This is a genomic window from Paenibacillus sp. MAH-35 (assembly GCF_058135425.1).
This window is the reverse complement of record NZ_JBYUPU010000012.1, coordinates 1-57,671: the sequence shown is the minus strand read 5'-3', so window position 1 is coordinate 57,671 and position 57,671 is coordinate 1. Positions and strand designations below refer to the sequence as shown.

Annotated in this window: 47 protein-coding genes and 1 riboswitch (1 of these 48 running past the window's edge); of the genes, 9 read left to right on the top strand and 38 right to left on the bottom strand. The window is 52.6% G+C overall.

The window, feature by feature from the left end:
• The 16 genes from AC3Y2E_RS15370 to ppsA form a co-directional block, all read right to left on the bottom strand.
• Nucleotides 1–611, bottom strand: the 5' portion of a protein-coding gene (locus AC3Y2E_RS15370) for an alginate lyase family protein (protein ID WP_379211722.1). It extends 547 nt beyond the left edge of the window; 611 of the gene's 1,158 nt are visible here — the first part of the coding sequence; it begins with the start codon at nucleotides 609–611; its stop codon lies off the left edge, out of view.
• 115 nt (nucleotides 612–726) lie between these two features.
• A complete protein-coding gene (locus tag AC3Y2E_RS15365; protein WP_379211720.1) occupies nucleotides 727–948 on the bottom strand; it encodes a hypothetical protein in 222 nt (73 codons plus the stop codon).
• Between the two features lie 759 nt (nucleotides 949–1,707).
• Nucleotides 1,708–2,478, bottom strand: a complete 771-nt coding sequence (locus AC3Y2E_RS15360) for a permease prefix domain 1-containing protein (RefSeq protein ID WP_379211718.1) — start codon at nucleotides 2,476–2,478, stop codon at nucleotides 1,708–1,710.
• Nucleotides 2,475–2,816: a PadR family transcriptional regulator gene (locus tag AC3Y2E_RS15355; protein ID WP_332074047.1), complete on the bottom strand. Its 342-nt coding sequence runs from the start codon at nucleotides 2,814–2,816 to the stop codon at nucleotides 2,475–2,477. Before AC3Y2E_RS15355 ends, AC3Y2E_RS15360 begins: the two co-directional genes overlap by 4 nt.
• A gap of 218 nt (nucleotides 2,817–3,034) precedes the next feature.
• Nucleotides 3,035–3,529, bottom strand: coding sequence for a GyrI-like domain-containing protein (locus tag AC3Y2E_RS15350; RefSeq protein ID WP_379211716.1), 495 nt, complete (start codon nucleotides 3,527–3,529; stop codon nucleotides 3,035–3,037).
• Between the two features lie 94 nt (nucleotides 3,530–3,623).
• Nucleotides 3,624–4,454, bottom strand: coding sequence for a hypothetical protein (locus AC3Y2E_RS15345; RefSeq protein WP_379211714.1), 831 nt, complete (start codon nucleotides 4,452–4,454; stop codon nucleotides 3,624–3,626).
• 190 nt (nucleotides 4,455–4,644) lie between these two features.
• Nucleotides 4,645–7,764, bottom strand: a complete 3,120-nt coding sequence (locus AC3Y2E_RS15340; protein ID WP_379211712.1) for an efflux RND transporter permease subunit — start codon at nucleotides 7,762–7,764, stop codon at nucleotides 4,645–4,647.
• A complete protein-coding gene (locus AC3Y2E_RS15335; RefSeq protein ID WP_379211709.1) occupies nucleotides 7,761–9,083 on the bottom strand; it encodes an efflux RND transporter periplasmic adaptor subunit in 1,323 nt (440 codons plus the stop codon). The genes AC3Y2E_RS15340 and AC3Y2E_RS15335 overlap by 4 nt, the downstream gene beginning before the upstream one ends.
• 328 nt (nucleotides 9,084–9,411) lie before the next feature.
• On the bottom strand, nucleotides 9,412–9,876 hold the full coding sequence (locus AC3Y2E_RS15330; RefSeq protein WP_379211707.1) for a DUF8821 family protein: 465 nt from the start codon (nucleotides 9,874–9,876) through the stop codon (nucleotides 9,412–9,414).
• A gap of 44 nt (nucleotides 9,877–9,920) precedes the next feature.
• Entirely contained in the window at nucleotides 9,921–10,340 is a 420-nt protein-coding gene (locus tag AC3Y2E_RS15325) for an SRPBCC family protein (protein ID WP_379211705.1), read from the bottom strand.
• A complete protein-coding gene (locus AC3Y2E_RS15320) occupies nucleotides 10,337–10,666 on the bottom strand; it encodes an ArsR/SmtB family transcription factor (RefSeq protein ID WP_379211703.1) in 330 nt (109 codons plus the stop codon). Before AC3Y2E_RS15320 ends, AC3Y2E_RS15325 begins: the two co-directional genes overlap by 4 nt.
• Before the next feature lie 337 nt (nucleotides 10,667–11,003).
• A complete protein-coding gene (locus tag AC3Y2E_RS15315; RefSeq protein ID WP_379211701.1) occupies nucleotides 11,004–11,843 on the bottom strand; it encodes an SMI1/KNR4 family protein in 840 nt (279 codons plus the stop codon).
• Nucleotides 11,844–12,533: 690 nt separating this feature from the next.
• The gene (locus AC3Y2E_RS15310; RefSeq protein ID WP_379211699.1) at nucleotides 12,534–13,673 is read right to left on the bottom strand and encodes a toxic anion resistance protein; all 1,140 of its coding nucleotides are present in this window, start codon (nucleotides 13,671–13,673) and stop codon (nucleotides 12,534–12,536) included.
• Nucleotides 13,674–13,712: 39 nt separating this feature from the next.
• Complete coding sequence (locus AC3Y2E_RS15305; protein ID WP_379211696.1) at nucleotides 13,713–15,404, bottom strand: vWA domain-containing protein; 1,692 nt, start codon at nucleotides 15,402–15,404, stop codon at nucleotides 13,713–13,715.
• Between the two features lie 12 nt (nucleotides 15,405–15,416).
• Nucleotides 15,417–16,154: an ATP synthase subunit c family protein gene (locus tag AC3Y2E_RS15300; RefSeq protein WP_379211694.1), complete on the bottom strand. Its 738-nt coding sequence runs from the start codon at nucleotides 16,152–16,154 to the stop codon at nucleotides 15,417–15,419.
• Nucleotides 16,155–16,393: 239 nt separating this feature from the next.
• Nucleotides 16,394–19,012 (bottom strand): phosphoenolpyruvate synthase, encoded by a 2,619-nt coding sequence (gene ppsA / locus AC3Y2E_RS15295; protein WP_379211692.1) that lies wholly within the window; start codon nucleotides 19,010–19,012, stop codon nucleotides 16,394–16,396.
• 433 nt (nucleotides 19,013–19,445) lie between these two features.
• Here ppsA and AC3Y2E_RS15290 point away from each other — a divergent pair, with 433 nt between their 5' ends.
• From AC3Y2E_RS15290 to AC3Y2E_RS15280, 3 genes are read left to right on the top strand one after another with little or no spacing between them, the layout of a single operon-like run.
• The gene (locus tag AC3Y2E_RS15290) at nucleotides 19,446–19,892 is read left to right on the top strand and encodes a hypothetical protein (RefSeq protein WP_379211690.1); all 447 of its coding nucleotides are present in this window, start codon (nucleotides 19,446–19,448) and stop codon (nucleotides 19,890–19,892) included.
• Nucleotide 19,893: 1 nt separating this feature from the next.
• On the top strand, nucleotides 19,894–20,127 hold the full coding sequence (locus tag AC3Y2E_RS15285; protein WP_379211688.1) for a helix-turn-helix transcriptional regulator: 234 nt from the start codon (nucleotides 19,894–19,896) through the stop codon (nucleotides 20,125–20,127).
• Nucleotides 20,128–20,143: 16 nt separating this feature from the next.
• A complete protein-coding gene (locus tag AC3Y2E_RS15280) occupies nucleotides 20,144–20,851 on the top strand; it encodes a DUF4386 domain-containing protein (RefSeq protein WP_379211686.1) in 708 nt (235 codons plus the stop codon).
• 230 nt (nucleotides 20,852–21,081) lie between these two features.
• Here the strand turns inward: AC3Y2E_RS15280 and AC3Y2E_RS15275 are convergent, their stop codons facing one another.
• Both AC3Y2E_RS15275 and AC3Y2E_RS15270 read right to left on the bottom strand, forming a co-directional pair.
• Complete coding sequence (locus AC3Y2E_RS15275) at nucleotides 21,082–24,435, bottom strand: Ig-like domain-containing protein (protein ID WP_379211684.1); 3,354 nt, start codon at nucleotides 24,433–24,435, stop codon at nucleotides 21,082–21,084.
• Between the two features lie 31 nt (nucleotides 24,436–24,466).
• Nucleotides 24,467–25,777, bottom strand: a complete 1,311-nt coding sequence (locus tag AC3Y2E_RS15270) for an ABC transporter substrate-binding protein (protein WP_379211682.1) — start codon at nucleotides 25,775–25,777, stop codon at nucleotides 24,467–24,469.
• Between the two features lie 401 nt (nucleotides 25,778–26,178).
• On the opposite strand from AC3Y2E_RS15270, the gene AC3Y2E_RS15265 reads away from it, so the two are divergent.
• Nucleotides 26,179–26,871, top strand: coding sequence for a FadR/GntR family transcriptional regulator (locus AC3Y2E_RS15265; protein ID WP_379211680.1), 693 nt, complete (start codon nucleotides 26,179–26,181; stop codon nucleotides 26,869–26,871).
• Nucleotides 26,872–27,070: 199 nt separating this feature from the next.
• Here AC3Y2E_RS15265 and AC3Y2E_RS15260 read toward each other — a convergent pair whose 3' ends face one another.
• Nucleotides 27,071–27,721: a FusB/FusC family EF-G-binding protein gene (locus AC3Y2E_RS15260; RefSeq protein WP_379211677.1), complete on the bottom strand. Its 651-nt coding sequence runs from the start codon at nucleotides 27,719–27,721 to the stop codon at nucleotides 27,071–27,073.
• Nucleotides 27,722–28,129: 408 nt separating this feature from the next.
• Between AC3Y2E_RS15260 and AC3Y2E_RS15255 the strand changes: the two genes are divergently transcribed.
• Nucleotides 28,130–28,645, top strand: a complete 516-nt coding sequence (locus AC3Y2E_RS15255; RefSeq protein WP_379211675.1) for a hypothetical protein — start codon at nucleotides 28,130–28,132, stop codon at nucleotides 28,643–28,645.
• 619 nt (nucleotides 28,646–29,264) lie between these two features.
• Nucleotides 29,265–29,495 carry a hypothetical protein gene (locus AC3Y2E_RS15250; protein ID WP_379211673.1) on the top strand — a complete coding sequence of 77 codons (231 nt, stop codon included), beginning with the start codon at nucleotides 29,265–29,267 and terminating at the stop codon, nucleotides 29,493–29,495.
• A 127-nt stretch (nucleotides 29,496–29,622) separates the two neighbouring features.
• Here the strand turns inward: AC3Y2E_RS15250 and AC3Y2E_RS15245 are convergent, their stop codons facing one another.
• From AC3Y2E_RS15245 to AC3Y2E_RS15210, 8 genes are all read right to left on the bottom strand, one after another.
• Nucleotides 29,623–31,293 (bottom strand): type 2 periplasmic-binding domain-containing protein, encoded by a 1,671-nt coding sequence (locus AC3Y2E_RS15245; RefSeq protein ID WP_379211671.1) that lies wholly within the window; start codon nucleotides 31,291–31,293, stop codon nucleotides 29,623–29,625.
• Nucleotides 31,294–31,325: 32 nt separating this feature from the next.
• Nucleotides 31,326–32,081, bottom strand: coding sequence for a response regulator transcription factor (locus tag AC3Y2E_RS15240; protein WP_379211669.1), 756 nt, complete (start codon nucleotides 32,079–32,081; stop codon nucleotides 31,326–31,328).
• A gap of 14 nt (nucleotides 32,082–32,095) precedes the next feature.
• Complete coding sequence (locus AC3Y2E_RS15235; protein ID WP_379211667.1) at nucleotides 32,096–33,820, bottom strand: sensor histidine kinase; 1,725 nt, start codon at nucleotides 33,818–33,820, stop codon at nucleotides 32,096–32,098.
• Between the two features lie 99 nt (nucleotides 33,821–33,919).
• Nucleotides 33,920–34,333, bottom strand: a complete 414-nt coding sequence (locus tag AC3Y2E_RS15230; RefSeq protein WP_379211665.1) for a vitamin K epoxide reductase family protein — start codon at nucleotides 34,331–34,333, stop codon at nucleotides 33,920–33,922.
• A complete protein-coding gene (locus AC3Y2E_RS15225) occupies nucleotides 34,330–34,851 on the bottom strand; it encodes a TlpA family protein disulfide reductase (protein WP_379211663.1) in 522 nt (173 codons plus the stop codon). Before AC3Y2E_RS15225 ends, AC3Y2E_RS15230 begins: the two co-directional genes overlap by 4 nt.
• A 15-nt stretch (nucleotides 34,852–34,866) precedes the next feature.
• Nucleotides 34,867–37,011 (bottom strand): peptidase domain-containing ABC transporter, encoded by a 2,145-nt coding sequence (locus AC3Y2E_RS15220; RefSeq protein ID WP_379211661.1) that lies wholly within the window; start codon nucleotides 37,009–37,011, stop codon nucleotides 34,867–34,869.
• Nucleotides 37,008–40,217: a type 2 lanthipeptide synthetase LanM family protein gene (locus AC3Y2E_RS15215; protein ID WP_379211659.1), complete on the bottom strand. Its 3,210-nt coding sequence runs from the start codon at nucleotides 40,215–40,217 to the stop codon at nucleotides 37,008–37,010. Before AC3Y2E_RS15215 ends, AC3Y2E_RS15220 begins: the two co-directional genes overlap by 4 nt.
• A 75-nt stretch (nucleotides 40,218–40,292) precedes the next feature.
• Complete coding sequence (locus AC3Y2E_RS15210; protein ID WP_190930687.1) at nucleotides 40,293–40,436, bottom strand: bacteriocin class II family protein; 144 nt, start codon at nucleotides 40,434–40,436, stop codon at nucleotides 40,293–40,295.
• A gap of 477 nt (nucleotides 40,437–40,913) precedes the next feature.
• Here AC3Y2E_RS15210 and AC3Y2E_RS15205 point away from each other — a divergent pair, with 477 nt between their 5' ends.
• Both AC3Y2E_RS15205 and AC3Y2E_RS15200 read left to right on the top strand, forming a co-directional pair.
• Nucleotides 40,914–42,479, top strand: coding sequence for an SWIM zinc finger family protein (locus AC3Y2E_RS15205; protein ID WP_379211656.1), 1,566 nt, complete (start codon nucleotides 40,914–40,916; stop codon nucleotides 42,477–42,479).
• On the top strand, nucleotides 42,476–45,415 hold the full coding sequence (locus AC3Y2E_RS15200; protein WP_379211654.1) for a DEAD/DEAH box helicase: 2,940 nt from the start codon (nucleotides 42,476–42,478) through the stop codon (nucleotides 45,413–45,415). Before AC3Y2E_RS15205 ends, AC3Y2E_RS15200 begins: the two co-directional genes overlap by 4 nt.
• 613 nt (nucleotides 45,416–46,028) lie before the next feature.
• On the opposite strand, the gene AC3Y2E_RS15195 is transcribed toward AC3Y2E_RS15200, so the two are convergent.
• The 8 genes from AC3Y2E_RS15195 to AC3Y2E_RS15160 form a co-directional block, all read right to left on the bottom strand.
• Nucleotides 46,029–47,771 carry a right-handed parallel beta-helix repeat-containing protein gene (locus AC3Y2E_RS15195; RefSeq protein ID WP_379211652.1) on the bottom strand — a complete coding sequence of 581 codons (1,743 nt, stop codon included), beginning with the start codon at nucleotides 47,769–47,771 and terminating at the stop codon, nucleotides 46,029–46,031.
• A 25-nt stretch (nucleotides 47,772–47,796) separates the two neighbouring features.
• Nucleotides 47,797–49,122, bottom strand: a complete 1,326-nt coding sequence (locus AC3Y2E_RS15190) for an ABC transporter substrate-binding protein (RefSeq protein WP_379211650.1) — start codon at nucleotides 49,120–49,122, stop codon at nucleotides 47,797–47,799.
• Nucleotides 49,123–49,313: 191 nt separating this feature from the next.
• The gene (locus AC3Y2E_RS15185; RefSeq protein ID WP_379211648.1) at nucleotides 49,314–49,514 is read right to left on the bottom strand and encodes a hypothetical protein; all 201 of its coding nucleotides are present in this window, start codon (nucleotides 49,512–49,514) and stop codon (nucleotides 49,314–49,316) included.
• A 40-nt stretch (nucleotides 49,515–49,554) separates the two neighbouring features.
• Nucleotides 49,555–50,589, bottom strand: coding sequence for a LacI family DNA-binding transcriptional regulator (locus AC3Y2E_RS15180; protein WP_379211646.1), 1,035 nt, complete (start codon nucleotides 50,587–50,589; stop codon nucleotides 49,555–49,557).
• A 249-nt stretch (nucleotides 50,590–50,838) separates the two neighbouring features.
• Nucleotides 50,839–51,432 (bottom strand): YdeI/OmpD-associated family protein, encoded by a 594-nt coding sequence (locus AC3Y2E_RS15175; RefSeq protein WP_379211644.1) that lies wholly within the window; start codon nucleotides 51,430–51,432, stop codon nucleotides 50,839–50,841.
• A 259-nt stretch (nucleotides 51,433–51,691) separates the two neighbouring features.
• Nucleotides 51,692–52,315 (bottom strand): GyrI-like domain-containing protein, encoded by a 624-nt coding sequence (locus AC3Y2E_RS15170; RefSeq protein ID WP_379211641.1) that lies wholly within the window; start codon nucleotides 52,313–52,315, stop codon nucleotides 51,692–51,694.
• A gap of 179 nt (nucleotides 52,316–52,494) precedes the next feature.
• Nucleotides 52,495–53,322 (bottom strand): cobalamin-binding protein, encoded by an 828-nt coding sequence (locus AC3Y2E_RS15165; RefSeq protein ID WP_379211639.1) that lies wholly within the window; start codon nucleotides 53,320–53,322, stop codon nucleotides 52,495–52,497.
• Between the two features lie 44 nt (nucleotides 53,323–53,366).
• Entirely contained in the window at nucleotides 53,367–54,359 is a 993-nt protein-coding gene (locus AC3Y2E_RS15160; protein ID WP_379211637.1) for an ABC transporter substrate-binding protein, read from the bottom strand.
• A 287-nt stretch (nucleotides 54,360–54,646) separates the two neighbouring features.
• A riboswitch (cobalamin riboswitch) is annotated at nucleotides 54,647–54,849 on the bottom strand.
• A 369-nt stretch (nucleotides 54,850–55,218) separates the two neighbouring features.
• Here AC3Y2E_RS15160 and AC3Y2E_RS15155 point away from each other — a divergent pair.
• Entirely contained in the window at nucleotides 55,219–55,965 is a 747-nt protein-coding gene (locus AC3Y2E_RS15155; protein ID WP_379211635.1) for an alpha/beta fold hydrolase, read from the top strand.
• 79 nt (nucleotides 55,966–56,044) lie between these two features.
• Here the strand turns inward: AC3Y2E_RS15155 and AC3Y2E_RS15150 are convergent, their stop codons facing one another.
• The 3 genes from AC3Y2E_RS15150 to AC3Y2E_RS15140 all read right to left on the bottom strand — a co-directional run.
• Entirely contained in the window at nucleotides 56,045–56,557 is a 513-nt protein-coding gene (locus AC3Y2E_RS15150; protein WP_379211942.1) for an NUDIX domain-containing protein, read from the bottom strand.
• Nucleotides 56,558–56,845: 288 nt separating this feature from the next.
• Nucleotides 56,846–57,031: a hypothetical protein gene (locus AC3Y2E_RS15145; RefSeq protein ID WP_379211633.1), complete on the bottom strand. Its 186-nt coding sequence runs from the start codon at nucleotides 57,029–57,031 to the stop codon at nucleotides 56,846–56,848.
• Between the two features lie 266 nt (nucleotides 57,032–57,297).
• Nucleotides 57,298–57,671: hypothetical protein (locus tag AC3Y2E_RS15140; RefSeq protein ID WP_379211631.1), on the bottom strand; the 374-nt coding region annotated here is incomplete at its 5' end.

Genomic DNA, 57,671 nt, shown 5'->3' with positions numbered 1-57,671 from the left:
AACCATTGCTTTAAAGCTTCATGATCGGCGGCAGTCCAGCTATCCGACTGGGTTAACAGGTTGACGGAATCCAGCAGCCCGATCAATTGAACACCTTCGATAATACCGATGGCCATTCCATCATTAACGCCGGGCAGCGAGGACGCATACTTGAAGTTCGGGTTCATCCGTGTTTCGGGATTCAGAAACCAGACGCGCAGAAGCTCGGCTGCTTTAGCCGCATATCCTTCAGATTTTGAATAGAAATATGCCAGCGCCAACGTGTTGACCCTTATACGCATATTGAAATAAGGTCCCAAGTCATACTGATCGCCGGATGCCGCCGGATTGGTATATCCGTCGCGCCGGATGAAGGGCATCCCGTCAGGCGTATCCGGATTCGGCCACGCATATTTGCCTATAGCAAAAAAATCATGGTTGTCCCCGGACGGCGGAGTACTTTCATTATCGACTACGGAGCCGGGGGGCAATTTGAGATAGGCGGTTGCCTCACCCAGCAGCGCATAATAGGCTGGCATCAAGGTTGAATCATTCGCTTTTAACTTTTCGCGAATGCTGGTAACTTCCTTGTAATCAAGATGGATAAGAGTTGGTGCTGTCGATTGTTTCATCGCTGGTATGCTCTCCTCTTGCAGTGGTTTCGTTTCACCGTCACAGCCTGCTGCCATAAAAATAAACAGGAACGTCAGGGCATAAAATCCGTATCTGTTCATCCGTTCTACGTTCTCACTTAGCCGCAGGCCTGAAGGCGATGACCGGCAAAGACGACGACATCGGCATCTCGCTCCTGTTTGCATACGTATCGAAGTTGTCTTCGTAGACGAGTTGTTCGATCCCCCCGCCGGTTTCAGCCGAAGTGGGCCTGTGTACGATCGTTAAACAAAACAGCATCGTAACGATCAACAGTTTCAGAACGTTTGTTTTTCCTTTCCTTGCGGAAATGGGCATACCGCTCCTCCTCGTCATAGTACGACTTCAGTCTGGAACCATTCACTCCAGCGCCCCCTCAAGGTCATGATCTCTCCATGAAGCTTCTGGGAACAGCCAGCCGACACCTCACAACCTGCACCTGTATATAAATCCTTGTATTCTTGCAAAAGTGCCTTCACCCATATTCCGCAATCGTAATGTTGTCTCCACTCCAGCGCCCCTTTGTCCCTTTTCGTTCCGAACATCAAACGGTCAGTTATGAATCAATCGGAATCCGATTCCGGCACAGTCGACAAGCACCCTGCATCCGCTTTACCGTGGGTTGACCTTTGTCAAGCAAGCCTGGCATTTGATCGGCCGACAAGACGTCGTCCGGCAGCGCGATCACTCGTTCCTACGTGCCCGACCCTGCATCCGTACTCAAGTCCCGATCTGCGCCTTCTCAGAAAATGACAGCACTGCGTACGCCATTTGCCAAATCGCGTATGTGATCGCACTTCGGCCCCCGCGCCTGCCCAACATAGATGTCAGTTGTTTTTTACGATTAAAACTGCGTGTTCCCCCCTTCTAAGAACATTGTAAAGAAAAGCAATCCAAGAACGAATGCAAGTTATTATTATATTCTATATACATTCTTGCAAACGACTGCTCATTAGCGCAATAGGTATCCAGGCTTTGGCCTTTAGTTGTAAATTTATATTTTCAAATAAAAAAACCGCGATATACGCGGATTTCAAGCTTATCTGTCCTCGGCTGTGACAGCATCATATTTTATTTTTATCTCAAGGAAGCACGATAGGCCAGGTAGGCAGGCACGTTAAAAAGAGAAAAAGCGATCATCCACAAAGCATGCAATCTGTGATGCTTATAGGCTTGAATTATGGCCCATATAGCGAAAAGCACCCAGTACACTACAAAACACATAACGATTGCATTTATCCAAGCGAGATAAAAATGCTCATAATTGATGTCCACGGACCATTTTCCGCTTGAATAAACCTTACCCGCCATTCCGTTTAGATACATCATGGATTTGAACGGCTCCGGATTTTGGTACTTGAACGCTTCCGTGGAAGAAGAATCTGAATCCCCTTGAAAAATAGTAAGGTATACGATCTGCGAAGCTTTTACTGCTTTTTCGATAATGAGTGTTTTGCCCGCCTCGCTGAGTTCCTGATCGGCTTCCAGTGCATAAAGCACAGACTCCGCAACGTGTATCCGCTGAGAAAGCAACCGGTATTCGTTAAATGCGAACATACATCCGATCAAGATGCCCAAAACTGCAAAGCCAATTGCTGTACGTAACAAATTTACTGAAAACATGCGCGGCATCCGAAAATATTCAGCGACTTTTCCTTGCAACATACCTTCGTCTCCAAAACGTTCCAATGCAATCGTAACGGCCTCTTCTTCGGATTTTCCTTCTGCCTTCAATTCCTCAACCGCTTCCAGCAAATGGACTTTCATTTCCATCTTTAGTTCATCCACTTCTTTAACATCTTTTACATGCGCATATACAGAATGGATAAAGGCCTCTATTCGATTCATGGATGATCTCCCCTTTCTAAAAATGAATCCATAATCTGTTTTACAAATTGCCATTCGGCACGTTTCCGATTTAGCTCGTCTTCCCCTAAAGACGTAAGTTTGTAGTATTTTCGTCTTCCTCCCGGACCTTGCTCATCCCCCCAGTAGGAATTCACCCATTTATTTTGCTCCAGCCGCTTCAAGGACAAATAAAGCGTGCCTTCCTTCAGCTCAAACTGATTCTCGCTCTTCTCCCGAACCGTTTTGGCCAAATCGTAACCATACATATCTCTGCTATGTAACAAAGAAAGAATAAGTGTATCGATATGACCTTTTAAAACTTCTTTATTGATTTCCAACATGTACACCCCCTATATAGTTTATACTACACATTACCTTATAATGCAAGGTATTATAATGAATCAAACACCCGATATTCACTACCAGGTGTTGACGATCCCTATTGGAGACATGAGCCTGATAGGGCGCATGCGGTATGTGGAATGCGGAGCGATGCGCCGAAGTACCTGCATGTCATGAAAATTGCGGCGAAGTAACGCTTCGTTAGACAATCAGCTTATTTGATCGGCGCATAAATATCGAAATCAAAAGAATCAATCACATCCGCAGGGATGTGAAACGGGTTTACCGGAGCGAGACGATTCATCTCATAACCGTATGAACCTTCCGTCATATCTCTTTCAACAACTCCACTTTTAAACCATTTCCACAGAGAATCGTATGTTTGATCCATTTGGCTGCGGTCGCCGCGTACGGTTGTTTTTGCATATAGTTTAGCTGGGATCGTTATCGTTTCGAATCCTTCGGGAATGCGATTCAGAGAACCGGCCTCCACTCCTACCCATAAGGTTTCGACCTTTGTCGCCCATTGCCACTCCGGTATGAATACTAAACCTTCGTCTGTATGCAGCCTGTCTGCGTGACCTTTCATAGCGGCTTCAACTGCTTTCCATGCTTGACGTACATCGCGTTGGTTGGCAAGCGTACGCAATACAATTGCCTTCATCTCGGGACGTTCGACCACGACAATTTCCTGGACATTCGATTTCATTTCTGCTCCTCCTTGAATTACTTTTAATGCTTTCGGTGTTGCAGCCGGCCGATAATCAAGCCATAACCACGATGACTGAACCTGCGTAACGCCCCTACTCCGTAACGATCGATTTCCATACCCCGTTCTCATTAACCCGGAATTTATTCATCGTCGTGTTGTAATAAATTTGGCCGGCTGCTCCATTCCCCGGATCTTCCGCTAGCGTTCCCACTTGGACGGCTCCTAAAAATTTGGCTTCACCGCTCGATTGTATGGAAAACAGCGAGTCCGATTCTGTTCCATCCGTTGATTCGCCGGCAGGCGTTGTTTTCACTTCAAACGAAGAGTTACCCGGATGCTCACGATTACCGATATAAACGTCGGCCGAGCCGGCACGTTCCTTATGGGCATCTCCATAAAGTTTCAACGTGCCCCCCGTGAACTTCCCGTCTACAGGCTCGGAGCCGGCAAATTCAAGGTTCCCCGAATGCCCCGGTCCACTTACCGGTCGCTGAAAGATCCCGCGGTGTCTGCCGAAATCGAACCCTTCGTTCGGAATATCGGAACCTACCTTGATCCAACCGAAATCAACTGAACGTTCGTCCAGCACAAAGATATCGGCAGCTCCATCACGTTTACCGACAAGCATCGTCAACCGGTATGTATCGTCTGCGCTCCACCCCTCGAAGACATGCCCGCCATTTTCAAAAACGGATGTCGTGACGTCCGAATCATTCGAATTCCATCTGCCCTTCCGGCTGCGAACCGTGATCATTCCGTCACTGTCTATACCTCCGCGTATATGATGCGGAAGCGGTGTCCGGCTTGGCACAAATCCCCTTTTGTAGGGTGTTTTACTCCATTTTTCCCATTGTTCGTTGATTTCCGAGTGCATCTCCAAGTAACCGTCCTCATGCTTTTTGATGTCCGCACACATCTTCATTTCTCCTCCCTTAAATTGAAAATATTAGCAATGATCTACTCTTAATTATAGTACAAAAGCTAGTCGTTCCATATAGCGACCACACTCCAAAGGAAATAAAAAGGGAGCGCCTCTGCTAACGAGGCACTCCTCTACTGGTAGTGATATGATTTCCTGAATTGCCGGCCCGGCGCCCGGGATTGTTTTCGTCTCAGCTGCCGGAGCTCTCCGTGAAGGAATTCGCATAATGGATCGGTTTATTTTGCTTTTCTTTACGTTTCAATTTATAGTTCGCGAGCACCATATATAGGGACGGCACGACGAATAGCGTCAAGATTGTCGAGAATATCATCCCGAAAATAATCGTCATGGCAAGCGGACGGAACAAAATATCCCCGATCGTCGCGATCGGAATCATACCGACGATCGCCGTGAGCGATGTCAGCACGATCGGACGGAAGCGGGCGGACGCGGCCTGCATGACGGCTTCCTTCAGCTCCATTCCATGGTGGCGCGCCTCCTCGATAAACTCGATCAGGACGATACCGTTCCGCACGACGACACCAGCAAGGGATATAATGCCCATAATGCTCATGAAACCGATCGGCATACCCGTCAAGAAAATGCCAAGAATCCCTCCGGCCGCAGCCAGATACACGGTCGTCATGATCAGCAGCGGCAATGAAAGCGAGTAAAACTGCATCGTCATCAGAAGCACGATCAGGAAGGCGACGATGATCGAAAGCTTGCCGAGACTTGCGAATATATCCGCTTGTTCCGACGTTTCACCGCCGATACTCCATTCGTAGCCGTCCGGGAACTTGAGGTCCGTTAGCTTTTTCTGCACCTCGGCCATTACTTCGGTCGCAGTCCGGCCGGATACGTCGGCGGTAATCGTTACGGTCCGCTCGAGGTTATACCGGTTGATCTGCGGGATCGAGAACCCCGGAACCATTGTCGTCAGTTGCGACAAAGGGATTTGACGGCCTTGGGCGTTCGTCACCTGGACTTGTTGATACAATACATTCGGCTCGGCTTCGTCCTTAGCCACATACAGATTGATGTCCACAAGCTCCCGTCCGGTGTCGAATTGGCTGACGGTTAAGCCTTGGCCGACCAGCAGCAATGTCCGGGTCAAGTCGTTGTAGCTGACCATATAGCGATCCATGGCTTCCTGATTCGGCTGAAAAGTCAGGTTGTACCGCTCGATCCCCATATCGTCCATCACGTTCACTGTGCCCTGGACGCCGGCGACCGCAACTTTCACTTCGTCGGCCATCGCTTGGAGCTCACTCAAGTTCTCGCCGCTCAGACGGATCGATACCGGCGAGCCTACCGGTATACCGAGCTGCGGGACATGGATACTGAGATTCGCACCCGGGTAAGCGGCGTTCAGATGCGACTGCCAGGCCCCTACCGTCGTTTCGCGGTCGAATTTGTCTTTGACCCCAATAATCTGGAGCTGCCCGGTCGTCGGACTGGACGGTGGAGATCCGGATGCGATGTCGCTGAACAACGTCGGAGCGCCTCCGCCGGCCGCATACGTGATTCGCTCCGTTTCCGGCTGCGACACGACCCAATCGGCGATTTCACGGACGACCCGGTCAGTCTCGACAAGGGAGGTTCCCGCCGGCATCCGGATGTTGATCGTCGCTTCCGGCCGTTCCGAATCCGGGAACAGCTCGATTGGCGTAAACAAGGCAAGCGAGTACGCCGCTGTGCCGATCAGCAGACCGGCCAGCCCCGTAATGAGCGGCCGTTCCAGCACCTTGGCCATCCACCGTCCCGCATAGATGCCGGTTACCGTCTGGAACTGCTTTCCGAGGAAACCGGAAGGCTTCTGCTTAAACTGCCCCGCCTTCTGGCGCTTTCCGTCGTACCAGCCTCGGAAGATCGGAATGATCGTAAGCGACATGACCATGGACGCCAGCATCGTCAGCGAAACGACGGTCGGAATCGGCTTGATAAAGGCGCCGATGTCGCCCTGCAAAAACAACAGCGGCGCGAACGCCGCGATCGTCGCAAGAGTCGCGGTCAGAATCGAGATCGACACCTCTTTCGTCCCGTTGACTGCGGCGACGGCCGGACTTTCGCCGAGCGCCGACATTCGCCGCTCGATGTTGTCATTAACCACGACGGCGTCGTCGACCAGTAGTCCGAGAACGATGATGAGGCCGACAATGGAAATTTGATTCAAGGTAATACCGAGCGCCGGCAAAAAGATGAAACCGAGTCCGATGGAAAACGGAATCGCAAGCGCCACCGTCGCCGAAGTAAGCAGATTCAGCCCGAGTGTACAGATCAGGATAACCGCCGCTATGGCGATTAACAGCTCCTTGCTCAGTTCGGCAAATAGTTCATTGACCCGGTCGTTTTGAGCGAACAGTGACTCCAGCTTCAGATGTCCGGGCAAGCTGGGAGCCAGCTTGTTCATTTCTTCGTTCACAAGCCGGTTCATGGTTGGAACGTCACTGCCCGTTTCACTGTTCAAGCTGATCGTGATAGCCGGTTTTCCATTGTAATACGCATAATAGTCCGTTTTCTTATACGTGAACGTCGCGCTCCCGATATCCCGCAAATAAACCGGCGAACCGGTTTGCGTTTGCGTGACGACGACCCGGTTCAAGATTTGAGCCTCTTGCGCCTCCGGCACCGTCAGCAAATACTCGCGACTTCCGAAATCGAGACTGCCTGTCGGGACACGATCGTTATAGCCTTGCAGCGAGTTCAGCACTTGCTCCCAAGGGATGCCGAGCTGCCCAAGCTTCTGCGCATCCACCTCGACGCGGACTTCCCGCTCCGGCAGCCCCCGGATGTCGACGCCCGCGACACCGGGCACGGTGCGAAGCTGATCCTTCCACGTTACCATCAGATCGACCAAACTATAAAGATCTTCTGCACGATCGGCTGTAATCGCGAACTGCTCGATGAACGACTTGGCGAGATCGTCATTAACGATCGGCGCTTCCGCGTCTTTGGGCAAGCCCGCCTGGGCATCCTGCACCTTTTTGCGCAGCTCGTCCCACTTCTTTGCCGCATCCGCATCGTCGTCCGCCTGCACCAGAATGGAGGAGTACCCGTTATGCGAAGTGGAGGTGATCGTTTTGATGCCTTGAATTTCCTTGATCTTCTGTTCGATGACCTTCGTAACCGTCTGCTCGACCTTCTCCGGAGCCGCTCCAGGATAAATTGTCGTCACGAGCGCCTGCTTGATGACGACGTCCGGCATTTCTTGGCGCGGCAGCTGGGAAAATCCGAAAAAACCGACGATCAGCGCCATCAGGAGAAAGAGCAGCGTAATTTTCCGTTTTTTGATGACGTAATCGATCACTTGGCACGCTCCCCGGCAGTCGCGATCGAATCGCCATCAAACAATTTGTACGCCCCCTTGGTGACGATTTGATCGCCTGGCGAAACACCGGAAGTCACTTGAAGCCGATTGTTCGTAAGCTCTCCGAGCGTAACGTTCGTCTTCACCGCTTTGCCGCTGACCTTCTTGAAGACATAGGGTTCGCTGCCTGTACTGACGACCGCCTCGACAGGGACGAGAATTCCCGTTTCTCCGGTCGACGTTCGTGCAGCCTTCACGACTTGTCCCGGCAGCCAGTCCGCCTTCGCGTTCGGCACGAGCACCTCGACGTTCACCGACCCGGTGCTTGAGTTCGTCGTAGGATACACGTTTTGGACCGTCCCGGTCCGGGACTCTCCGTATAACGTAAGCGCCACCTCTTGTCCGACGGTCCATTTGCGGATTTCTTGATCCGGTACAGGAAGCACGACTTTCAACTGCGTCATGTCGCCGATCCGGAAAGCCGGCTGACCTCCGCCCGTCAATTGCCACGCCGAGACGAACTTCTCCAGCACGACGCCCTCGATCGGCGAGACGAGCGAAGACTTGTCGACGGCCATCTGTGCTTGGTCCCGACCTACAAGCGCTTCCCGCCCAGCCGCTCTGGCCTGTTCGAGTCCCGCGCGTGCCTGCGCCAGCGTCGCTTCAGCGGACTTGACGCCCGACGACGACTGTTCGCTTTGCGCCTTCGCATTGAGATAGTTGGTCTCCGCTTGTTTGTAGGCCAAACGCGCGTTGTTCATATCCGTCTCCGAAGCGCTTCCGTCTTTATAGCTAGCCTCTACCTTGTTCAATTCGTAGGTCGCTTTGCGAAAAGCTTCCTGGGTAAGCGCCTCTCCGTTTTTACTCAATACGTCCCTTGATTGCCGCGCATTCTCTACACCCACCGTGGCCGCTGCGACGGAAGCCTCCGCCTGACGGACCGCCGCTTCCGCTTGCCCGATCGCGGCTTCCGCCCGATTCAATTGAAACTTGTAATTCGATGCGTCGAGCGACGCCAGAACGTCTCCCGCCTTGATGAGGTCCCCCGCTTGTACGAAAGTCTCGGTAACCCGTCCATCCACTTCGAAAGAGACGACGGCTTCCTTCACGGATTGCAGGGTGCCCGCCAGCGCATACCGATCGAGAACAGGCTCCGGCTTCACCGTAATCACCTCAACCGTCTGTATGTTCGCGGCGATGACCTCCGCATCCCCATTCCCTGCTTGAATCGAGCAAGCGCTCGAAAGTAACGCCACAAACCCCCAGGTCAGTACAGAGAGCGAAATTCTCTTCCTTCGATTCGATTTCCAGTCATCCATTTCTCTACCTCTCTCTATAAACTTGTAGTCCTGCGTGATTGGAACTCCAGTTCCATTATAATGTAATGATATGGACTCGTCATCTTATTCGATACTTGTTCATTATTTCGAAACTTTTTATACTCACTTCCAAGTGAGCTCCCTGTTTCTTCTTTATACTGAGGTTTGACATCCGACTTCCTAAGGCTTGTGTTTGAGCAGAAATGTACCCAATCTGAGCCTTAGTCTAAGACTTCGACTTCAAACGAAAAAGCCTCGATCATTAGGATCGAAGCCAGGGGTATGGTCTGGTTGTAGTGAGAACGGGCAGAGGTAACCGTATTGGCGCTTAATATTCGCTTTTAATTACAAAAAACGAGCCCCGGATTGTTCCAGCGAGTTTCGAATTCTGCCTTGCAAACTTGAACTTCCCTTCCAGCTCCTTGGGCACGTCCATCCCTACAGAAAGCTTAAAACCAACGGCCCGCTTCTTGGGATCATCAACCGTATACATGACGTTAACCCCAAGACCGTCCTCATAAAAAACGTAGGCCATCTGGATATTCTCCACTTGAAAACGCGACGTTTCCAATGGTTTGCTTGAAAACTCGATACCACGTTCTTCTTTCAATATTCGGTTTACATAATCAAGAGTCTCCTGGCTTTCGCTAGCCGGTACCACCGTAAACGGGTGCTTGTATTTGCTCATAAAGTAACGGGCTTCATTAGCACGCAACCCGGCAAGCGCTTCTGCTACAGGCGAAGACTCTAAACCGACCGTAGATACTTGTTTGAAATCGACGATATAGGACATTTTCATCTCTCCTCGGATCCTGGCTATGTTTGCACCGAATATGATTACTGCTCTAACATCTTTTCAAGCTCGCCGCACCATTTCCCCCATCCGTACTTGGCGCCGCCCAGTGCTTGAGCGTTGGAGATTCCGGTTTGTTCGAGATGAAGGTTCACCTTCCCGTCCCCTAAATCATGCAGCGTCCAGGTGACGGTATGCTTCTCTCCGCTGGCCCACGTATAGGACAACCGGTTTGGCTTCTCCACAATCAGCACTTCACCTTCGATAATCCCATTCCAATATTCGGTCGGTTGTGTGCGAAACTGAAAACGGTGTCCGACGACGGGTTTAAAATTATTGTCCATCCCCTCGCCGGTGTGGATATTGGCCACCCACTTGGCAAGCTTGCTTGAATCAGTTAAGGCGGACCAAAGCTTCTCAAGCGTTGTTGTGTATTGGAAATCCAGAGTTAACCTTAAACTCATTCTTCTTCCTCCTCTAGTAGTTGGCTTAAGCGCAACATATTCGTACTCCAGAATTTGCTGTAAAAAGCGACCCAATCTTGAATTTCTCGGAGTGGAGAAGCGTTTAGCCGAAATCGCGTTTCTCTGCCGACCTTTCGGTCGAGAACCAGTCCGGCTTCTTTAAGAATGGTCAAATGCTTGGATACCGCTGTACGGCCCATCGGAAAATGTACCGTTAACTCATGAAGCGGCAGCTCCTCCGCCTCTGCCAATAAGTGAATCAGTCGGCGCCTGGTCGGGTCAGCAATCGCGTCAAAAACGTCACGCAACTGGTTATGCTCGCTCATAGCACCCCCTCCAAACCTTTATCTTTCCGGAGCGGAAATCTTTTGACGGGATGAACGGCCAGTCTTACCTCCCCCTTCTTGAATCTTCGGCTCTTCGCGACGATCGGACACTATTTGGTGTCGTTTTGATTATAGGACACCATTCAGTGTCGTGTCAACAACAATTATAAACTTACCGTTCCCGGCATAATACAGGGGCTGCCGTTATTTCTGACCCTATGATAATAAAACAGCGGCAGTCTAGGACTTTTTTTCCCGCCCATGGCTGCCGCTATATATTTTAGAATCAGACTTCACTTACTTCATAGAGTTTGACGAGTTCATCATCGGCAACCTGCTAGAGATGCGAAACCGTATTATACTTGAATTTGATATTCCCGTGTTTTTCCCCAAAATCTTCGATTTCATTCGCTGTTTGCGTCCCGATCAGTATATCAGCCATCATTCCGTTGGAACGGAACCAGGCTAGTCTGCGTTCTCGCTCGTTATAGAAAAGTGCGCAAAACGGATGGTAATACGTGTCCAATGCCTGGAATGTACGGCTAAATTGTTGTTCCGCAAGCTTTCTCGCCTGCAACGATGAAACCAGCTCGCCTTTTAATCGGCCTTTGGCGGAATGCTTCATGTGACTGATGGCGAAGATCGCCGCTGTAATCATGACATTTTCACAAAATGATTCCATATGGGGTTCCCAGTACCATGCTTCATTGTCCCTGAACATTATTTGTCTTTTGACCGCCGATAATGCAAAGGGATCTTTTTTTCTCATCCGATAGACGATATTTCCGTCCGAAACATGAATTTCGTCAATTGGCAAATACCGGTCTTTCTTTTTCGTATTTCCGTCGGTCCTCAGTAGTGGATCGTTGCCAACAGTACGATAATAGTTGCGCAATTCGGCCGGAAATGCAAGTCCTAACCGTTCTTCCGCGTTTTCGATTTGTTCTTCCGTGCAGCCAAGGGAATTATCGCCGCCGTGAACGATGCAGCTTAAGGTTTTCAACCATTGTTCCATATTCCGGATTTCTTCGTCAGATGCTCCGTGATTTTGAACCAACTTCGGAGCTTTACCGTCCTTGCCTTCATTCAATACTTCGGATGAAAAGTACGTGCCGGAAAATTCCTTTTTACCGCAATTATCTACCATATATGTACCGGTTAACATTGCATCTTCCATATGAGCTCCTCCTCGCCGTAGCCTCGTCTCCATCTCGTATCGTGCTGGTAACTATTCTTCAGTATTCAACATTGTAATAACACTATCCTCCCGTTTCATTCAACAAATCGGGTTCATCAAACGGCTCGTCAGCGCGTGTAGATTTCAACCATTGACCTCCGGGTGCGAATACACGTTCATGTCCAGATGCAGCAAAAGGATATAAGTTCTTGTCCTCAGTCAAAGACAAGAACTTATCCTTTAAATCAAAAATGCGATAAAATACAGATTTATAAAGCTTGTCCCTCGATAAGTTTGTTCTTCGCTTAATTGTTGCACATTCTTTGTTTTCAAGTCGACATACAAGCCTTTTCTTCAACCGCCCGACAATAGTGGCCGTCCGGATCGTAAAAGGTGAAATAACCGAAAGCACTTGTAAATACGGGTTCTCTATCTACTTGAGCCCCGGCTTGTATGATCCGTTCATGCAAAGCGAGCAAATTGTTCGTTAGCAACTCCACCATCGTCACTTGTCCCGTGTTGTTCACGATAAAGAGCGTGCGGATTTCCGTTAGCCATTTAGCCGGAAAATAAAAAATGCCGGCCATACGTGCAGCCGGCATTTAGTTATTCGGTTCAATAAAAGTGCTGGTTTTGCTTTGGAGTATGTTCCTCACTCGAAAACTTACAGGTACGTATAGCCGTCCCTTTCTATAAGCCCAGCTTGTGGCCCTTCTCCAAACGCACGATCTGTTTCTCGCCCTCGTCGGCCAGCGTCCGGAATTGATCGATCGTTTGACGCATTCTGGGCAGCGCCTCCTGCTTGTAAGCGCTGATGGAATCAAGCGCCGATAACACGTCGGCAAACGCCTGCTTCAGCGTATCGACGGAAATGTTCGCCTCCATCGATTGCTTCTGGATCGCAGCCCCCTGATTTTTCAGCATGCGGGACGTGCCGGCGATCAGTTCGTTTGTCGTCTGATTCAACAGTTCAATTTTCTTTAGTACGATTTTCTGATTGTATAACGCGCTCGCGACCGTTACGGAAATTTTCAGCGCCGAAATCGTGACATTTTTGGCCCGGTCGACCCCTCGGATCAGTTCCTTATTATTGCGGATGACCACCTCGATGGCCATAATGCCCTGCTGGTTAACGACCAGCATCTGCTGCAGGTCCATCACCCGCTGGCGCAGAGGGAACAGCACTTCTTCGGTGATGAAGCGGATTTTGTCCGGGTCTTCGTTTTGCAACTTGGCTGTTTCGATTTGCGATTCGATCGATTCATCCATCAAAGCTCCGAGCTGAATTTCCTTCTGCAGCTTTTTGGTTAGATCCCGAAGTGTTTGCTGCTCGATCTCCAGCGTGGTATTGTCATTTTTGAGGATAGCCTTGCCCTTATCGAGCGACATCACAATATCGGCTATGACCGAATCGGCTTTCTGGTATTTCAGGAAATAAGCGCGCAGCGGGTTGAACAACTTGCCCAGAAACCCGGTCTTGGCAAAATCGATCAGGCTGGGGTCGAGATCCTTCAGCTGAATATGCAGCTCCGTTAAGCCTTGGGCTACTTGGCCGCCCTCATCCCCTACTTTGGACAAATTTCCGACGGATATTTGAAGCAGCGCATTTTTCTCCGAAGACGATCTCATCGAGTTCATGCCGAACGATTCGATCGAGACTAGAATCTCCCTGCGCTTCTCCAGCGACTCGACATCCAGCGCCATGATCGCCGCAACGTTGGCAACCGCCAATTCTTTCAGCTTCGCTACTTCTTCGGGTACCGGCTGTACCTCTTGCTCGATCACGGCCTTAATCTCTTCCGGACTAGCGACTTCCATTGAAAATGACATCGTATTCCTCCCCCGGTATAGTAGACGGATCGTCACAAGCTACATTTGCACATTAAACAGGTTTCCGATCTTGTAAATAACATCGTCGGTGTCCGCATTGATGCTGGCCGCCTCGTTGATGCTCGAGATGCTTTGCAGCGCCTTGATATTGGCATTGTAGCCGACGGTGTAGATCGGCACTCCGTATCCTTCGATCAGTCCTTTGATATCTTTCAACGAATAGCCTTCATTCGTCTCGCCGTCGCTCAGCACGAAAATGATCGGCTTCACATTCGGATCTTCGGCCATCTTGTCCTGCAGCATCATCATCGCCACGACAATCGCATCGAACGTAGCCGTCCCCCCGCTCGCCTGGAGACTGTTTACCGCCCCGACGAACATCGATTGCTGGTTCGTATCGTACTTGCCGATCGGAAGCCGGACGGAAACGTCACTGGAGTACGAGATAAGCCCGATACTATTATCTCTGCCCAAATATTTCTGACCCTTCAACAGCGATTCCTTCAAACGGTTCAGCGGCTCGCCCGCCATGCTGCCGGACACGTCGGCGACGAACACCGCGGCGATCGGCTTGCCGATGTTTTTCTTTTCTTTCCACAGCTTCTGGGCCGCCGACAGAAGGCTGCCGTCCACCGCGGCCATCTCCGGCTTGTAGTCGTCGAGACTATTAAAGCCTTTATCCTTCGCGGATTTCTGGTACTTCTCCTGCGTGACGAACTCGGCAAATTTCTGAATAATGTCCAGCTTCTCCTGCGGCAGATCGCCCAGCGCATACAGCGGACTGTCATGCCGGACGCCGAAAGGCGTAAATACGTAGCCGCCCTTCAAATCAGCCGCGTTGACGTACGTTTGGTATTCCAGCACGAACCCGTCCAACGCGCCGGATTTGGCCGCATCGCGCATCTGTATCGTCGTCGACGCGATGAAGGGCACGTTCGCCTGGAACTTCTCAAACCCTTGCACGGCTTTGTCGCCGAGCAGATTGGAGCTATCGAACGTATTCAGCGCCGTTACGAGAAAGTTCAGGCCGGTCGAGCTGGCGAACGGATCGGTGTAGCCCATCGAAAATTCGTTGTCCGCAATCGCTTCCGTTACGGTTTTGACGTTGATCGCCCCGTACGTGCTCATAAGGGCGTCGTATTTGGACTTGGCAATCACGATCCCCGGCACATTGCCGACGAGGCGGTCCGTTACCTTTTGGACTTTGACTCCGCTCGCTTTCACCATCTCGCCCCACAGCTCGTTGGAAGGCGTGAAGGCGTCCGGCACGTATTTGCCCGACTTGATATAGTCCGTTGCCGTCCCGGAGGCGATATTGCGCACTTTAACCGATACGGGCTTGCCGCCCACCATGATATTCGCTTTGTTGAACTCCGCCGCCACGTCGGTCAGCCACCCGTCCACCCCGGTGCCCGATTTTTCGGTCGAGGAGAAGATTTCCACGAACTGGTTCGTCGAATTGTTTACCGTGACCGGGAACTTCGAGATGTCCGGCAGCGATCCGGCAACATCGATCGGGTTCAAGTCGATTTGGCCTTTTACCGTCGGCTCATTCTTGACCTCGATATTGGCGTATAGTTTGCTCAGCTGCTTGGCCGCGTCTTCGAGCGTCACCTGGGCTTTGGACTTGCCAAGATTGGAAGTCAGATTGACTCCTACATAGACAAGGGCGAACACGAACGCCAGGATCAGGAGCGCGCTCAAGTAAAACTTGTTTTTTTTCTTTGCCAATCCAGCACCTTCTCACTGTTTATAATATTTGGTCTGCTTGATTAACGAGTCGATCTCCTGCATGCAAGGCATATTCTCGATGTCGCCCGGCTCGAAGCTGTCCAGGCGGGATATTTCCAGCAGCAGCTTATCCAGCTTTAATAAAATTTCCTCGTTATTGTCCAGCGAATACTTCAGGAACGACAAAAATTCGTTGTATAAATTCGTTTTTTCCTGAAGCAGCTGCTTGGAATAACGCGTCGTTTTCTGCGTCATCACGGTTGCAAAATCCGCTTCGTCGAACACATGGAGCCGGTTCAATACGCTTCTCACATTCAGGTAAAACAGTTTTTCGACCTCGCGGATGACGGAAGCGAACTTTTTGTAGCTGAGCTCGCCCGATTCGAACCGCTGGTTCAGGACGTCCAGAAGCGTTTCTTTCTTTTTCCTGATCCGCTCCAGCTGCTCCAGAGAGAACCGGATATCTCCCTCAAGCGGTTTGATGCGCGCGTAGCGGGTTAATGCTTCCGCGTAGTCCTCGTGCGAACGGATCTGCTTGACCGGTATCGCTTCGGGCTGCCGGGCCAGCAGAACGTAGCTCCCGTACACCAGCGCCAGAGCGCTGGCTACCAGCAAGGTGACCCCGGAAGCGGTGGCGAGAGCGCTTCCGCCGATCGCAAGGCCTGCGAATCCGGGGGAAAATACAACAATATTGAGAACAGCCACGCCCGCAATCAGTCCGATTAGTTTTATGTATTTGCTCCCAGTCAATCGTTACACCCCCTTTACCCCTTCAAGAAACGTCCGCGCCTGAACCTGACACAGGGCAAAGCCGGAGTGCCGCCAAAAGGATAGAACTTATGGAGAACATTCGACATTTTCCCTCATTTTCCTTTTTCAGCGGCCGTTGTTTCACTATACGTTAAAAAAGCTTGGCAGTTTCGCCAAGCTTTTTTTATACGCCGTATCGATGGCTCGGCTAACAAGATTACTTATAGTCTCAAGCTCGATCAGCTCAAAATTTCGATATACCCGTCTGTCCCATGCACGCGTATTCGCTGTCCGTCTTTGATTAGCTGGGTTGCATTGTCCACGCCGACGACGGCCGGTACGCCATATTCACGTGCGATAACGGCCCCGTGGGTCATCAGCCCGCCCACTTCGGTGACGAGGCCCTTTATCGATACAAACAAAGTTGTCCAGCTGGGGTCGGTGAAGGAGGTAACTAATATATCTTCATCTCCCAGATCGGCATTTTCCATGTTTAAGATCACACGCGCCCGCCCCTCTATAACTCCGGAAGAAACAGGCAGACCCGCAATAGCTCCGGATGGAAGATTTTCCAGGTTATACTTCCCTGTTATGATCTCGCCATCAGAAGTGATCACACGCGGCGGAGTTAGCTTTTCATATAAGTTGTACTCGTCTTTTCGTTTGCGGATGATCCGGTAATCCAGTTTACTTGTACGTACGGCTTCGTGAAGTTCTTCGAACGTAAGATCGTATATATCTTCTTTTTCCTCGATAACGCCGGTTTGTACGAGACGTGCGGCTTCTCTCAGCAACGCCTGTTTATATATGAAGTAGCGATTAACCATCCCGTATTTGGGATATTCCCGATACCCGATGAAATTCCGGATCAGGTCGATCCTTTTTTTGGTTTCTGTTGCTTTTTGTTCGCCATCTGGCAGCTGCATCAACCGTTCCAATACCTCTTGCTCTTTTTTCAAAGCCTCCTGTCGTCCTTGCTCGAATTTCCGTTCGCTCGCATTAGGCTCGAAGTTTTTGATGTTACCGAGAATCAGGGGGACCAGCGTAATGGGTTTTTCGCTCCAACGCGTTTTTGAAATATCGATTTCTCCGCTGCATCGCATTCCGTATTTGCTTAAATAATCGCAGATAGCTTCCCGGGTTTCCGGTCCACCATCGAGCTTGACCAGTTCATCCAGAAAGTCATCCTCTCTTACGTGCTGTAAATAATGGATGACTTCCGGATAGGGACGAATCACATCTGCGACATCCAAAAGCGCCAGTCCCATTTCCGAAGTAATATTGCCAGGCACAGATTGAGAAAGCGGATCGGCCGCGTTTTTTTCACCTAACCACTCGTTCAGGTTTTCATTGATCCATGAGGAAGCATTCATAGCAGCCATAATGACAGCCGTGCTTTGCGGATCGAATAAAATCTTCTTTAACTGCTGGAGGTCATCCAAAATAAATTCAAATAAATCGGGTCCTGATTTCGTTTGGATGTTTTGTTTCAACTCTTCTATCGATGACAGACTGCGCTGAATCAGCTCAGAAACGATCGACGGATCGTTTTCGATTTGTGGTTGAGAAGCCCACGCCGGAACAGCTTGATTGCTTGTAGCGGGGCCCTGTTGTCTGGTATCTTCCGGTGACGATTTTATAAAACCTTCTCGCTCGATTATAGTCGTAAGAGCGTCTTTTATGAGCGGATCGGATTGTCCCAGTGTATTTACCAGGGCATCCCTGGAGGCCGGGGAAGCCAGCATCGGCGTAACGTCCACAAACAACCTTCCACCGGCTGTACGCATAGGCGCGCGAGTCGTCAACAGGTAAAAGGACAATCCCAGCGGTTTCATGGCATCTGTCATCATTTGTTGGTGACCTACCGATAAATAAACGTGATTTTCTTCGTCATCCGCTTCAGGGATCGGGTATAATGTCGTGATGGGCCGGCTTTGGACAATATAAAATGTATCATCCGCCAAACACCATTCGATGTCTTGCGGGCGCCCCAAACAAACTTCGATCTGTCTTCCGATGCGTGCCAATTGTAAAATTTGCGGATCAGTAAGTGTTTGTTCATTCTGCCGTTCCGGATCGATCTGCCGGGTCTCTGTTCCGCCTTCTTTGCGTCCATAGATAGCCAATTTCTTGGCTGCTATCCTTTTATCGACGATTTCCCCTTCCTGTACTTGATAACAATCGGCAGATACCAAGCCGGAGACCAATGCTTCTCCAAGTCCGAAACCGGCATCGATGGATAGCCGTTTCCGGTTGGAGGTAACCGGATCAGCGGTAAATAAAATTCCCGAAACTTGCGGAAAAACCATCCTTTGAACGATAACGGCTAAATAAACTTGCCTGTGGTCGAACCCGTTCTGCATACGGTAAATTACGGCGCGGTCCGTATACAGGGAAGCCCAACATTTGCTGATATGGTGCAAGATCGCTTCTAGGCCGATGATATTTAAATAGGTGTCTTGTTGTCCGGCAAAAGAGGCATGCGGTAAATCTTCAGCCGTCGCACTGGAACGCACGGCATAAGCATGTTCCTCGCCATATCGGGAGAGACAGGCAGTCACCGCTTCCGCAACATCGGAGGGAATTTCGGCTTCCCTAATGATTTGTCGGATTTTTCCGCTGATTTCACCAATCTGATCCCGATCCTCTACTTTTAGCCGGGTGAGTCGATCCAGCAACGCCTGGTACGTTTCGTTATGTTCGATAGCTTTTCGATAGCCTTCCGTTGTAACGCAAAATCCTTCCGGTACATGCACTCCTTCCATTTTGGATAATTCGCCTAGATGCAATCCTTTTCCGCCGACTAGCGAAAGCTGCGTGTTTCCGATTTCCTGGATTCCGAGAACTAACGAACTCATTCAGCATCTCTCCTGACCCATTTAATTGAGAAAAAAACATTTGACAAGAGTTCACCGGCGTGGTACGATAAGATTGTAAGTTAAGATATTTATGTATTAATAACGACAATAAAAGTAGTGAGCTGATTATATCATTGTGTTTGTTTATGTGCAATAGTAAAGAACCTGGAGAACCTGTCCAGGTTCTTTTTGTTGGTTACGTTCGTTAGGCTTTCTACAGACAGCGTGCAACCAGCCGTCGAGATCCAGACCATACCGATCGCCCGCTGCAGCTTTATATGCTAAGGATCGGCTGTCCCTCGCTCTGCTTTCGCAGTTCTTCTCCCTGTTCCTCATTAATGTAAAATAAACTTGACACTTGATCTAACTTTAATTACATTATGTATATCACTCTTTACATTATGTTAATTATTGTTAACTCAGGGAGGTCTATATGTCCTATCAAGAAAAGAAAGTCATGGTGTCGATTATCAGCAGCATACTCATCTTCACCCTCTACTCTATCTACGCTATAAATCATGCCGAGGAAGGCAGCATCACTTCGGCCAGCGACTTCCGTTTCTGGGGCTCCTTCATTCTGATATTGCTCCCGGTGTCGATTGCAGCCAAGATTGTCATTCATATTGGGTTTGTTATCTTTAATAAGATCGCCACGAACGAAGACGAGCCTTCATTTGAAGACGAGTTTGATAAGCTCATCGAGTTGAAGGCGGACCGGATTTCGCTATATGTGTTTTTCTTCGGGTTTATACTATCCATGATTCCGCTCGTTACTGAACTTCCGACTTATTTAACGTTTGTTGCGCTGATTTTCTTCGGTTTCTTATCCGATCTGATGGGACGTATCGCTCAATTGTACTTTTATAGAAAAGGAGTTTGACATGGGAAAGGATGCGATCAGCAATCAAATACGGAATCTTCGCTTTCATCATAACGAGATGACCCAGCAGCAATTAGCAGATAAGGCCGGGGTCACCCGACAAACGATTGTTGCGATCGAGAAAGGAAATTATTCCCCTTCCCTGGAGCTGGCTTTTCGTATCGCGCGTGTTTTCGGAAAGTCCATCGAAGAGGTCTTTCAATATGAGGATAAGCAGTGGGCCAAGGATCAGTAGGAAATGGAGGTATTATATGCCGAGCAAGCATTCACATTCAGATGGAAGATTGGCAGCAGGACTTGCCGGGGTGTTATTCATAACCGGGTTGGTTACGGGGATATTAAGCGTGGTTCCTGTAATAGACGGACCCGACTACCTTACCCTAGCTTCTGCAAATGAAAACCAGGTGCTGCTGGGAGCGATTTTCCAATTGGGAATGGTTGTTGCCTATGTGGGTATACCGATTGCGATGTATCCGATATTTAGTAAGCATAATAAAGGGTTGGCGCTTGGTTCTGTCGCTTTCGGCATCATCTCGGGTGTGTTCCTGATACTGGGTGTACTCCTTCTTCTGTTGTTATTGACAGTAAGCCACGAATTTGCAAAAGTTGGAGCTCTGAGCGGTTCCTCGATCCAAATCGTAGGCGAATTATTAAGGACAGGACGCGATTTGGTGAACCACGTGGCAACGACGCTGTCATTTGTTGCAGCTTTGTTCATGTTAAACTGCCTGTTGTACCAAACAAAATGGGTTCCACGCTGGTTGTCGGCCTCCGGTCTTGTCGGATCCGCTCTGTCCATACTGGCCAGCTTATTATTCATGATTCGCTTCATCGGTCTGGATGCAATCTACATGATGTTGAACCTGCCGATCGCCTTGCAACAATTCATTTTGGCGATATGGCTAATCCTAATAGGTTTCAACCGGGAGAAGCCGGACTCGGTATCCATTTTAAGATGAATGCTTCGGATAAGCGACGTTGTTTTGGATTTTGACTGCGGGATTGGACGGATCAACACATATTCCGCTGTTAGCCAAGTTACTACTTTCCCTGTGCAATGAAAAAAACTGCCAAAACCTAACATTTCGGCAGTTTTTTGGGCTTAGTCCGACATAACTTTTCATTCCAAAGCAGGCTGCTCTACCGGGGCAAATCGCTGGATTTTGCCGGAAAGATACAGGCTGATTGCCTATACCGAGCTCAGTGCAAAAATGAACCCATTCGCCTGTTGGTCAAGTGCCTCTGCAGCCGTGGCGGATATCAGACTCTGAGCACGAACGGAAGGATCATTGATGAAACGGATAAAGTCCTCCATGTAAGCAACTGCCTGTTGTTCCTCCCCTTGATTCAATAGTAATTGAATGATATCGAGCCGATACTTGAGATTGACGGCAAAGCCGGACTGTATTTCGTTCCCCTCGGTATAGTGCCCTAAGGACTGTAGCATCCCATTTACATGAACCGGTTCAATCGTTACCGTGATTGTAGCTGGAAGCGAATATTCATGACCATCATAGACACGAAAAGTCACGGTATCCATGCCCATCTGTCCTGCTTGGGGCGAATAACTGAACGTTCCGTTGCCAGAATCAGTTACGATCGCTGTTCCTTTCTGACCATTCTCCACGAGACTATACGTTAATGGATCTCCATCGGCATCCACAGCCGGTAACGTCCCCGTCACTGCTGTATACACCTGCGTGGTAACCGTCAGATTCCGTGTTACAGGCGCTGAATTAGCTCCAGCAACAGGTGCTGCCGCTTCAATCAGGTTCGTGACCACATCTGCAGGATAAGAGAAATGATGCCATTTTTCAAGATCGATTTTATCGCCGAGCTTATTCAGAGTATTGCTTCCGCTCCAGTTGTTAAACACGTAAATACCATCCGCACCAGCCTGATACGCCTCGTAAGCTCTTAGCCGATATTGCAGTTCGTTCATTGACGTATTGTTCCGGTTGACAGGAATACCTTGCTTGATCAAGTCCTCTTCCGCTTTCGTCAAGTCATGCCCGCTTAATGAATGCGTTGTAGCAATAAACAATTGGACATTAGACCCCTCTACAGCGTCGACGAATGGAGCGATATCAAAAAATTCTTCATGACTGAGGGTCGTAGGGATGATCATATCAACCAAATCTTCGGCGATCCAGGCATCAATATCCAACCCGTATTGTTTATATCCATTGTAAGGGAATCGTACCGTGATCTGTTTGGTCGGCAAGGCTAGTCGAAGGTCACGCAGCATCTGCGTAACCACCTCGGCTTTGTAGTCGTCCCAACGTTCCAACCCTGCAGCGGTTGTTTCATCATTCGGCTCCATTCCATACTCCGTCAGATAAGCATTGCTTAGTTCCGATTGATAACCGAAAAGATACGGATACCTTCCAAAGTCGAGGTTGATTCCGTCCACTCCAGGGAAGGCGGCGGCTTCCAGCAAGACATTTTTGATATACTCCCGGACGATGAGATTCCCGTAATCAACCCTGAAATTTACAGTTCCATTCTTATCCACGATGCGATAGGGAAGCATTTGGTTGTCATAGACGGCACCGTTTAAGTATCCGTTTACCGCAGGATTATAGACAGCGTTCATTCGCAGGGAAGCATTCGTCTGGATGCCTAGTTGGTCCGCTTTCTCGGCTACGATCTGCAGCGGTGATCGGCCGCTGGCGTTGATCGCCGTAACTTGTTGTCGTGCCAGCTTATCCCCGTCCCTCATTTGACTCTCATACGCTTCCGAACCAGCAAATGGAATCCCTGCATATTGACTGATATGATTTAAAGTAAAGGTAGTCATCAACTGCCAGTCAATCTGCCTGACGTCCTTGCCTGCGTATATCTCGACCGCTTTTTCCTCCAGCTTGCTTACCGTGGGATAAAATCCCTGGTAGAAATGACTGAATCCATCATTGTTGTAGATGGTCCGATTGCCGGCGGCACCTTCGTTAGGCGAGTCATACAACGACAACTCTTCCTCTGTCAGGCTTCTGAGCTTCAAATAAGTAATGACAGCTTGCTGATCCGGCAGCGGAGTAATCTGTATACGTTCACCATCAAATAATCCGGCAAATAGAAATTGCTCTTCGATCGCCTTGAGACCGTAAGTTGCTCCGGTCACGGTCGTGGTCCCTGCAACCTGTCCGCTTGCTTCCTCTCCATAAGAAACCTGGAACCCGCCGGTCTTGGCTACATATCCGACATATACAGCATACCGCCCTTGGAGATGGAGCGGCAATTCCAACGAATGTGCACCCGGTTCGTTCGCGATCCACATGTCTTCCTCATGACTGCCCATATAACGATATTTTCCCGTCTTCCATCCGGCATTTGTCGCCTTTTGTCCTTGGTTGTCTTCCAACCAGAGCATGTCATTGTACAGGTAGACACTGCCCGGTACAGATACCAGAGCATCACCGGGGTTTACCTTATAAACCGAAGGATATACATAGAAGTCGCTCGTTAATTCATTCATTTTGCGATTTTTATAATACAGCTCTGCTACAGCAGTCATGATTCCTGACTGTCCCCCAGGCGCAAGCGGAATCTGGAAACGGGGAGAAGAAATGATTTCGCTATGCTGAGCCATGATTTGATCGTCCTGCACCAGCTTCGTCCTGATCTCCAGCTCGCCTCCGGTCAACCATTGGGGAGGAATCTCATCCAATCCTCCCCCCAGTATCACTTCCTGTGAGTCGGAATAAGGAAGTACCGATAGCCCTTTAATTCGCGGTTCGGCCTGCGCCCACTCCGGTAATTCTCCAACCGTCATCTTCAGATTATCCAGGTAAACCTCGTTATGACCGGACACGCTATTCATCGAAGCATTGATGATTTTGAGCGAGTCCGCGCCGCTTGAAACAGGGTTAGCTACGTTGAAGGAAACGATCTTCATCTCGTCCATGGACAGCATCAATTTTCCACTGCCATTGTAAGCAATCCCCCACCGGTGATACAGTCCATCGTCGGGTATTAAATGTTCATAATCCGCGACCAGAATGCTGCTGGACTTTACCAGTACCTTGTCTCGCTGGAGGGTTAACTTGGCCGTCCTCCCCGCTGCCTTCACTTCAAAGCTTACTCCCCGGATGATCCCTAATGATGGAGCCTCATCCACCTCAATCAGATCTGCGATCCGAGCATCAAATTCCAACAGCCAAGGGCCAGCGCCGATCGGAAATACTTTGGTCATAAACGTGTACTTGTTATTCGCTGCAGCGACTTCATCTCCGTAGATCAAATATTGGCCTTCAGGGACAGGCTTCATCGTCACACCTCCAGGATTTGCCAAGGAACCGGCATGGTCTGTGATATAAGTTCCGTCACTGGCACTCGTAACCGACCATCCGGATCCTGCCAGCTGAGAAGCATCATCATCGAGAATCACCGCCGCAGCTGCAGAGCTTTCTTGCGTTGCCAGCGTGATTCCGTTCCATTTCAATGGAAAAAACGAGATCAGTACAAGAAGAGATAGCATTATGAACATTTTGCGATCCTTGAAAAGGTAAGCTTTTAAACGAAGCCTTCTCCACGATACGTTCACAAAAACACACCTCCATCGATTATAGATTCGTTTACTTCCGATTTTCTTCTATATACTTGTTTACTTCTTCTTCAGCTTGACGCAATGCGGTATTGATATCGGTTTTGCCGTCCCGCACGTTATGCACATGTTTGGGTATGATGATTGCCGCTGCCTGGTTCGTATACTGATCGTACGTAGCGGCAGGAGCGTATTTCATAGGACTCATTGCGCTTATATTTTTGCCATTAAACAGTTCGGCGTTCTGCCCAAAAGCCGCTTTAATCTCGCTGTTTTTCAGAGGCGTCGTATAGGCATTCTTGGAGCGTTCCATTTGGAATGAATCAGATGTAAAGAACTCCATCGCCTGCACAGCCAGATCCTTATGTTTGCTTGTACTGGATAAATACATATAGTCCGGATAAGGCTGCACGCTTATATTCCCTCTTTCCGGGTATACAGGAATCGGTGCCATATCCCATTCCAGGCCTATGTATCGTTTCGGATCATTATAGCTTGCTCCCAGTCCCATCCACATCGCCAAAGTTCTGTCCTCGAAAAACATTTTAGCTCCATCCGGGGCTAATCCCGGAATATCCGACCTTTCATATTGCTTGAGGTACATCTCGCTTACTTTCTTAAAGAGATCGTTATTGAATATCGCCTTGTTCGTCTTAGGGTCCACATATTCAAGAGAAAAAGGATTCCTTCGGAAAAACGTAGGGTGCATCCGGACGCCATAATATTGTTGGTTGCCATCCATACGCGTCACTTTGTTGGCTAAAGCAAACATCTCATCCCATGTCCATTGATCATGAGGCGGATAAGGAACACCAAATTTATCGAAAATTGTTTTATTATACAAGATTTGAGTTGGACTATCCTGCAGCGGCAGCCCGACCAGTTTCCCCTCGCCCAACTTGCGGTTCATATCAATAAATTCAGGGGTAAACCGGTTCAAATCCACTTTTGCTTGCTTGAGAAACGGTTCAATATCCGAGGAAAACTCATACGGTTTCAGATAAAGGAGATAACTCGCATTGGCGGCAAGAATCACATCAATCGGCTGTTTAGCAGCAATGAGGCCCTCTATGACCTTCGTGTTGATCGAGGTCAATTTAACGGTTTTAGGAATAATATGAGGGTATTTTTTTTGCAGAGGTTCGCCAAATTCTTTCATAAACGTTTCCTCATCCCACCAATACGTACTGGTGCTCAGAAAATATACCTCAGTCGGCTCCTGGGAAACTACCGTTGTCTTCAGTTCTTCCTCACCAGACTTACTCTCTCCGCATGCAGAGAGTAAACCAATGGACCAGATCATGACGCAACCCAACACCAGCGATTTACTTCGGATTGACATTGCAATTCCCCTTTTCACAAAAAATAATTGAGTTACTTCCCGATACCGACTGCAACGCATTGACTACATGGAACCCTATTTCGGCGGCGGCTGTCCTTGCACTTTTCAATCTTTGCTCTTTGCATGCGCTTACAAAAATCCGGCGTGGCAGCAGTTGGATTTTGACTTTTCCCATCTCCTTATTCAATGAAGTATTTTGAAGCACTTCGTAATCAATTTGTCTCTCATACCCGAAACCAGTATGGTGGTAATACCATCGTATCGCAAATATACACCGCCCTTTACGGAACGTCAACACTTATTTATTTGGCTCGGTTGTTCAACTGTGATCGTATCACACTCCTTTCTTCTGCTTCATTTTATGATATGATCACCATATCAATAGAATTGGAGTGTGCGATATGGATCTGGCCGAGAAAACAACACTGCCGCAAATCGTTTGTGAGCGGATCAAATTATATATTGTGGAACATGAGCTCAAAGCTGGAGATAAGCTTCCTTCCATGAATCAATTGATCGATATGCTGAAGGTCAGTCGCTCCGTTGTCCGCGAAGCGCTGAAAACGCTGGAGACGCTTGGCGTATTGCGGATTAAATCGGGCGGTGGAATATTTTTGGATGTCCCCTCCTTCAAGCCATTTATGGATCAGGTATCCTTTCAATGGAAACATAACGAGCAGAGAGTTAAGGAGCTTATCGCTACACGGAGGGTACTGGAGCTCTGTGCTGTAGAGATGGCCATCGAGCATTATGATCCCCATCTGCTGGATCAGTTGGAACTTGCAAACAAGCAAATGGAGTTGAGCATTACCAAAAGAAAGCTTCCGGTAGAGGAAGATCTGGCGTTTCATCGGGCACTTTTCAAGGCGACGGGCAACCAGACATTTTTCGAATTAAGCGATGTGGTAAGCGAATTTTTTAACCAAGTCAGGGAGCGACATTTCGTCGATGTCAGAAATACGATTACTTCCTATGAGGAGCATAAGCAAATTGTAGAGCAAATCCGAGAAAGGAATGTAGACGAAGCGAAAGCGATCATGAAGAAGCATTTGTTAGTTCTCGATATGTTGATTCCGGACAAAACAGATCAGTAATTACCGGGAAGCAAGTCTCCCATTTTAATAAATCTGCTAGGTTTGACCCGACGGGTGAAAGATGATTTGAATTCCAAGGACCATTTGTTCCATCAAACGTTGATGCTTAACCTGATTAATTAACGGGATTAAATATTAGCTCGAATCTGGAGCGAGCAGCGTTACAAAAGAAAAAGAGCTGCCGCAGCAGCTCTCTCCGTTATTTCAAAACGTCTTGTAAAAATCTTTCAAGCGCGGCGACATCCGTAATGTTCTTGTTGCATTCCTGACTGTTCAAACACAAGTAATTACCAACCGCCTTGTAATAATCCGGCGAAGAATGAGCCGGCCTCGATTTGGATACCGCGGTAAATAACGCAAGCTCATCATGCTTGTTGCATAAAAAGCAGACGCCTTTTTTGTTCGTCGGCGTAAACTTCCCTTCAACCCCTACGATTTGTCCGTTTAGCGGGTACACCAGGAACAATTTCCCCGTAGAAATGCTGATCCAACCGAGGTAGGTCAAATACCGGTAATCTATGGTCAAATCAGGAATCGGCAGCTTTTTATTTTTAGGAAACAGTTTTCTGATCTGATTTTCCGTAACTTCCGGAAAATTCGTCATATACGGTTCCAATGACCGGAGATATTGCTCGCATTCCTCCGCGGTATGAAGCGCGGGAATGTTGCCGAACAGCTCTCTGTGGCTCCCTTCCGCATCCGGAAATAGTTCCATAATCTTCATTTCCGTGTCGGTCCGGACGGATTCTACGACCTTGAGGTCGGAAACGGTTTGGTTCGCGCGCTGTAGATGGCCGATTTGCTTTTTAATAAAATTATACTGATGGTTTCTAATGAATGGTCCGTTCATGACGTACTCAGCCCCTTATCTTTTGATGAAACTGCAATAAGGTGCAAAGCCCACGATTAGAAACGATATAAGCTCGGCCTGGGCGATGTGATCCCGATTGTTACGCCCCATGCAAAGAATCGCCCCGATACGCAGGCTTTGCATGAGTTAAGCTAGTCCCGGCAACATGATTTGCCATGGTCTACCACCTCCCGAATACATAACTACTATGATAATGCCATCAAACGAATTTTTCAAGACAGGTCGATTGTCGGGCAGATTGCAAAAGATTATCTGCTCCGGCAATTATCATAATATTCCATATATTGGAATATCATTCTGTTTCGAAGAGAACGAAACCGTGTAATAAAATGGTAGCTTCTTTGTCTCTACTTGATGTAAATAGAATCGAATGGGAGGATGAATGATGTGAAGTTCCGTAATAACTCGAGGGCCAAATGGTTGCGCACGATGCTGGCCACCCTGACGCTTGCAGCGGCGGTTCCCGTCTCTACGGTGTTCGCCGACGGACCTGCGGTACAATCCAGAGCAGTGGGTAAAGCGACTGGAGCCGCCCCTAACGTCACGATTATTCGCGCCAAAAGCGATCGGGTCGCTCCGATGGGAGCCGGCGAGTGGGATTACCTCGGTCAGCGCTCGACGGTTTCCTCGCAAAACCCGACCAACTACGTTCACTCCGGCGGCGGCGATTTTAAGTTCCAGGTGGTAAGCGGTCCGCGCGGCGGCGCCTGGTATCAGCTGCGGGAATACGATCCGGGGAGCAATGCAGACGAAGTCGTGACCGGCCACGAATTTTTGCTCTATCCGGGCGATACGCTGATCTTTCGGGGGATCGGCGGCTATGTCGATGGCGACAACAAAAAAGCAGAGTTTTACGTGTACGAAAGCTTCAGCGGATCGGCTTCCGTGAAGTATTGGGATTAACTCCGTTAAGAGACTGTCGATTCATTGTGTAGAAGTGTTAGCAGACCGTTCCAAGTGAAAAGTTACCTTCTTCTGCTCAGACAGGTTGTCCGGAATCCCTTGATTGAATAAGGATTGTAAGGTAGGGGATTCCAGACAAAACTCGCCAGAAGCTAATCTTTTCCCTTTCCACTTGGTTGTCCACATTGAATCGACAGCCTCGTTTAATCGGCTATCGGAAAAAGGACTGTCCGGTAAAGCGTTCCGGACGGTCCTTTTCCGTGCAACCCCCTACATCTGGATCTGTGCGTGGAAGGAAACCAGTACATTCGCTTCAGCCGGTCGTTGATGAGGTTGTGTGGGAACAATTCGACTCCGCACGAAGCCCTTAAACACGTCTCATGCGAACCGATCGCGTTGAATATCGCTGAGACGACATGCATGCAAGATACCTTACCCTATAAGAGTTTCTGGCACCCTCTATTTTCAGCATCTTGGGCTGACAGAGACATATAGAGACGATTCGTACCCCTTATTTCCACCAGCTGAAGGGGTCTGCGCCTTTTTTGCGGATATTAGCAGATTCAAACCACTCTTATTCCGGGCCCAAACCGGTTTTCGGACCAAATAAAGGATGCAAATGCGACAAGCATCGGGTCTGTTTACCGAGGACGAATTACAGGAATGGCTGGAAACAAGCAAGCAATTGGATGAAGCCTATTGGAACGGCCGTTCCGGAAAATGGAGCGATCAAGAGCCTTGCGGATGGGTTTTTGTGGGAGAAGATGCCTATTCCTTGCGCAACCCGGCGAACGATTCGTTTCCATTTCAGCAATGGAACCGGATGTTGGCGGAGCTCGGCTGCTTGTAAATATATAGATCCGACATAGCCCAATCGCCGTCAATCGCGCCCTACCTTCGCGCAGGACGTCCGGACGCGCCGGCGGGGCGGACCGATTTTGCAACGCCTGCCGGTTGCACATTCGCCCTCCCCACCGTCACCGGTTAGCCCGATCCCACTCGTTCACCTCGCGCGTTATTTCTTCTCCGCCGTAAACGTGCCAATCCCTCACGAATTGGACGAACGAATCCGGCTGCTCGTTGCCGTAGACGATTTTCAGAAACGCTTTCTTCTCCATATCCTGCAGCGCCGGCCATTTGGCCCGCATCTTTGGTCCGGGTGCGCCCACGAATTCGTCCTTCCGGGCATAGTCGAGCTGCTGATCGCTGACAATGCTGCCTTCCAGAAACAGCTTCGAGCTTGTGGCGGCCAGTCTTTTCTCATACGGCGTATCGATCTTCCCCCGGTAGACGCGCTGTTCGATACTTTCGCCGCGGATGACGCCAGGAGGCGTGCTGCCGAGCGCGACGAGAAGCTGCCGGGAGATCGTGCTCGTTTTCCCGGGAAAATCGTAAAGAACCTCGTCCCCTACCCGCTTGTAGTCGTAATTCTCGGCGAATCCGTGTAAGAAATCCGACGCCGGATCTTCGATCAACGCGCCGAACACCTCGTCGTAGTACCGGAACACGGCGTCCATATGCTCGAAGCCTTGGCGGAACACATAGCTGCCGTACGAGATGTTCGACCCTCTCCGGCCGATATTGCCGTCCGGTCCGGACGGAAACGGGATCGGCTTGAACACCGGCATGTCCGGCCCTTGCGGCACTTCCGACAGCGGCCAGCCGCCCATCCACCCCGGACCGGATATGATGCCGGCTTGCCCGTCCGCAAACAGGGAAGACGCGCTTTGTTCGTCGTAGGTTCCGAAATTCGGGTGAAGATAGCCGCGCCCGTACCATTCGGCAAGCACAGCCAATGCGTCCCGCATGCCTGGCTGAACGGAGCCGTACGCTAGCGATCCGTCCGGCATCCGGTTCCACTGATACGGTTGATCGCCAAAGGCGCCGAATACGAAGCTGGCGTCACCGATCCAGCCGTTCAGCGAGTTTTTGCCTGCCAGCGCGAGTCCGATCGTGTCGTCCTTGCCATTGCCGTCGGGGTCCCGGTTCGTAAAGGCGTCCAGTACGGCGGTTAACTCATTCAGGGTCGTCGGTACGGCAAGTCCGAGCCGGTCGAGCCAGTCCTGCCGGACCCATAGGATCGGATCTCCTACCTTCCCGTCGGAAATTTGCGGCAGCCCCCACAGCTTGCCGCCGACCCTCACCGTTTTCCACACGTCCGGATTCAGCGCGTACGCTTCCTTTAGACGCGGAGAAGCATACCGTTCGAACGAGACGCCGATGTCCGCGAAACGTCCGGAAGCGACCAGTTCATCCAGCAGCCGGGACAAAATGCGATTGTTGAGCAGCAGCACGTCCGGAAGCTCCTCTTCTCCCGTCAGCGCGAGCCGAACCTTCTTCTCAAGCGCCGCCTCGTCCGCGAGCACCCACATGTTGGAGGTGGCGATGCCCAATTTGGCTATCGACCAGCGGGAAATCGGATTGTCGTCGATCGTGTCCGGCTCCTTCATCTTGTCAAGATCGCTGTCACTCAGTACGCGGGCCGTCGTGACGACGATCGGCGGCAACGGCGAACGCTCCGCTTCCGAATTCGCAGCCGAAGTCACCGGCGCCGGTACGGCCGTCTGTTTCGCCATATAGGTATAAGCACCGATCACAAGGACCACGGCTAGCAGGCTGCCGATAACGATCGTGCGATTGTGCGCCATTCGAACCACCGGATTCCTTTCTTGTCGGGATGTTAATCAGCCGTTTCCCGGAACTGCTTCGGCGTCAAGCCGGCATACTTTTTGAACTCGGCGATAAAATGCTGCGTGCTTCGGTATCCGACCGCCTCGCCAATTTCGTAAATGCGCAAGCCCGATTGCTTGAGTAGCTCCTTCGCCTTGGCCATTCGCGCTTCCAGGATGAATTCGCTCATGTTCGTTCCCGTGATCTCCTTGTACACTTTCGACAAATAGACCGGATGCAGGTAGACGCGCTCAGCGATAACGGCCAACGTCAGATCGCCTCCGATATGCAGCCGCACATAATCGTGAACCGAATCGACCAGACGGCGCTGCACCTCGTGCTTGTCGGCCGGCCGCAGCTCCGCGGCCTGCTCCTTGCCCGCATCCGAAGGGGGGCATCTTCTTCCGGTCAGCTCCAGGATGACGGATACGAACTCGTCCGGCCGCACCGGCTTCAGCAAGTAACGAAACGCCTGCAGCTCGATCGCTTTCTGCGCGTACTGGAATTCGCCGTAGCCGGACAGCAGGATGCAGCCGATCTCCGGCCGCAGCTCCCGTGCCTGACCGATCAGCTGCAAGCCGTCCATGCCGGGCATGCGGATATCCGTAACGAGAATATCGATCCGGTTGTTCCGGATCGTCTCCAGCGCTTCGTCTCCGGAGCAGCCGGTGTGCACTTGTGCGACGCCGAGCTCCGCCCACGGGATGACCGTCGACAGATGCTCGACCAGATGAGGATGATCGTCTACGAGTAGAGCCGCTAACATGGCTTCACCTCCGGTTATAGGTACGACACATCGGGCCAACTGAGCGTTACCCGTACGCCCCCGGATTCCGACCGCGTCAGGAGCAGTCCTGCGGCAGAGCCGTACCGGTGCGCCAGCCGCTGATGGACGTTCCACAACCCGCAGTCGTCCCCGGGCGGCTCCGTCTCCTTGAGCGAGGCGTTTAACCATTCGAGCGTTTCGTCCGCGAGTCCTACGCCATCGTCCTCGACCATGAAGCGGACGGTGCCGTCCGCCGCCCGGCCGGAAATCTTAATCGACCCGCCGCCCTTTTTCGGTTCAAGGCCGTGAATAATCGCGTTTTCCACGATAGGCTGCAGCAGCAGCCGCGGAATATCGACCGCCTCCAGCCCGGGAGGAATGTCGATTTTGTAGCCGATTTTACGCAGCTGCATGTTCATAATTTCCATATACGACCGTACAAAAGCGACTTCCTCCTTTACCGTCGTATCCAGCCGTTCGTTGCGCGTGGAGTAGCGATAGTAGTCCGACAGGCTGTACGCCATCGAGACGACCGGTTCCAGCCGGTTCATCTGGGCCATGCTGACGATATAGGCGAAGCTGTTGTACAGAAAGTGCGGATTGATCTGCGATTGCAGCTGCTTCATCACGGCTTCCTTCGCGCGCAGCTGTTCCCGGTACACCTTCTCGATCAGATGCTGCTGCTTTTCGGCCATCCGGTTGAACTGCCGGAACAACCCGGCAAAATCCCGGTTATTGCCGGGCGGCAACCGGGCACTCAGATCGCCCCGCTCCAGCCGTACGGTCCCTTCGCCGAGCTGGCGGATCGGACGCTGGACCTGCGAGTAGATCATATAGGCTGCGCCCGCACCCGTCAGAATGAGCAGGCCGGCCGTTACATAGAACAAATTCCGGCTGTACGTAACGGGAGCCAGTATCGTCTCCAGCGGTACGTAATCGACGAGAGTCCAGCCGATCTTCGGAGAGACGAGCCCGTATACCAGGTAGCGCCGTCCGTCTAGCGAGACGGAGCGGTATCCCTCTGCCGGATCGGCGGCGATCGCGCTTCCTTCCTGCGCGATAAGCCTGCGAATGGTCGATTCTTCGGCGCTGCCGTTAAGCACAAGCTCCCCGGCGCTTCTGTACAGAAACGGATCGTTATTGCCTTTCGTCTTGAAGCTGTCGAGCAGCCGTCCGATGTTGTCCGCCATCAGGTCGATCTCCACGATTACATCGGCCTTGCGTATGTCGGAGGCGGCGGAAGCAGGCACGATAAAAAAACGGGTGAACGCCATCTTGTCCGCGCCGTCGACTCGAATGTTCCGGTACGTCCATCGCGTCGTCGCCTGGTCGAGCAAGTAAGCTTCGTCGTAAGGAAGCAAGGAATACGACGATACGGCATGTCCCGAGCCGGGGAAGTAGGCGTTGATCCGGTTCATCCAGGCGCTGGAGGTGCTGAATAGCGACAGCTTGCGCTGCAGCGTGTCGGACAGTATGGCGTAGTCGTACCCGTTCGCCGGAATAACGTTGCCTGCGAATTGGGCGAAGTCCGGGTCCTGTGAAATGAGATTCGAGTATTGGGATACCTGCTCCATCGCCGCTTCGATCTGGTGCATGAAGATCGCAAGCCGCTGCCGGTTGGCGATCGTAAGCTGTTCCTCGACAAGCCGCGTGCTCTGCGCATTGGAGTAAGCATAGAGGGCGATCACCGGCGACATCAGAATGACGATCAGACAGATGACCTTGGTAATGAGCTTCATAACGTCCTCCGGTGCCATATCGGGATGCTTAATTCATTCTACGCGCATGCGTCCGTATCCTCCGCCGGAGGCGAAGCCGTAAGGGCGAGATCGCCCTGATCAACCGGCTCTCAGCGGCAGACGGAAGGAAAGCAAAGCGATCGCAGTGACGATGACGTACGAAACGACGCACCAAAAACAAACCGCATGGATGACGAACAGCTCGACGACGGTCAAATACGTAGAAAAAGCGAAGCCCGCCCACAGGTAGAGCCGCAAGAGCAGCGGAGTTGCGGCCTCCTGCTTGCGGCTGCGCAGCAGCCAGGCGATCAGGAGCAAATAATAGGAGATGCCGAGCAACGACACCGGAAACGGTCCGATATAAGCGTACTTGCTGCCGTTGACGACGCTACAGCTGCCGATGGGACAATACAGCCCGCCGGTCAGATTCGCCGCGAATATATAGGAGGACACCAGCGCCCCCGCCACGGCAAGCCCGACCAGCAGCAAATGCAAACGATGCCGTCCGGTCATGCTTCCCCGACCCGTTTCATGAATTTCTGAAAATCTTTAACCCGGTAGCCGTTCATCCGCTCCATGACGGTCCCCTGTTCATCCACCGCGTAAAAGACGGGCGTAATCTTGATTCGCAGCCGATCCTGGGCGGTCCGGTCGGCGGCCAATAAAGGAAACGGAAATTGCAAATCGCGCTTGACCTCGCCGTACGCCTCCTTCCCCCCTACGCCGATCATAACGAGCGGCGTATCCGGGTAAAGCTCGCTCCACTTCTGGAGCACGGGATACGAGCTTTTGCACGACTCGCAGTCGATCTTGGCGATCATCGCGACATACTTTGTCCCCCTGTAGCGGGCCGTATCGATCGTCCCGCCGTCCACTTCTTCACCGGCGATGGTCGGGAACGTCTCACCGACGCGAAACCCGCCCGTATCGGTAAACCATTCCGCAACGAGCGTTGCATTGTTCAACAAGTAGACGCCGGCCAGCGGTACTAGAGCTGCCGCCAGCAGCAGCACGATTTTCATTACCCGCATCCGGGCCAACCTCCTTCAACAAGGCTGTAATTGCCGATACAACGCAGCATAAAGCCCCTCTGCAGCCAACAGCTCGTCGTGCTTCCCCGCCTCCGCGACCTTACCGCCCTGCAGCACGAGGATCAAGTCCGCGTCTGCGACCGTGCTATGGCGATGGGCAATGACGATTCGCGTGCAGGATAGCCGGGACAAATTGCGCTCGACGGCGGCCTCCGTCCGCATGTCCAAGGCGCTCGTCGCCTCGTCCAGCAGCACAATAGCCGGTTTGCGGACGAGCGCCCGGGCCAGGGCGATCCGCTGTCGCTGCCCGCCGGACAAGTTCGTTCCGCCTTCGGACACCAGCGTCCGGTATTGCTGCGGCATTTTCATGATGTCTTCATGAATGCCCGCCATTACCGCTGCCTGCACGATGGGCTCCATGGGCATACCGGGGTCGTGAATGGCGATATTTTCGGCGATTGTCCGATTGAAAATAAACGAACTTTGCGTGACGACGCCGAGCCGGCTGCGCAGCGCCCGTTTGTCCAGGCGTTCGAGGTCGATGCCGTCGAACCGCACCTCGCCGGAGGCAGGTGCATACAGACCGAGCAGCAGGCCGGCCAGCGTGCTTTTGCCGCTGCCCGATGCGCCCACGATCGCCACCTTCCGGCCGGGCTCGATCGCGACGGATACATCGCGGATTATCTCGGGACCGCCGGGATAGTAGCGGAAGCTTACGCCCCGCAGCTCGACCTTGCCCGTTAGATGCGGCGGCTCCTCGGCTGCGCCGTCCTCCTGCTCCTCCCTGGACCGGTGAATGTCGAGCACCCGGTTCAAATAAACGCCCAGCATTATCATATGGTTCAGCGTCGTCACAAGCGTCGACAGCGGCGTCAAAAAGGCGGCGGCGAGCGTATAAAAGGCGAACAGCTCGCCGACCGTCATCCGATAGGTCAGCACCTCATTCGTGCCCAGCCAGAGCAGCAGCAGCGGCGCCGCGAACTTAAGCCCGCCGACCACGCTGTCCACCCCTGCCTCCAACACCCCTCTTCTGCGCTGCGTGTCGAGCTGCTGCTTATACAACCGCTCCCAGCGCTCGTAGGCGAGCGTCTCCATGCCTCCGGCTTTGACGTCCGTTATGCCGCGCAGCGTCTCCACAAACGAATTGGTCGCCGCCGTCTGCTTCAGAATCTGCTCCTGCGACAGCTGCCGGATCGGCACCCGAGCCAGAAGCGATGTGCCAGCCTGCAGCGCGCCCGCCGCCACGACCCAGCCCGTTAGTGCGGGAGACCTCTCCAGCATGAACAGCAGGAAGAAAACGACCATGCCGCCGTCGAGCAAGGCGGTTACCGTCCGGTTGGACAAAATGTCCCTGATCATCAGGTTGCTGTTGGCTCTGACGATCAGATCGCCGTTCGACCGCAGCAGGAAAAACGAATACGGCAGACGGAGCAGGCGGCCGAGGAATGCGCTCATCAGGCTCCAGTCCAGCCGGTTTTGCAGCAGGACGAGCGTTCGGCTCCGCAGCAGCAGAAACACCGTCTGCACGAATGCCAGAGCGGCGAAGCCGATGCCGATCGCATGCAGGAATCCGGTCTCCTTGGGCAGGATCACCTCGTCGATCAGGATACGGATCGAGATCGGAGCGGCCAGAGCCAGCATTTGAATCCACAGCGACATAACGACGACCTGTGAAACGAGGCCGGAATGGCGCCCCAGCAGCTTGAAATAGGAGGTCCAGATCGGTTGTCTCTTGCGGGGGACGAAGCCCGCTGCCGGCTTCATCGTCATCAGGACGCCGCTGTACCGCTCCGCAAACTGTCCGATCGGGATGTTCATCCGGCCGACGCCCGGATCGACGATCGTCGCCCGGCGCTTCCCGAGCCGCTCCAGCACGACGAAATGATTATGCTCCCAATGAAGAATACACGGGACATCCGTCTTGCTGATCCCGTCGATGCCGACCCGCCGGCCGGCCGCTTCCATCGCGTATCCTCTAGCCATGTCGCGCAGGAGAAGCAGGCTGGTTCCGTCCCGGCCGGCGCCCCCCCGCTCCCGCAGCTCGTGCAGCGGCACATGGCAGCCGTAGTAGCCGAGCAACATCGCCAGGCAGCAGACGCCGCATTCCGACTGTTCCATTTGCTCGATGAACGGGATGCGTCTTGGGCTTCGCAGCTTCATGACGCACCGCTTCCGATCCCGGCAGCCTGCTTCGCCATGGCGGCCGGAGGTGGCTGAAGCGCCGTCAGGGAAGGCAGCGCCGGGTTGGAGAGCCGGAGCAGCGCATAGCCGATCCCGGCCAGTCCTGTCATCAATCCGGGAGAGAACGCACCAGGTGGGACGTCGCAAAGCCAGTCGTTTTTCTCCGCATCGCCCAGCGCCAGCGAAGCCCGCTCATACACGGCTTGGCGAAGCCCATCGTCTTTCCGTTCCAGAGCAGCAGTAAGCAGCACATCGAGATTGCCCATGTCCCCATGGCACAGCACGCTGGAGGAACCGCGCCAACGCGCAAGCGTCGTCCGCAAGCCGACGCCGATTTCTTCTTCGAACCGGTCGTCGCCGCATACGCGGCCGGTCAGGATGCGGCTCAGGACGATACCCGGCGCGCCATGGCACCAGTAGACGGGATTGCGGTCGGTCCGCGCGTCGGAGCGAAGATCGAGCCAGTTGCCTTCCCCGGGGGCAAATAAGCTTCGCTCGTAGCGGACCGCTTCCCGTGCCGTCTGCAGGAAGCGTTCGTCGCCGGTAACGCGGAACAGCTCGGAGAAGGTGTAGGCGTAGCCGGAGGCGCCATGCGAAAATCCGGCCAGCATGCGGCCCTCGGTCAGCTCGCTCGGCCAGCCTGCACCGCCTGGCGAGACGACCTTTTGGCTTAACAGATGCTCGCCGCATCGTACGGCGAGACCGAGCGCTTGGCGCTCGCCGGTCGCTTCGTACAATCGCAAGGCGCCGATGGAGATGCCGGCGCTGCCCGCCATGAGATCCAGCTTCCGGTCCTGAGCGACGATCCGCTCGAACCGGTCCAGCGCTCCGATAGCATCCTCCAACAGCGAATCGTCCCCCAGCAGCCTGGACAAATGGCTGAATGCATACAGATAGGAAGCAAGGCCATAAAACACGGAGCCTTTCTGAACGGCGCCTGGAAGACGCAAAAAATCCCGGCTCGTCTCCGCCGCGCCGCTCGCCAGTTCCCGATATTGCCGAACACCCGTTTCCTTGGCCGCATAAGCGAAGAACAGCGCCAAACCAAGCGTTCCATTATATATGCCCGCGTCCATAGGCGCGTAGCTCAGCAACCCCCCGGCATCCTTCGCGGTTCCGATCCAGGTGACGGTCCGTCCGTCGTCTCCCCGGACAGCCGAAGAGGCGAGCCGTTCCGCGATCGCCACCGCCGCCGCTTCGAATGCCTTCGACGCATGTGGCGCTTTTTGCGCTGCCGAATCCGCTGCCTCTGCGGCAAAGGTTGTACGTTCCCAGCATCGCTTCAGTGTCAGCATCGAAGCGCGAATGACGCTCTCCTGCATCGCGCGGTCGTCTTCACATAACCGCCCGATCCGTCCGAGCGACATCGACAAGCTGTCCTGCAGGAAATAGCCTTTGATCCGTTTGCCCCGGCTGTCCCATACATCCGTGGAGCTTACGAACGAGGAGAAATACGGAATGTCGTGGTCCAGCAAATCGGCGCATTCGGAATGAACGACCCGAAGCAGAGCAGGAGCGCCCTCCGCAATCCGCCACATGAAATCGAACAGCTGGACACGGGCAATGCCATCTCCCAGGCATGCCGGGTTCAGCGAAGCTTCCAGCATTTGGCCGTAGACGTCCGTATTGCGCACGAGCACCCGGACCGGGCACTTCGCGAATCCATGAATCGGCCCCTCCTCGGCGGCAAGATGCTCCCGCTGCGCCAGCAAGATGCGGTACATCCGGTTGAATCCGCCGGCGACATCGTCCGCGTAAGCTTCGGCTCCGACCTCCTCCCCGCCGTAAAACGGGCGGTTGCCGCCGGGGCTGAACGATTGGGCCGTCTCCCGGACCAGACGCATCTCGTCGGTTCCGATATCCTTGTACTTCGTTAGCGGCCGCACGTAGGTCTGTCCGGCGTAAGCGCCGATGCCGCTCACCTCCATCCCCTCGAGGGAACCGGAGCGGAGCCGATAGGACGGGAGCAAGCCGGAGCGGAGCACGGACTGTCTGAGCAGATCGCTCGCTTTGCGGGCGGCGGTCGGGTGTTCGTTCGGTTCCGCCTCCATGCTGTAACGATGGAAGATGGTTTCCAGATCAACCAGATACGGATATTCGCCTTGGGCGATCACGTTTTCATAATGGAAATCGACGGCATGAACGATATGCAACAACGCCAAATACTGGCCGTGCCGCCTGTAGAACCGGTTGATCTGCTCCGGAGAGACGCACGGCTCGTGGCGGACGTATTCCGTCCAACCGTAGGATTGCCTGTCGACGATCTTCAACACCGGCAGAGGAGGCTCCGCCCCGTAGCGGTTCGCCCATTCCAACAGCCGCTGAAACGCCGAGTCGACCGCCAGCGATCGAGCCTTGTACATCAGCCTGTCGCCGGAGGCAAAACGGAGAACGTGCACGCTTCTGCCCCCCCGATGGGCATCTCCGGAACGGCTGCAGCCGACGAGCAGAGAAAAATCCTGCCCCAACACGCGCTCCAGCTCTTCGCGGTCGCGAAGAAACCGCTCCGTCATTTCTTCGCAGTTCTTCTCATGATTCATCGTCTGCTCGGTCATCAATCGTGCCAGAACCGGATAACGATGAAGCATACCAGCGATATCCGGCATCGTTGTCAGCCGGCCCGCAACAAAGGAACGAAATCGCTCTTCCCCGGTATCGCCGGTCAAAGCGCCGGCCTGCTTAGCCACATGAAGCTCGGCGATCAGCACCCGGTCGGCCAAACGCGTCAGACGCCGGCCAAGCGATGCGACGACGTCCCGCAGAAACGGTTCCCGGTCGACGGGCATACACCCGTATTCGCATTCCCATCCCCGAAAACGCACCAGCAGACGCCGGCGCAACCAGTGGAGAAAAGGCGATACGAACGGCGAGAACGGGCCGGGCGACAAACCTTCGATCTCGGCCGGGTTCATGCTCGTTTGGCTCAAAATACCGCTAAACGTCCGCTGCCATTCAGGAGCTCCCTCGTCCTCGAACCGGTCGCCTTGCTCTAGAATGGCGGCAAATTCTGCTTCGCTTAAACCGTCTTCCTTCAGGCGCGTGGAGAAGATCGCGTCCGACGTCAGTCCCGTCCGCTCGCGCCACTGCTGCACAGGGGAGGAAGGGACGGAGGAATCCATCGTACGAATCGCGGCTTTTCGTTCGTGCGCGTACGCCGCCTTTCTCAGTTTCATGCTATCGATCATGGAGATGCTCTCCTTGTAAAAAGAATACAGACAGGGGTTGCCCCCTGTCTTCCGGTGATTAAGAAGAAATGCGGTTTACGGATCACAAAGAATATTGACCGTGTAGTCGTTGCCGCAGAATTCTCTCAGCGCGCTGCAGTCCTGGCACCGTTGTCCGCCGGCGATTTCCGCCAGTTCTTCGTCGGACAGTACGTCGATGACGTTCGTCAGTTGTTCCATCTTGTTCACCTCCTTTCATGCGCGGTAGTCGGAATTTCCATGAAACACCACCCGCCTGGTTCGCGATGCAAGCGCCCCGTCAGCCCACCTCGGGCCGGGCAGCGAACCGTTCGACGGCGGCCGCTCCTTAGCCGGCGATTCGAAGTGCTCACCGGCCGGGAACGTTTCCCCCCGCCGTTCGATCCGATCGCATACAACTGCGAGCGAACCAACACCTCTAATTAAACTGGAAACCGGGCGGGTAAGGTAGGTCGGAATTTCAAGAAACATGACGGAATATGAAGCATTCGATTTGGAGTGTATGCAAGGAATTCGCCGGACAAGTGCGGCATCGGACAAAAGATTCATGTGGAGGTATGACATTGGGAAATGTACGGGGAACTTACCAGGACTTTGCAACAGAGACTCTTCTCATTTCGTCGCCTGTCGCTTTATAATAGGGGAATACGATCTTTATTTGCTGCAAGGAGTTCTGCTATGACAAAAAGTGCTAATCCGCCGTTAAACGATGAGAAATGGTTACAGGTTCTGAAATATGCCGCGAAATCTTTCAACGACGTCACTTTGAGTCGAGGATTTCAATATTTCAAACAACAGTATGTCGTCGCCTTGAACATTACCGAGAACCGTACCGTTCAAGCGAAGGTAACCGGCCATGAAGACTATACCGTTACACTGCAATTGGAACAGCTCGGCTCCAGCTATTGCACGTGCCCCGTCCACACCTGCTGCAAGCATCAGGCTGCGGTAATGATGGAGCTGGCCGACCGGCTCGGCTATCCGGCTGCCCAGATTGTGAATGCCAAGCAGCATCTGGCGCGGACCGCAGCGACTCCGTCTGCCGAGTCCCTGCTCCACGAATTGGCCCGCATGAGTGTATCCGACTGGCATGAATATATGAACCAGGCTACATCTCTGGTGAAACCCAGTTATGATCAGGGGATGTACGTACAGGCGCTGCGGATTCCGCTGGCTAGTCTCTTGAAGGGTTCCGCTCCATCTGCGACGGCGGACTTGATTTACTTCGAACTGCATCAGTTCTTGTTTATTCTGCAGAAGATTTTCGATTTGGTCGCCGGGGGGAGTCCCGTCATTAATTTTTCGTATGCCACATACCGTCTGTACGATGAAGCTCATGCCTTCCTGCAACAGACAGCACCCCAGTTCAATTGCACGATGGCTGCGGATCGTCTGGAGCAGACGTTAAGCATCCTGCGGCGGCAGTTGGCGGAAGAGAGCGGCCACAAGTACTTGGGTTACGGCCTGTATGCGGCGGTGTGGAAATACTGGATTGCCCCCCAGCCCGAAGCCGGTTACTGGGTGTCTCAAGAGTTAGACGCCGTCGAGCGGCAAATCGCAGGGCGTGACTCCTCTTCCCTTGCAGCAGCAAAAGCGTTCCTGTTTCTGCATCAATCCAAAAGCAGCGAAGCGTGGACGGCGTTAGAAGCTGGCGGTACGTTAGATAAAGCTCCGGCGAGTCTGCTGCTCTCCTTTATGGATCTCCTGTCCAGTTCCGGTCAGTGGGGCGCGCTGGCGGATTGGCTGAATCGATCAGCCTCCCATTTTTATGGTCCTGTAACCAAGGAACGTTCAACCTATTTCGGGTTTTGGAAAGAAGCGGCCCGTCATGTTCCTGAAGCCGAGGAGCTGCTATGGAACGTTCTGGAAGAAATGCTTCCCCATTCCGCCAAAGTGATCGAGAATATGCTGTACGAGCGGCATAACTGGAAGGCATGGATCGAGACGCAGATCCTTCTGGAGCACGATCCCTTTCACCATAAGGTAAGTGTCCTGCAGCCTATCGAGAAGGAGGCGCCTGAGCTGCTTCTCCCTTATTACCATCAAGCCATCGAGCATTACGTCGCTCTCAAAAACCGCAAAGATTACAAGGCGGCGGTCAAGCTGATGAAACGGCTGGCAAAAGTGTACAAGAAGATGAAGCGGATCGAGCGTTGGGACAGCTTTCTCTCTCGGTTCATGGAACGTCACAGCCGGCTGCGGGCACTGCATGAGGAATTAAAGAAAGGAAAGCTACTGGAATGAGTGCGAAACTACATGATATGACTATATATGCCTTAATTACGGATGCCGGAGACGCCTTGTTATGGGGGCTGGAGGACGGACGCCCGATTGGCGGAGAGACGTTCCGCAAATTATTGTTCGCCTGGCACGAGCCCTCCTGCTACGGAACAACACTGGAGCTGCAGCGGGCCGGGGATCTTATCGTGACGGTCCTCCCTTCGGAGATGGTGCTCCCCTTCTTCGCCGAGCCGAATCTTATGGACGTTCTCCGCTGGGAAGGCGGGGACGAAGGAACGAAAGGATTATTCGAGGCTGCACCGCTCCTATACCAAGAAGCCCAAGCGGGACGTTACATGCCCAGCTTCAGCGCTTACCGGAATGGGGATCTGCAATGGACGTGGGATGCGGATTCCGCAGAGCTGGAACAGCTCAATTGGGAGGCGCTAACCAGTCTGGACGCCTCCGGCGGCAACCTGAGCGGATTGCGCTCCGCCTTCTCGGCCGCCGTATCGATGAAGCATTACGCGGACGAATCGGCTGTATCCGATCTGCGGCGGGAATATCCCGCCTTGTTCCAGCGGCCGCAGCCGGCAGACTCAGCTCTGGCGCTGACGGAGGAGGAGTGGCTCATATCGCTCGGCTGGAAACCCGATCTGGCCCCCTTCCGCCCTATCCTGCAATTGCTTGAGCCGGACGAAGAGCAAGACGAATGGCGCCTGCGTCTGGTGCTGCAGGACAAGAGCGACGGAACGGCGCTTGTACCGGTCCGGCTCGCAGCAGACGGGCATGCTTCCGGCGTATGGTCGCCCGACTGGAGCCCTTTCATCCGGGAGCGTTCTCCCGGGTGGGCAACGAGACTCCTGGCGGCGCTTCCGAACACGGTCAGCCGCGGTGAACTGTTCGCTGCCCCGTTAAGCGACGAAGCCGCCTGGCACTTCCTGACCACGGACAGCCGCCAATTGCTCAGTGACGGCTGGAATGTCATGCTGCCCGGCTGGTGGGAAGCCGCCTCGAAGCGGAAGCCTCGCCTGCGCGCACAGGTGGCGCCGGATGCAGGCGGCCGAGGCCAGTCGCTATTCGGGCTGAACGCCTTGGTCGACTTCGACTGGCGCATTGCGATCGGCGATGCGGATCTGAACGAAGCCGAATTCGCAGAACTGCTGAGCCGTAAGGAGCGGTTAATCCGCTTCCGCGGCGAATGGGTCGTTCTGGACCCTGCCCTGCTGGAGAAAATCAGGAGGCTCATGGCAAGCGTGAATCCGGAAGAAGGCTTGTCCCTGCAAGACGTTCTCCAACTCCACTTGTTAAGTGAATCGGAGCAGGAAGGGACTGGCAAGAACGGACGCTCATCCCGAGAAGATGCGGACGATCCTGCAGACGAGGAAGATCAGCTGCAACTTGAGGTGGAGTTGAATGCTCACCTATTGGCGCTGATCCGCCAGCTCGGGCAGCCGTCGGAATTAGCATCGCTGCCAGTACCTGACGGACTTTGCGCTGAGCTGCGCGGCTACCAGCGCGAAGGGTTCACCTGGCTTAGCCATCTGAGAACGTTCGGAATGGGCGCCTGTCTCGCCGATGATATGGGACTTGGAAAAACGATTCAGTTCATCACCTATTTGCTCCGGCACCGGAGTGAATCCGCCTTCCCCGCCCTGCTCATCTGTCCCACTTCGGTGCTAGGCAATTGGCAGAAGGAGCTTGACCGATTCGCCCCTGAACTGAAGGTTACGCTTCACTACGGGAAGGGACGGCTCGCCCGCGGGGAGATTGCTGAGGCTGTGAAGGATACGGATATCGTCATCACCTCCTATACGACAGCGCTGCTGGATCAGGAAGTGCTGCAGGAGATCGTATGGAGCTCCCTTTGTCTCGACGAAGCCCAGAACATCAAAAACGCGCAGAACAAGCAATCGGTCGCCATCCGTTCCCTTCAGGCAACACATCGCATTGCCATGACCGGAACGCCGATTGAGAACCGGTTGTCGGAGCTGTGGTCGATCTACGACTTCCTCAACCCGGGATACCTGGGAAATCAGCGCGGGTTCCAGCATCGGTTCGCCACTCCGATCGAGAGGCATCAGGATGCGGAGCGGACGGCACAACTCCAGAAGCTCGTCAAGCCGTTCATGCTGCGGCGCAAGAAGACCGATCCCGCCATCCAGCTCGATCTGCCGGACAAGCAGGAGATGAAAGTGTATATCAACCTGACCGCCGAGCAGGGAGCGCTTTACGAGCAGTCGGTTAAGCAGTTGCTGGAGCGGATGAACAATCTGGAGGGGATCGAACGCAAGGGAGCCATTCTCGCCGCCTTGACCCAACTCAAGCAGCTGTGCGACCATCCTGTGCTGTTGACGAAAGAAGCTGTTCCGCCTGAGGAAATCTTACAGATCGAAGAGCAGCGGGATGCGTTCATCACCCGGTCTGCGAAGCTGGAACGACTCGTTGCCATGGTCGACGAGCTGCGGGACGAGGGCGATTCCTGCCTGATCTTTACCCAATATGTAGGCATGGGCCGCATGTTGGCCGACGTGCTGCGGGTGCACCGGAGCGAGCCCGTGCTGTACCTGAATGGCAGCACGCCCAAAGCGGAACGCGATCAGATGATCGACACGTTCCAGGCGGGAGACAGTACGGGTCCCGGCATCTTCGTCTTGTCGCTGAAAGCAGGCGGAGTCGGCCTCAACCTTACGGCGGCCAACCACGTCTTCCACTTCGACCGCTGGTGGAACCCGGCTGTCGAGAACCAAGCGACCGACCGCGCCTATCGGATGGGACAAAAGCGCAATGTGCAGGTGCACAAGTTCATTTCCCTCGGCACGTTGGAGGAGAAAATCGACGAGATGCTGGAGAGCAAGATGAGCTTAAGCGAGAACGTCATCTCTTCCTCCGAAGGCTGGATTACCGAGCTGTCGAACGACGAGCTTCGCGACCTGTTTATGTTGCGGCAATCATGGTAACACGTTCGGTTCGTCTTGCGTTGCGTTCGCTTACGAGCGGCGCTGATCACGCTGACTAACAAAATAAAAGTCTCTGTCACCCTCTGTTTTCAGCAGTAGAGGATGACAGAGACGAATAGAGGCGGTTTGTACCCCTTATTTCAACCGACTGACGGGATGTGCACCCTTTTCGCCGATTTTAGCGACCTCAAACCGCTCTTCTTCGGTGTCCAGGCCGGTTTTCGCACAAAATAAAGGGTACAAACGACTCGTATGCGGTTCTTACTTGCCGGTATTAATCCGGCCATCGCAAAGCAGGATAACCGTTACCTTCATCGATACTCCATATGTCCGTAAAGTCCCAATTGGCAAAGGTACTTTGTTTTTTCATGTCGGCCGTCGATTGGGGTTCGCCATTTCCCGTGTCCCATCTAGTCGTAGTCTGGCGATCGCAGTAGCTGTCGGTTACGCTGCCGTCAATCGAAAACGAATCCGCCAATGCCGACGGGCCCCGTGCCGTCTTCCCAATGATTCTGATGTGACACCCTGCTCACTTCCTCCGCACCTCTTTTATTTCCTACAGTCTACTGTACGGTGCGGGTCACGTAAAGACATAAATCGTTCATCCGGTCGCTCACAACGGCGAGGTTTGCAGCGTACCGGTATCGGTTACGGTCACGGCATACCGGCTGCCCGAAGGCGATAGGAGCACCAGCCGCTCCTCCCCGATCCGGCCAAACGGCTCCCACACGCCGGGCGTTCCGCCGGTTACACATACCCAGCCGACGTAATCCGAAGATCCTGCGTTCGTCCTATACACCAGCGATCCCCGTACCCACTCTCCTACCGCAGGCACGCTGTCGGCCCAACTGACCGTCGCGCCTTTGGCCAGCCCTTCCGGAGTCATCAACCGCCGCGCATACCCGGCATTGCCTACCGGATCGCCGGCACCCGAGAACACGTTATCCGGTGTAATGCGCACGTCCGAACCGCTCGCCTCCACGGCCAGAAAGATGCATTGCCGGGCTGCTTCGATCGAGTTGCCGCTCACGATCGTGTCGGTGACTGCCGTGTCGAACCGGATGCCGTAATCGGCGCCTACTAGGACATTGTGCGAGATCACATTGCCCGAGGACGGTTCGGGACCTGCAAACCGGATGGCGCCGTAGCCGGAATATACATGCTTGATCGTATTGCCGCACATCAGGACGCGGTTGCAATTTCGCACGGACATAGCGACAGCCCGATTCACTTCAATCGTATTGTGGCAGATGACCGGAGCTTCGGCATTGGCGATGTTCCATCCGGAGGCACCTGTCCCCGCATCGCGATTGCCGCGAATCTCCAGCCCCTTTTGGACCCGTCCGGTCGTGAACATCCTCGCATCCCCCACCGAGCCGTAGAAGATGTTGTCGGTGATGCTGACATCTTCGGTACTGCCGATCTCCCCGGCATTGCAGCGAAAAAAATAGCGGGCCTGTCCCTGATTGCCGCGAATCGTCATTCGTCTGTTTTTGAATGCGGCGTTCGGATTATACGAATTAATAAATACCCCAACGGTATCGTATACGTTGTTTTCGATCCAGACGTCTTCCACAATATCCGAACCCGAAGAAGTATGATTCGGCTCGATATCGATCGTCGCCACGTAGTCAAACCCGTCCAGCATCACATTGTCCCGCACCCAGACCCGCCGTGCGGATACGATCGCTATCGCGCATCGCCTCGGATCGATCAGCATATTGCTGTACACATGCACGTCTTCGCACGGACCCAGATAGTCCGACCCGAAATAGACGCAGTCCCCGTAGGCCGAATTGAACCGGTTATGATGAATGTAAACATGCTGGGAATCGGTGACGCGCAGCAAGTGCGACTGCTCCCCCGCCGTACCGCCTGTATATTGGCCGTTCAGATGAAGGCCGGAGACATGCAGCCCGCTGCCTTTGTAAGAGACGATCGCCAGCATACGCTTCTCCGCCGTGCCGTCCGTACCCACCATGCGGATTTCCGGCATGCCGATGCCGTAGATCGAATTGCGGATCACAATCGTCCCGCTGACTTTGTAAAAGGCGTCCGTTTTCGGCACGATCAGCGTTTGACCGGTTAATGCGGCATTGCGGAACGCCGCCGTATCGTCCGTCACTCCGTCGCCCGCCGCTCCAAAATCCGCTACACTGACCGCTCCCGCTGCGCGCAGCAGGCATTCTTCCTCTGGACCGCCGCCGTACACGCTATGCCGTACCGTCCCGCCGATGCCTTGCCCCCGCACTGCCAACGATCCCGCAAACATCGAGATTCCGGCGACTCCCATCGACAACAGCATTTTTCTTCTGCTTACAGGCAGCGTCTCCGTCGCTTGATCGTGCGTCTCCATACAATTCCTCCTTTGGTTGGAACAGCTATTTTTTCAATTCCGCTTCAATATCCCGATTGGTTAATTCCTCCGCTTCCCGCATAATCGTGTTGATGTCCGACTGTCCGGCGTTCATCTTTTTCACCGCTTCGTTTAAATACTTCGAGGCAATCGAGTCGTAAGGGGTAGGCGTGAACGGAGGCGCAAACGCGCTTTTGAACACGACGCTGATGTTTTTGCCCTGCATCGATTTCATATTCACGCCGTACCGGTTGCGAGTCGCTTCGTCGCGCAGTGACGTAAATCTGCCGTGCTCGGTAATCAGGTTCTGGATCTCATTGCTGGTCAGCAGCTTGATGACCTCGAACGCCTCATCCTTCTTTTTCGTCGACGCGGACACGAGAAGGAAGTGCCCTGACGAAGCCAGGCTCCGGTTCGGATATTCCTTAAAGCTGGGGAATTGCGTAATGTCCCAGTTGAAATTGTTCGGCGTGCCGTGCAGCTTCTCCAGCGCCGCGAACCGGGCGTCGTAGCTGGGCAGCATCGCCAGTGTCTGATTCACCAGGAAATCGTCAAGCACTTGGTTCTGGTTGCCCGGAATTTCGTTGGCAGCCTTGATCACATCAAATACCCGTCTCCAGCCGTCGGAAGCAATCATCGCTTTATTCGTCTTCAGATCGACCCGGGGCAGCGTTAGCTGCGTGCTCAAGTCCGTAATTCCCGGCAGCATGATGCCTTTAAAGGTGACGCCTCCGACGGTGCGGGAGAAGGAACGCGCCACCGCGATCGTTTCCTCCCAAGTCATGCCTTCCTTCGGGTAGCTGACACCGAACTGGTCGAACAAGTCCTTGTTGTAGAAAAAGGCCAGAAAGTTGAGCGAAAACGGAATCCCGTAATATTTGCCGTCGCCGTACACGCGCGAAGTCTCCAGAGCCGCCGCGTCAAACCGGTTCATATCGAGCTTGTGGGTTTGGATCAAAGCGCTCAGATCGAGCGCAGTCCCGAGATCCCGGTGCGCCTTGATACGCGGATAGGTGGTGAACATAAAGTCCGGGAAGTCGCCTCGGGCCAGCATGCTCTCGATACTCGCCTCTCCTTTTCCGAGCCGGACCATTTCCACCGTAATGTGGGGGAATTTCGCCTTTACCGGCGCGGCAATCAGATTGGCGAACTCCTCGTCGGAGATGGTTGCTCCATCCTGCAGCATTTTCAGCGTAATGTTTTCTTTCGGCTTTTCCGGTACGTTCGTTATGCCTTCCGGCGTTTCCGTCTGCCCGGCTGTGTTTCCGCTCGCGCTTCCCCCGCATGCACTGACGAGCATCACAGTCGCGAGACAACCTGCTGCCGCCGCACTTCGCATCCCTCTGATCATCCTGTCAAGCCCCCTTGTTTATTATGGTTGATCCTTGTTCATCCAAGCGGTTACGCTCCGCTTCTGCGGATCGAGGTCGACATTCTCCATTCACCGGTGGTCTCCGCATGTTCATTTCGTTAGCCGTTGTTCGTTCTTTCCCTGCATCGCAAAGCCGGTCTGACTCGCGGTATGGATGACGCAGTTACGTATCAGATCGATATGTAAGCGCTGTCAAAAATGTGCCGAAAGGTACAACCGCTCTCCCCAACTGTCTCTTTCGTATACGGCGGAAACGACAGTACCGCCAAGCTGCCGATCACCGGCCGGCGTCTGTCCGCATACGGCAGCGCCGCGGCTAGGCTGGGAGCATGCAGCTTCCTGCGGCTGACCAAACCTCGCTCCACCGTCATACGCGGCACACCCTCCGTACTCCCGTTGCCTGTATACCTGTCAGGTACTACTCGGGTTTATTCCCGTCGCTGCCGAATGGAACGGGCGTTCCATCTCCGGTCTGAACGGAATTGCCGACTCTCGAGGCACCAGTACCGCTCCGATCATCTCCTCCACCAGTTCACGCTCCTCGCCAGGCTCCGGCTCAGCGGTCATAATGTCCCACGCCTTGACGGCCAGCTCCGGGATGGACGGGCCAACTGTCGTGAAAGCGATCTCAAATGCGCTCATCTCCGGCGTATCGTCGTAGACAACGACTGAGACATCATCCGGGACGCGCACACGGATGGGCCGCAGCGCACGCATCAACCGAAACAGACAATGCTGCGAATCGACGACGATCGCGCTTGGTCGATCAGGCTTCTGGAAAACCGCGTGCACATCATCTTCAAACGTAGTTCCGAAATAGTCGAAAAAGTGTTCCGGCGTATAGTCCGCCTTGCATTCGGCAATCCCTTGCAAAAAACCGTACATTTTTTGCTTGTTTTTCTGTCCTCCCGCATAGGCCAACTGCCGGTGGCCCAATGCCGACAAGTGACGCACCGCCTGCAGCAGCGCTCCGCTGCGGTCGACCGCCAGCCAATCCACCCCCTCCGATTTGTTGTACCCGCCCAGTGCCAGCACTCGCCCCGGGAACCGCTGACGCTCCACAGCAAATGACGCAGGCAGCGTCGAATACGCATCCCAAAACATCACATGATCGACGCCAAACTGCCGGAACGCTTGCAGCGAGTCCGTCAGGCCGTCCATAATCTGCATCACCCGGTAGCCCCGTTTAATCCCTTCCAGCTGGAGCTGCAGGTTCATGTTGTAAAAGAACAGCCCTTCCCGCGGCGGCCAGATTAATCCGACGAAGTTGGTTTTTTGCCTCACCAGCTTTTTGGCCGCCAAATTCGGTACGTAATTCATTTGCTTTGCAATCGTGTGTATTTTCTCCCGCATTGCTGTGCTGACGCGCAAGTCGTCCCTGAGCGCCCGTGAAACCGTTGAATGATTAACACCTGCTGCTTTAGCAATATCTTTGATTGTAATCATGATTGTAAGCCTACCCTTCAGATCTGAATTCAGAATAACAAACGTGTGCACAAATTTCAATCCTTTATTTGGTTTGCCCGCAGATTTTTTTTCTGCTTGTCCCATACTCTCATTTTGCACAATATTTCCTTTTTGCTCAAGCCCGGCAATCCAGATGCGGTCACCGATGCTTTCCGGTTAGCAACCTTCCCATTTCAGCAACAAAAATCAAAAGCAGCTGCCTCTGGGGCAACTGCTTCAAATTCGGTATTAATCATCTAGTCCCTTACCGCTGAGAATATGCGGCAAATATTTTTCAACCCTGGACTCACGAGTTTTGGATTGCTTGGGCGCGGAAAAATATAGAATATATGCTCGCTGCCTTCCTGGCGTCAATGCTTCGAAACTAGTTTTCAGGTCAGGAATTTCGACGAATTTATTTTGCAATTCTTCCGGAATGACGTAGTCCGTATTTTTGTTATAGTTCACTTGCAAACCGGCTTTTTCGACTGCGATCGCTTCGTCGACATAGGATTTGAGGATAAGCTGCATTTCTTCTATTTGTTGCAGGCTGGTGAACCGGATCTGACGCGCGGCTTGTACATTTTTCGTTTGTTGGACAAGTATTCCGTGAGGATCTTTTAATAAGGCGCCTTTGTGAAACAGAAGCGCGCAGTACTCTTTAAACCCATGGATTAATACGATGTTTTTGTTCTGATACGTATAACAAGGATGCATCCACTTAAACTCTTCGGTCAGCTCGCAGTCAAGTACGATTTCTCTCAGCATCTCGAACTCTTCCTTCCAGTTTTTAGCCTTGCTAAAAACTGGATCGATCTTATGATTTCTCGTACCTTTTATCATCCATGTATACCCCTTTGCGTAAACATTGTGGCGACTTCCCAATCAGACACCATTCGGTGACTATTTCGATTATATGACACCATTTGGTGTCTTGTAAACAACATTTTAAACTTTGCATGAACCAAGCGCGCATCCAAACGACGAATAGCCTCACCCGCTAAGCACTGCGGGCGAAGCTCGTCAGACGATGCCGATCGGTCACCTTCGGTCCATTCGTTATTTTATACATTCCGTTTATTCCCCTATTGCTCCTCTATCCTTACTTTCGTTTTACTGGAAATCTCAAAACCGTCTTCATTTTTGACTGATCCGTCCTGCGCGGGTCGGATAAATAGATTTCCCTGTGAGTTTTATCGGAACGCACATATCCTTGTTCCCTGCAATAGGATTCCATCCTCAAAAAGCTTTCCGGTTCGCTGTCAAAGCTTCCGATGTGCATCATTTGGCAGCATAATCCATCCGTCATCGTACCGAAAGTCAGCTGATCGAGGTAAGGATTTGGTTTTTTCCTTTTCGTTTGTTCTACAAATGCAAGGAATAACGCGCTTGTCAGAAAGTCGGGTTGGCGTATCATAAGCGTGTATTTCAAATTACTCTTATCCGTAGGCGGTTTTGACTTGTCGATCAAGTCCCAAATTCCCTCAAGCGGAAAAACGGTATATTCATAGTAACCGGCGGGCACGACTTTCTGTTTGTATGACATTTTCACCGCGTAGCTCAAGCTGTACAAGGCTTCTGTCACCCGGGCAAACTCCTCGCCGTTCGGATCGCCTTCACCGTTAATCCTAATAAACGGCATCTCTTCGATATCCATAATAACCGGGCTGCTTCCCGGTACGTAGATGGATTTGTAGTCTTTTTTATAGTCTATTTTATTGCTCATGGCGATCACTCCTCTTACACGTTTGACACTACTATATACTAGTAAATACGACAACAGCATGTCATATTTTATCATATAGTTTTGACATGTGGCTCTGTACCGGGTTATTGCGCGCACCACAAAGAAGCAGGCCGCCGGACACCGCCGACAGCCTGCTTTCCTTATGGTGATCTCTACAATCAGATCGCCTTATCGCCCAGCCAGCGCTCCATCTCCTCGGCATCAAAAGGAGGATAGATATCCGGATGCAGCATATGGCCCAGTTTGCTCAAGCCCGCTACAAGCAGCGGCGACGGCCGGCAATACAGCGATTCCTCCATGACACGAATCCGTCCCTCGGTGACGGCCCGCATTCCTTCGGAACCGGGACGGTTGCGGACGACGTCCGGCTTGACCTGCTGTTCTCTGACGCCGACCCAGGCGAGTAAAATATAGTCCGGGTCGCGGCGCAAAACGTCGTCCCAATCGGTCTTGACCTTGGCCGCGGGCTCATCGGCGAATACGTTGACGGCACCGGCCAGCTCGCTGACGCCGGTCAGCCAGTTGCCGCCGGCAGGCGTGAACACCGGCTTGGGCCACCATTCCCAATAGAGGGAGGGCTTGTCGACGCAGCGCCGGCTCAATTCCGCATAATAAGCGAGGCGGTCCTCGTATTTGGTACGGGCCGCTCTGGCCCGCTCCGGTTCGTCCAGCGCTTCGCCAAGGGCGGTCAGGCATTCGGCGATATCCGTCAGCGTTTTGGGATTAAGCGTAATATACGGCAAGCCCCGTTCCTCCAGGGCGGCGATGTTCTTCTCCATGCCGGGTACCGTCAACGACGCCAGCACCAGATCCGGACGCAGCGCCTCCACCGCATCCATATCAATGTTCAAATCCGAGCCGAGCTTCGGCAGCCCGTTCGTGCTGGACGGCCAGTCTGTATACTTATCGACCCCGACGATATGACGGTCGAGCCCCATAAAACCTAGCAATTCCGAATTGCTAGGACTGATCGATACGATTCTCATAGCATGACACTCCCTTCGGCTTCCTTAACGTGAGTGACTGTCTCTTATTTGATCAGATCGGGATAGATGCCTTTTGCAATCGTTCGCAAGCCATCCACAATGCGGGGGCCCGGGCGGTTCAGCGTATCCTGATCGACGCCGACGAGCTGGTTGTTTTTGACGGCATCGATTTTATCCCATCCGTTGCGTCCTTTGATGATTTGGTCAAGCGTAAGACCCGCTTTGTCTTTCGTGCCGGTCGTATAGAAAATGACGGCAGGGTTGTCCTGGATAATTTTCTCTTCGTTGATCTTGTTGTAGCCTTTCGTATCCGCAGCGATATTAACGCCGCCGGCCAGCGTCAGCACTTCGTCCATAAACTCGCCCTTGCCGACCGTCCAGCCCGGCGAAAACTCGATGTATACTTTTTTCTTCTGGTCCGGCTTGACGGTGCCGACGGCGGTTTTGATGCTGTCGATGTCTTTCTTCATCTTGTCGGCCAGTTCTTTGGCTTCCTTATTCTTATCGGTCAATTGTCCGATAATCAAAACGTTGGCGATAATATCGTCGATCGATTTCGGTTCGAATTTGTACAGCGGCAGGTTCAGTAAGCGCAGCTTGCCCAGCGCGTCGTCCTTGATGGAAATGCCGGTAATGACCAGGTCGGCATTCGCCGCCAGAACCGCTTCCACGTTCGGAGCGGAAACGCCGCCCAGCTTCGGCTTCGACTTCGCCTCTTCCGGATAGTTATCGAAATCCGTTACGCCGACGATCCGGTCGCCCAATCCGAGCGCGAACAAAATTTCCGTTTCGGCCGTGGAAGTGGAAGCGATGCGATGAGGCGCTTTTTGCAGCGTTATTTCGGTTCCGGTCGTATCTTTCAAGGTAAGCGGGTATTTGGTGGCGGTGGCAGCGGCATCTGTTTGTTTGGGGGCCGCCGTCTCTCCCGCCGGGGACGCCCCGTTTTTCACAGCAGATTCTTCCCCGCTCTTCGCCCCGCAAGCAGCGATCGAGAAGCTAAGAAGGATAACGAGTAGTAGTGCGGCAATCTTGTTCATGAAGCGTTTCGTTCCTCTCCGGTTTGGAATAATAGAGAACGGCTTGAAGGTGCTGAAAGCCCGTATCCGCCGTACGGCGCAACATCAAAAACCCCGTTCCGGAGGAAGGGGCAGCACATCAAGGATTTGCCAGGCACGGCGCAACGGCGAAACGCCGCCATGACGCCAAAAAAACGGCGCTGCAGCGCGTCGCGCCCGTCACCGGTCCGCTCACGCGCATGGCTGCAACCATGCTGGTAAAGATCAAATCGCTGGATAGCCCAATCCTTTTCCGCGAAGGATGTCGTTGGCTGAAGCGCAGATAGGCAGGTTTCCTGGCTCTCGGGCATTGCGAGTTCCCCGCCTTCCCATCCCTCGTAAGGAACAGTGGCTTGTGGAGTTCTCCCCGATACACAGTGGCGGGACCGCGCCGGATTCGCACCGGCTTCCCTTTTAACCCGGCATCCGGTCGTCTTGCACCGAACACTGGGCACCTACTGGCTGATACAGTTCTTTCACTAGAGTCAAGCTCATTTCACTCTGGCGATTATACCATAGCATGGGCTGGGATGCTATGCTTGTTTCAATTTGCTCACTCGGCCGGTGGAAGGACCACGTCCAAGGAAGATAGGATCGCTTTATAATCGTGTCCCGTTCGTTTTCGAAGAACCATGTACGGGTACCTCTCAAATGCATTGGGCATAAACTGAGCTATGTCATTGTGGAGAGGATGTTTACCTTGTTTCCTTATCGCCCGGAAATTCATCAATTTCCCTATTCCGATTATTGGTTTCGTCCCCGCGGACATTATAGTTCCCCCTATTCCGAAGGCGGATTGCACTGGAGGCGTCGCGCTTTAGAATCGGACGAAAGCTGGCGGATGTCCGACCAGCAGCGACTTACCTTCGTGCTTGTGCATGGCTCTTGGGCCGACGCTCACTTTTGGGACGGCGTAGCTGCGGCGCTGCGCAGTCAAGGGCATGACGTTCATACGCCGGAGTACGCAGGTCACGGCACAGATCCGAACAAACATGTCTCGCATGCGATGATCACGAAGTCCGTCGTCGACTTTATCACGAGGCTCAACCTGCGCGATATCGTTCTCGTCGGGCACAGCTTCGGCGGATCGGTCATCCAGAAGGCGGCCGAACAGATACCGGACCGCATCAAGCGTCTTGTGTTCTGGGACGCGTTCGTCCTGAAAGACGGCGAGTCGGTTGCCGATCAGTTGCCGCCTCAGACAAGGCAAGGCTTCGAGCAGCTCAGAGCCGGATCGGAGGACGATACCATCCCGCTTCCGTTTCCGCTGTTTCGGGAGTTGTTCGTCAATACGGCAACGTTGGAGCAAGCCAAACAGTTTTATACAAGTGTCCGTCCGGAACCGGCGAAGCCGCTTTTCGAGAAACTGGATCTTCAAGTGTTCTATACGCTGCCTACGCCCAAAAGCTATGTCTATTTCTATCAAGACAACGCACTGCCGCAAGGAGAAGGCTTCGGCTGGAATCCGCATATGTCCACACGGCTAGGCCTGTTCCGCCTGATCGTCGGCGACGGGGACCATTTTACGGATACGTGCACAAGGCCGGCCATGGTGGCGCAGAAGCTTTATGAGGCGGGCCGGGATTGATCGGGGACCGAATTGTACCCATGATGTTACTGTGGAGGAGTCTGGATCAGATTGTCCGAATGGATGAACGGTTGGCTTTTCAGAATACGAGAGGGTCTATCAGCTCATTCCAGTGCACCAACGGTCGGCCCGTATGGTCTACGGCCATCGTTCCAGTATACACCCGTTCCTTGTGCAGGCAGCCCTCCGTCATCAAATGCTGCCAGACCGCTTGCAGAAATACAGAGGTCAGGAGTGGCGGCACTTCGTTCATGTTCTGCCACTTCGGCTGCCCCTCCTCGGATGTTGTCAGTTCCGTCCGCATCACTTCTCCGGTATAGACATACTGCACCCGGATTTCCGCTTCCTTTTGCCGCATCAGTATGTAACGGAGACGCATCTGATAGATTTCTTCGCGCCTCAGTCCCGTTTCTTCTTCAATTTCCCTATAACAGGCCGCAAGCGGATCATTCAGTTCATCCGGCTCCATATGCCCGCCGATTGCAGCGTAAAACGGTTCAGACCGGCCTTGCCACTTGGAGGCCGGCTTATTCATCAACAAGACTTGATCGCCCCTGAACAGAAAGGCGGAGGCCAACTGCCTCAACTTCATCTCCACTTCAAATCCTCCTCCTATCTGTGTTATAGCATCCTCATTCTAGTATATGTGCCTATAATGATTGCTTGTCGTGTTGTCTTAATCCTCGGTACTATAGCATTCTTTGAAAATCTAACAAATCACTTGATCAAATCCTATAGGCCGAATTCGGCTTACTTCTGAACTCGACCTGATTGATTCGCCGGAGCAGGCAAATGAATTCACCTGACCTCCATCCTGTATGTACGATCCCTGATATAGTTGAATAATCCTCGGGTACTCCTTTTCGTAAGTAAGATCGTGCTAGCGTTGTTTAGTTTTACGTCCTTTCGTTCTAGTTTCAGCCGCCCCGCCAACTGATTCCATATTCCATTCGTCGTAATGAGCTTTACAGACACCCATTCCGTAAACAGACTCTTCGCACTTCCACGCCGCGCAAGTTATTTTTTTCATTTCGGACTTATCTTCCTGAATGTTATCTTCTTTCATTATGATTGCCTCCTCTTCCTTATCGGAGTAATTCCTGCCATGCTTTCATTTTATCCTAAATTGGATTTACTTTGAACTATCTGATAGCTTACATAAGCTTTGCGGATTTTATCTGCCGCGGAAAATACGTAATACTTTTGAGTGTGCCGAAAAGCATTTCTGACACATATTCAAAAGGCCGTCGAAATAATCGGCGGCCTTTTGAATATGGATAACCATCAAACTGGAACAGTAACGCAAGACCTGTTATGCGAACATGTAGTCTATTAATACATCGGGGTGCTGCTAAAAACAATCGTGCCTTGACTTGATTCACCTGTTATTTCCACAGGCAAGTTTGGGTAGTACTCGGTTGTAAAAAAAATGCTGACGTCACCAACTTTATTGATCACTATTTGTTCCGAAGGGATTGTTCCTATATTGATTTTAGATATCCTTGTATGATCAAAAACACCTACTACAATCGAGTGTTCATCATTATACATTTTTCTTTCCCAAATAAGAGGCTTCTCCTCATTCGGAATGTAAGAAGGAAGACGGTGCTCTGAAATTACTTCTTTATTGCGTAAGTGAAATATATAATTATTTTTTAAGTAATGTTCATAACTTAAAATATTGACAACGCTTTGATTATCGTCAA

What these genes read in the sequence shown, in the direction of transcription:
- AC3Y2E_RS15250 (WP_379211673.1), top strand. Translation starts at nt 29,265, where the DNA reads ATGCGACAAGCATCGGGTCTGTTTACCGAGGACGAATTACAGGAATGG.
- ppsA (WP_379211692.1), bottom strand. Translation starts at nt 19,012, where the DNA reads ATGAGTTCGTTAGTTCTCGGAATCCAGGAAATCGGAAACACGCAGCTT.
- AC3Y2E_RS15330 (WP_379211707.1), bottom strand. Translation starts at nt 9,876, where the DNA reads ATGTCCTATATCGTCGATTTCAAACAAGTATCTACGGTCGGTTTAGAG.
- AC3Y2E_RS15145 (WP_379211633.1), bottom strand. Translation starts at nt 57,031, where the DNA reads ATGAAAGAAGATAACATTCAGGAAGATAAGTCCGAAATGAAAAAAATA.
- AC3Y2E_RS15285 (WP_379211688.1), top strand. Translation starts at nt 19,894, where the DNA reads ATGGGAAAGGATGCGATCAGCAATCAAATACGGAATCTTCGCTTTCAT.
- AC3Y2E_RS15245 (WP_379211671.1), bottom strand. Translation starts at nt 31,293, where the DNA reads ATGGCGCACAATCGCACGATCGTTATCGGCAGCCTGCTAGCCGTGGTC.
- AC3Y2E_RS15270 (WP_379211682.1), bottom strand. Translation starts at nt 25,777, where the DNA reads ATGTCAATCCGAAGTAAATCGCTGGTGTTGGGTTGCGTCATGATCTGG.
- AC3Y2E_RS15200 (WP_379211654.1), top strand. Translation starts at nt 42,476, where the DNA reads ATGAGTGCGAAACTACATGATATGACTATATATGCCTTAATTACGGAT.
- AC3Y2E_RS15160 (WP_379211637.1), bottom strand. Translation starts at nt 54,359, where the DNA reads ATGAACAAGATTGCCGCACTACTACTCGTTATCCTTCTTAGCTTCTCG.
- AC3Y2E_RS15150 (WP_379211942.1), bottom strand. Translation starts at nt 56,557, where the DNA reads ATGAAGTTGAGGCAGTTGGCCTCCGCCTTTCTGTTCAGGGGCGATCAA.
- AC3Y2E_RS15310 (WP_379211699.1), bottom strand. Translation starts at nt 13,673, where the DNA reads ATGTCATTTTCAATGGAAGTCGCTAGTCCGGAAGAGATTAAGGCCGTG.
- AC3Y2E_RS15220 (WP_379211661.1), bottom strand. Translation starts at nt 37,011, where the DNA reads ATGAAGCTGCGAAGCCCAAGACGCATCCCGTTCATCGAGCAAATGGAA.
- AC3Y2E_RS15155 (WP_379211635.1), top strand. Translation starts at nt 55,219, where the DNA reads ATGTCCGACCAGCAGCGACTTACCTTCGTGCTTGTGCATGGCTCTTGG.
- AC3Y2E_RS15365 (WP_379211720.1), bottom strand. Translation starts at nt 948, where the DNA reads ATGCCCATTTCCGCAAGGAAAGGAAAAACAAACGTTCTGAAACTGTTG.
- AC3Y2E_RS15290 (WP_379211690.1), top strand. Translation starts at nt 19,446, where the DNA reads ATGTCCTATCAAGAAAAGAAAGTCATGGTGTCGATTATCAGCAGCATA.
- AC3Y2E_RS15225 (WP_379211663.1), bottom strand. Translation starts at nt 34,851, where the DNA reads ATGCGGGTAATGAAAATCGTGCTGCTGCTGGCGGCAGCTCTAGTACCG.
- AC3Y2E_RS15325 (WP_379211705.1), bottom strand. Translation starts at nt 10,340, where the DNA reads ATGAGTTTAAGGTTAACTCTGGATTTCCAATACACAACAACGCTTGAG.
- AC3Y2E_RS15205 (WP_379211656.1), top strand. Translation starts at nt 40,914, where the DNA reads ATGACAAAAAGTGCTAATCCGCCGTTAAACGATGAGAAATGGTTACAG.
- AC3Y2E_RS15240 (WP_379211669.1), bottom strand. Translation starts at nt 32,081, where the DNA reads ATGTTAGCGGCTCTACTCGTAGACGATCATCCTCATCTGGTCGAGCAT.
- AC3Y2E_RS15215 (WP_379211659.1), bottom strand. Translation starts at nt 40,217, where the DNA reads ATGATCGATAGCATGAAACTGAGAAAGGCGGCGTACGCGCACGAACGA.
- AC3Y2E_RS15320 (WP_379211703.1), bottom strand. Translation starts at nt 10,666, where the DNA reads ATGAGCGAGCATAACCAGTTGCGTGACGTTTTTGACGCGATTGCTGAC.
- AC3Y2E_RS15265 (WP_379211680.1), top strand. Translation starts at nt 26,179, where the DNA reads ATGGATCTGGCCGAGAAAACAACACTGCCGCAAATCGTTTGTGAGCGG.
- AC3Y2E_RS15180 (WP_379211646.1), bottom strand. Translation starts at nt 50,589, where the DNA reads ATGATTACAATCAAAGATATTGCTAAAGCAGCAGGTGTTAATCATTCA.
- AC3Y2E_RS15185 (WP_379211648.1), bottom strand. Translation starts at nt 49,514, where the DNA reads ATGACGGTGGAGCGAGGTTTGGTCAGCCGCAGGAAGCTGCATGCTCCC.
- AC3Y2E_RS15195 (WP_379211652.1), bottom strand. Translation starts at nt 47,771, where the DNA reads ATGGAGACGCACGATCAAGCGACGGAGACGCTGCCTGTAAGCAGAAGA.
- AC3Y2E_RS15345 (WP_379211714.1), bottom strand. Translation starts at nt 4,454, where the DNA reads ATGAAGATGTGTGCGGACATCAAAAAGCATGAGGACGGTTACTTGGAG.
- AC3Y2E_RS15170 (WP_379211641.1), bottom strand. Translation starts at nt 52,315, where the DNA reads ATGAGCAATAAAATAGACTATAAAAAAGACTACAAATCCATCTACGTA.
- AC3Y2E_RS15280 (WP_379211686.1), top strand. Translation starts at nt 20,144, where the DNA reads ATGCCGAGCAAGCATTCACATTCAGATGGAAGATTGGCAGCAGGACTT.
- AC3Y2E_RS15210 (WP_190930687.1), bottom strand. Translation starts at nt 40,436, where the DNA reads ATGGAACAACTGACGAACGTCATCGACGTACTGTCCGACGAAGAACTG.
- AC3Y2E_RS15350 (WP_379211716.1), bottom strand. Translation starts at nt 3,529, where the DNA reads ATGAAATCGAATGTCCAGGAAATTGTCGTGGTCGAACGTCCCGAGATG.
- AC3Y2E_RS15175 (WP_379211644.1), bottom strand. Translation starts at nt 51,432, where the DNA reads ATGATAAAAGGTACGAGAAATCATAAGATCGATCCAGTTTTTAGCAAG.
- AC3Y2E_RS15230 (WP_379211665.1), bottom strand. Translation starts at nt 34,333, where the DNA reads ATGACCGGACGGCATCGTTTGCATTTGCTGCTGGTCGGGCTTGCCGTG.
- AC3Y2E_RS15190 (WP_379211650.1), bottom strand. Translation starts at nt 49,122, where the DNA reads ATGATCAGAGGGATGCGAAGTGCGGCGGCAGCAGGTTGTCTCGCGACT.
- AC3Y2E_RS15360 (WP_379211718.1), bottom strand. Translation starts at nt 2,478, where the DNA reads ATGAATCGAATAGAGGCCTTTATCCATTCTGTATATGCGCATGTAAAA.
- AC3Y2E_RS15260 (WP_379211677.1), bottom strand. Translation starts at nt 27,721, where the DNA reads ATGAACGGACCATTCATTAGAAACCATCAGTATAATTTTATTAAAAAG.
- AC3Y2E_RS15335 (WP_379211709.1), bottom strand. Translation starts at nt 9,083, where the DNA reads ATGGATGACTGGAAATCGAATCGAAGGAAGAGAATTTCGCTCTCTGTA.
- AC3Y2E_RS15165 (WP_379211639.1), bottom strand. Translation starts at nt 53,322, where the DNA reads ATGAGAATCGTATCGATCAGTCCTAGCAATTCGGAATTGCTAGGTTTT.
- AC3Y2E_RS15235 (WP_379211667.1), bottom strand. Translation starts at nt 33,820, where the DNA reads ATGAAGCTCATTACCAAGGTCATCTGTCTGATCGTCATTCTGATGTCG.
- AC3Y2E_RS15315 (WP_379211701.1), bottom strand. Translation starts at nt 11,843, where the DNA reads ATGGAAGATGCAATGTTAACCGGTACATATATGGTAGATAATTGCGGT.